This is a genomic window from Streptomyces sp. NPDC048514, assembly GCF_043199955.1.
In the GTDB taxonomy this organism is placed as follows: Bacteria; Actinomycetota; Actinomycetes; order Streptomycetales; family Streptomycetaceae; genus Streptomyces.
The window spans coordinates 397,375-455,045 of record NZ_JBICWT010000001.1 but is presented as its reverse complement, the minus strand read 5'-3'; the positions used below and the strand labels follow the sequence as shown (position 1 = coordinate 455,045).

48 protein-coding genes and 4 pseudogenes (1 of these 52 running past the window's edge) are annotated in these 57,671 nt (G+C 67.4%); 20 read left to right on the top strand and 32 right to left on the bottom strand.

Going from position 1 to position 57,671, the window contains the following annotated elements; translation table 11 throughout:
* Nucleotides 1-244 precede the first annotated feature (244 nt).
* The 6 genes and pseudogenes from ACGFT2_RS01955 to ACGFT2_RS01930 all read left to right on the top strand — a co-directional run.
* Entirely contained in the window at nt 245-577 is a 333-nt protein-coding gene (locus ACGFT2_RS01955) for a putative quinol monooxygenase (RefSeq protein WP_393272502.1), read from the top strand.
* A gap of 219 nt (nt 578-796) precedes the next feature.
* Nucleotides 797-1,612, top strand: coding sequence for an intradiol ring-cleavage dioxygenase (locus ACGFT2_RS01950; protein WP_393272500.1), 816 nt, complete (start codon nt 797-799; stop codon nt 1,610-1,612).
* A gap of 269 nt (nt 1,613-1,881) precedes the next feature.
* Nucleotides 1,882-4,176 (top strand): ATP-binding protein, encoded by a 2,295-nt coding sequence (locus ACGFT2_RS01945; RefSeq protein ID WP_393272498.1) that lies wholly within the window; start codon nt 1,882-1,884, stop codon nt 4,174-4,176.
* A 157-nt stretch (nt 4,177-4,333) separates the two neighbouring features.
* Nucleotides 4,334-4,993 (top strand): DUF998 domain-containing protein, encoded by a 660-nt coding sequence (locus tag ACGFT2_RS01940; protein WP_393272496.1) that lies wholly within the window; start codon nt 4,334-4,336, stop codon nt 4,991-4,993.
* Between the two features lie 37 nt (nt 4,994-5,030).
* Nucleotides 5,031-5,576: pseudogene (locus ACGFT2_RS01935) on the top strand (transposase); the annotation flags it as partial.
* A gap of 6 nt (nt 5,577-5,582) precedes the next feature.
* Nucleotides 5,583-6,009 (top strand): annotated as a pseudogene (locus ACGFT2_RS01930) (transposase); the annotation flags it as partial.
* Between the two features lie 38 nt (nt 6,010-6,047).
* Here the strand turns inward: ACGFT2_RS01930 and ACGFT2_RS01925 are convergent.
* A complete protein-coding gene (locus ACGFT2_RS01925) occupies nt 6,048-6,452 on the bottom strand; it encodes a nuclear transport factor 2 family protein (RefSeq protein ID WP_393272494.1) in 405 nt (134 codons plus the stop codon).
* Between the two features lie 583 nt (nt 6,453-7,035).
* Here ACGFT2_RS01925 and ACGFT2_RS01920 point away from each other — a divergent pair.
* On the top strand, nt 7,036-7,512 hold the full coding sequence (locus tag ACGFT2_RS01920; RefSeq protein WP_393272492.1) for a hypothetical protein: 477 nt from the start codon (nt 7,036-7,038) through the stop codon (nt 7,510-7,512).
* A 350-nt stretch (nt 7,513-7,862) separates the two neighbouring features.
* Nucleotides 7,863-9,389 (top strand): RICIN domain-containing protein, encoded by a 1,527-nt coding sequence (locus ACGFT2_RS01915; protein ID WP_393272491.1) that lies wholly within the window; start codon nt 7,863-7,865, stop codon nt 9,387-9,389.
* 57 nt (nt 9,390-9,446) lie between these two features.
* Here the strand turns inward: ACGFT2_RS01915 and ACGFT2_RS01910 are convergent, their stop codons facing one another.
* Both ACGFT2_RS01910 and ACGFT2_RS01905 read right to left on the bottom strand, forming a co-directional pair.
* Nucleotides 9,447-9,983 (bottom strand): hypothetical protein, encoded by a 537-nt coding sequence (locus ACGFT2_RS01910; RefSeq protein ID WP_393272908.1) that lies wholly within the window; start codon nt 9,981-9,983, stop codon nt 9,447-9,449.
* A gap of 43 nt (nt 9,984-10,026) precedes the next feature.
* On the bottom strand, nt 10,027-11,124 hold the full coding sequence (locus ACGFT2_RS01905) for a hypothetical protein (RefSeq protein WP_393272489.1): 1,098 nt from the start codon (nt 11,122-11,124) through the stop codon (nt 10,027-10,029).
* A 395-nt stretch (nt 11,125-11,519) separates the two neighbouring features.
* Between ACGFT2_RS01905 and ACGFT2_RS01900 the strand changes: the two genes are divergently transcribed.
* Nucleotides 11,520-12,239 (top strand): hypothetical protein, encoded by a 720-nt coding sequence (locus tag ACGFT2_RS01900; RefSeq protein WP_393272487.1) that lies wholly within the window; start codon nt 11,520-11,522, stop codon nt 12,237-12,239.
* Nucleotides 12,240-12,303: 64 nt separating this feature from the next.
* On the top strand, nt 12,304-13,980 hold the full coding sequence (locus ACGFT2_RS01895) for an FG-GAP-like repeat-containing protein (protein WP_393272485.1): 1,677 nt from the start codon (nt 12,304-12,306) through the stop codon (nt 13,978-13,980).
* Between the two features lie 514 nt (nt 13,981-14,494).
* On the opposite strand, the gene ACGFT2_RS01890 is transcribed toward ACGFT2_RS01895, so the two are convergent.
* A complete protein-coding gene (locus ACGFT2_RS01890; protein ID WP_393272907.1) occupies nt 14,495-15,349 on the bottom strand; it encodes a S1 family peptidase in 855 nt (284 codons plus the stop codon).
* Between the two features lie 266 nt (nt 15,350-15,615).
* Between ACGFT2_RS01890 and ACGFT2_RS01885 the strand changes: the two genes are divergently transcribed.
* Both ACGFT2_RS01885 and ACGFT2_RS01880 read left to right on the top strand, forming a co-directional pair.
* Nucleotides 15,616-15,786 (top strand): hypothetical protein, encoded by a 171-nt coding sequence (locus ACGFT2_RS01885; protein WP_393272483.1) that lies wholly within the window; start codon nt 15,616-15,618, stop codon nt 15,784-15,786.
* A gap of 760 nt (nt 15,787-16,546) precedes the next feature.
* Nucleotides 16,547-16,753 (top strand): hypothetical protein, encoded by a 207-nt coding sequence (locus ACGFT2_RS01880; RefSeq protein WP_393272481.1) that lies wholly within the window; start codon nt 16,547-16,549, stop codon nt 16,751-16,753.
* Between the two features lie 174 nt (nt 16,754-16,927).
* On the opposite strand, the gene ACGFT2_RS01875 is transcribed toward ACGFT2_RS01880, so the two are convergent.
* The 18 genes from ACGFT2_RS01875 to ACGFT2_RS01790 form a co-directional block, all read right to left on the bottom strand.
* Entirely contained in the window at nt 16,928-17,635 is a 708-nt protein-coding gene (locus tag ACGFT2_RS01875; protein ID WP_393272479.1) for a phosphatase PAP2 family protein, read from the bottom strand.
* A complete protein-coding gene (locus ACGFT2_RS01870; RefSeq protein WP_393272477.1) occupies nt 17,632-18,237 on the bottom strand; it encodes a phosphatase PAP2 family protein in 606 nt (201 codons plus the stop codon). Before ACGFT2_RS01870 ends, ACGFT2_RS01875 begins: the two co-directional genes overlap by 4 nt.
* Entirely contained in the window at nt 18,234-18,902 is a 669-nt protein-coding gene (locus ACGFT2_RS01865) for a DedA family protein (RefSeq protein ID WP_393272475.1), read from the bottom strand. Before ACGFT2_RS01865 ends, ACGFT2_RS01870 begins: the two co-directional genes overlap by 4 nt.
* Nucleotides 18,903-19,213: 311 nt before the next feature.
* Complete coding sequence (locus ACGFT2_RS01860; protein ID WP_393272473.1) at nt 19,214-20,155, bottom strand: M56 family metallopeptidase; 942 nt, start codon at nt 20,153-20,155, stop codon at nt 19,214-19,216.
* Nucleotides 20,152-20,523: a BlaI/MecI/CopY family transcriptional regulator gene (locus ACGFT2_RS01855; RefSeq protein ID WP_393272472.1), complete on the bottom strand. Its 372-nt coding sequence runs from the start codon at nt 20,521-20,523 to the stop codon at nt 20,152-20,154. Before ACGFT2_RS01855 ends, ACGFT2_RS01860 begins: the two co-directional genes overlap by 4 nt.
* A 772-nt stretch (nt 20,524-21,295) precedes the next feature.
* Nucleotides 21,296-22,150: a nuclease-related domain-containing protein gene (locus ACGFT2_RS01850; RefSeq protein WP_393272470.1), complete on the bottom strand. Its 855-nt coding sequence runs from the start codon at nt 22,148-22,150 to the stop codon at nt 21,296-21,298.
* 190 nt (nt 22,151-22,340) lie between these two features.
* On the bottom strand, nt 22,341-23,714 hold the full coding sequence (locus tag ACGFT2_RS01845) for a tyrosine-type recombinase/integrase (protein ID WP_393272468.1): 1,374 nt from the start codon (nt 23,712-23,714) through the stop codon (nt 22,341-22,343).
* Nucleotides 23,711-23,881 carry a helix-turn-helix transcriptional regulator gene (locus ACGFT2_RS01840; RefSeq protein ID WP_393272905.1) on the bottom strand — a complete coding sequence of 57 codons (171 nt, stop codon included), beginning with the start codon at nt 23,879-23,881 and terminating at the stop codon, nt 23,711-23,713. The genes ACGFT2_RS01845 and ACGFT2_RS01840 overlap by 4 nt, the downstream gene beginning before the upstream one ends.
* Complete coding sequence (locus ACGFT2_RS01835; protein ID WP_393272466.1) at nt 23,881-25,203, bottom strand: replication initiator; 1,323 nt, start codon at nt 25,201-25,203, stop codon at nt 23,881-23,883. The genes ACGFT2_RS01840 and ACGFT2_RS01835 overlap by 1 nt, the downstream gene beginning before the upstream one ends.
* 134 nt (nt 25,204-25,337) lie before the next feature.
* Complete coding sequence (locus ACGFT2_RS01830; RefSeq protein ID WP_393272464.1) at nt 25,338-25,583, bottom strand: SpdD protein; 246 nt, start codon at nt 25,581-25,583, stop codon at nt 25,338-25,340.
* Nucleotides 25,584-25,597: 14 nt separating this feature from the next.
* Entirely contained in the window at nt 25,598-25,792 is a 195-nt protein-coding gene (locus ACGFT2_RS01825) for a hypothetical protein (protein WP_393272462.1), read from the bottom strand.
* A 9-nt stretch (nt 25,793-25,801) separates the two neighbouring features.
* Nucleotides 25,802-25,993, bottom strand: coding sequence for a mobile element transfer protein (locus tag ACGFT2_RS01820; protein WP_393272460.1), 192 nt, complete (start codon nt 25,991-25,993; stop codon nt 25,802-25,804).
* Between the two features lie 11 nt (nt 25,994-26,004).
* Complete coding sequence (locus tag ACGFT2_RS01815; protein ID WP_393272458.1) at nt 26,005-26,601, bottom strand: DUF2637 domain-containing protein; 597 nt, start codon at nt 26,599-26,601, stop codon at nt 26,005-26,007.
* Between the two features lie 22 nt (nt 26,602-26,623).
* A complete protein-coding gene (locus ACGFT2_RS01810) occupies nt 26,624-26,833 on the bottom strand; it encodes a hypothetical protein (RefSeq protein WP_393272456.1) in 210 nt (69 codons plus the stop codon).
* Nucleotides 26,834-26,916: 83 nt separating this feature from the next.
* Entirely contained in the window at nt 26,917-28,293 is a 1,377-nt protein-coding gene (locus ACGFT2_RS01805) for an FtsK/SpoIIIE domain-containing protein (RefSeq protein ID WP_393272455.1), read from the bottom strand.
* A complete protein-coding gene (locus ACGFT2_RS01800) occupies nt 28,293-28,649 on the bottom strand; it encodes a hypothetical protein (protein WP_125209279.1) in 357 nt (118 codons plus the stop codon). Before ACGFT2_RS01800 ends, ACGFT2_RS01805 begins: the two co-directional genes overlap by 1 nt.
* Nucleotides 28,650-28,970: 321 nt before the next feature.
* A complete protein-coding gene (locus tag ACGFT2_RS01795; protein WP_393272453.1) occupies nt 28,971-30,200 on the bottom strand; it encodes a helix-turn-helix domain-containing protein in 1,230 nt (409 codons plus the stop codon).
* Nucleotides 30,190-30,504 carry a putative quinol monooxygenase gene (locus ACGFT2_RS01790; RefSeq protein WP_393272451.1) on the bottom strand — a complete coding sequence of 105 codons (315 nt, stop codon included), beginning with the start codon at nt 30,502-30,504 and terminating at the stop codon, nt 30,190-30,192. The genes ACGFT2_RS01795 and ACGFT2_RS01790 overlap by 11 nt, the downstream gene beginning before the upstream one ends.
* A 214-nt stretch (nt 30,505-30,718) precedes the next feature.
* Between ACGFT2_RS01790 and ACGFT2_RS01785 the strand changes: the two genes are divergently transcribed.
* Nucleotides 30,719-31,171 (top strand): ATP-binding protein, encoded by a 453-nt coding sequence (locus ACGFT2_RS01785; protein WP_393272449.1) that lies wholly within the window; start codon nt 30,719-30,721, stop codon nt 31,169-31,171.
* Nucleotides 31,171-31,554, top strand: coding sequence for a hypothetical protein (locus tag ACGFT2_RS01780; protein WP_393272903.1), 384 nt, complete (start codon nt 31,171-31,173; stop codon nt 31,552-31,554). Before ACGFT2_RS01785 ends, ACGFT2_RS01780 begins: the two co-directional genes overlap by 1 nt.
* Nucleotides 31,555-31,911: 357 nt before the next feature.
* On the opposite strand, the gene ACGFT2_RS01775 is transcribed toward ACGFT2_RS01780, so the two are convergent.
* Nucleotides 31,912-35,877 (bottom strand): hypothetical protein, encoded by a 3,966-nt coding sequence (locus ACGFT2_RS01775; protein ID WP_393272448.1) that lies wholly within the window; start codon nt 35,875-35,877, stop codon nt 31,912-31,914.
* Nucleotides 35,878-35,966: 89 nt separating this feature from the next.
* Between ACGFT2_RS01775 and ACGFT2_RS01770 the strand changes: the two genes are divergently transcribed.
* The 4 genes from ACGFT2_RS01770 (at nt 35,967) to ACGFT2_RS01755 (ending at nt 44,808) form a co-directional block, all read left to right on the top strand.
* Nucleotides 35,967-36,881, top strand: a complete 915-nt coding sequence (locus ACGFT2_RS01770; RefSeq protein WP_393272446.1) for a hypothetical protein — start codon at nt 35,967-35,969, stop codon at nt 36,879-36,881.
* 1,085 nt (nt 36,882-37,966) lie between these two features.
* Nucleotides 37,967-42,544, top strand: coding sequence for an AAA domain-containing protein (locus tag ACGFT2_RS01765; protein ID WP_393272444.1), 4,578 nt, complete (start codon nt 37,967-37,969; stop codon nt 42,542-42,544).
* Entirely contained in the window at nt 42,541-43,383 is an 843-nt protein-coding gene (locus ACGFT2_RS01760; RefSeq protein ID WP_393272443.1) for a hypothetical protein, read from the top strand. Before ACGFT2_RS01765 ends, ACGFT2_RS01760 begins: the two co-directional genes overlap by 4 nt.
* A gap of 81 nt (nt 43,384-43,464) precedes the next feature.
* Nucleotides 43,465-44,808 (top strand): hypothetical protein, encoded by a 1,344-nt coding sequence (locus ACGFT2_RS01755; protein WP_393272441.1) that lies wholly within the window; start codon nt 43,465-43,467, stop codon nt 44,806-44,808.
* A gap of 975 nt (nt 44,809-45,783) precedes the next feature.
* Here the strand turns inward: ACGFT2_RS01755 and ACGFT2_RS01750 are convergent.
* Complete coding sequence (locus tag ACGFT2_RS01750; protein ID WP_393272439.1) at nt 45,784-46,107, bottom strand: hypothetical protein; 324 nt, start codon at nt 46,105-46,107, stop codon at nt 45,784-45,786.
* 783 nt (nt 46,108-46,890) lie between these two features.
* Between ACGFT2_RS01750 and ACGFT2_RS01745 the strand changes: the two are divergent.
* A pseudogene (locus tag ACGFT2_RS01745) lies at nt 46,891-47,220 on the top strand (transposase); the annotation flags it as partial.
* 76 nt (nt 47,221-47,296) lie between these two features.
* On the opposite strand, the pseudogene ACGFT2_RS01740 reads toward ACGFT2_RS01745, so the two are convergent.
* Nucleotides 47,297-47,586: pseudogene (locus ACGFT2_RS01740) on the bottom strand (dihydrofolate reductase family protein); the annotation flags it as partial.
* 258 nt (nt 47,587-47,844) lie between these two features.
* Nucleotides 47,845-48,522, bottom strand: a complete 678-nt coding sequence (locus tag ACGFT2_RS01735) for a TetR/AcrR family transcriptional regulator (protein ID WP_393272438.1) — start codon at nt 48,520-48,522, stop codon at nt 47,845-47,847.
* Between the two features lie 90 nt (nt 48,523-48,612).
* Here ACGFT2_RS01735 and ACGFT2_RS01730 point away from each other — a divergent pair, with 90 nt between their 5' ends.
* Nucleotides 48,613-49,665: an alcohol dehydrogenase catalytic domain-containing protein gene (locus tag ACGFT2_RS01730; RefSeq protein WP_393272436.1), complete on the top strand. Its 1,053-nt coding sequence runs from the start codon at nt 48,613-48,615 to the stop codon at nt 49,663-49,665.
* 193 nt (nt 49,666-49,858) lie between these two features.
* On the opposite strand, the gene ACGFT2_RS01725 is transcribed toward ACGFT2_RS01730, so the two are convergent.
* The 6 genes from ACGFT2_RS01725 to ACGFT2_RS01700 form a co-directional block, all read right to left on the bottom strand.
* Nucleotides 49,859-52,279 carry a SpoIIE family protein phosphatase gene (locus ACGFT2_RS01725; RefSeq protein WP_393272435.1) on the bottom strand — a complete coding sequence of 807 codons (2,421 nt, stop codon included), beginning with the start codon at nt 52,277-52,279 and terminating at the stop codon, nt 49,859-49,861.
* 344 nt (nt 52,280-52,623) lie between these two features.
* Complete coding sequence (locus ACGFT2_RS01720; protein WP_393272433.1) at nt 52,624-53,853, bottom strand: acyl-CoA dehydrogenase family protein; 1,230 nt, start codon at nt 53,851-53,853, stop codon at nt 52,624-52,626.
* A 146-nt stretch (nt 53,854-53,999) separates the two neighbouring features.
* Nucleotides 54,000-54,695 (bottom strand): TetR/AcrR family transcriptional regulator, encoded by a 696-nt coding sequence (locus tag ACGFT2_RS01715; protein ID WP_393272431.1) that lies wholly within the window; start codon nt 54,693-54,695, stop codon nt 54,000-54,002.
* A 194-nt stretch (nt 54,696-54,889) separates the two neighbouring features.
* On the bottom strand, nt 54,890-55,516 hold the full coding sequence (locus tag ACGFT2_RS01710) for an HAD family hydrolase (protein WP_393272429.1): 627 nt from the start codon (nt 55,514-55,516) through the stop codon (nt 54,890-54,892).
* On the bottom strand, nt 55,516-56,715 hold the full coding sequence (locus ACGFT2_RS01705) for an acetyl-CoA C-acyltransferase (RefSeq protein WP_393272427.1): 1,200 nt from the start codon (nt 56,713-56,715) through the stop codon (nt 55,516-55,518). Before ACGFT2_RS01705 ends, ACGFT2_RS01710 begins: the two co-directional genes overlap by 1 nt.
* A 904-nt stretch (nt 56,716-57,619) precedes the next feature.
* A protein-coding gene (locus ACGFT2_RS01700; protein ID WP_393272426.1) for a peptidylprolyl isomerase crosses the window boundary here: on the bottom strand, nt 57,620-57,671 show its final stretch. Its footprint extends 659 nt past the window's final position; 52 of the gene's 711 nt are visible here — the last part of the coding sequence; its start codon lies beyond the right edge, outside the window; its stop codon occupies nt 57,620-57,622.

Sequence of the window (57,671 nt, the reverse complement as noted above, 5' to 3'; positions counted from 1 at the left end):
ACACCCGGCGCCGCGAGTGGGGGGCGCTGGCCGTGCGGCGAGATGCCGCGACGCGTCCGGTGCCGCGGGGCGTGAGCCGGTGACGGCAAGCCGAGATCGTACGATCGTGTCGCCATGAGTTCTGGTATCGCGGCCGGAAAGCGAGCGAAGCCCCGCCTGGCCGTGGATCGGCTCGTCGGCCCTGCCCCGCCCGCGCCCAACACCTGTTCGAAACAGGACGCGCAGACATCAGCGAAGGAATCCCATGATCTTCATCACCGCCAAGTTCCGGGTCCGTCCCGAGCACGCCGACCAGTGGCCCGAGATCACCGCGGACTTCACCCGGGCCACGCGCGCCGAGCCCGGCTGCCTGTGGTTCGACTGGTCGCGCAGCGTGGCGGAACCGACGGAGTACGTCCTGGTCGAGGCTTTCCGTGACGACGAGGCCGGGGCCGCGCACGTGCAGTCCGCGCACTTCAAGGCCGCGCAGCAGACGCTGCCGCCCCATCTGGCCGAGACGCCGCGCATCGTGAACGCCACCGTTCCGCAGAACGACTGGTCGCTCCTCGGGGAGATGGCGGTTCCCGGACAGGGGTAGCGGCGTGTCCGGACGCATCCCTCACCGGGCGTCAGCGAGCAGGGCGTGGTGGCGGCACGCACAGCCGACCGGTGTCGCCTCGCCAATCCCGGAGCCGGCACCGGAGCCTGTGTGCGTTCCGGCAGCCGGGCTGAGCCGGCACGGTGAGTTTCGTAACGCGCCCGATTCACCGGTCGTCCGATCGATGCCGCGGACTGCCACGGGCGCCATTCTCACAGCATGACTGACACCCCCCACCCTCATTCCACAGAACGCGGACGCGGCCCCGAGTCGGCCGGCGGCTCGGTCGGCGCAACCCGCAGAACCGTCATGGCCGCCCTGGGCGGTGCGACCCTCGGAGCCGCCGCCCTGGCGCTCACAGCCACCCAGGCGACGGCGGCCGCAGACCGGAACGACACCGCCCGGTCCCCGATCCGGCCGGCCGCCGACTGCGTCCTCACCCCCGAGCAGACGGAGGGGCCTTACTACCTGGACCTGGAGACGGTCCGCAAGGACATCACCGAGGGAGAGCCCGGCGTTCCCCTCACCCTCCGCGTGAAGGTGATCGACACCGCGACGTGCTCCGCACTACCCGGCACGGCGGTCGACATATGGCACTGCGACGCTCTCGGCGTCTATTCCGGCTACGTGGCCGGCGGCTCCACGCCGGACACGACCTTCCTGCGCGGCGTGCAACTGACCGACTCCGCCGGCGTCGCCGAATTCACCACCGTCTACCCCGGCTGGTACGTCGGCCGCGCCCTGCACATCCACGTCAAGACGCATGCCGGCGGCACGGTCACCGGCGGCAGGTACCAGGGCGGCCACGTCTCCCACACCGGCCAGCTCTACTTCCCGGAGACGTACAACAGGAGGGTGGCCGCGCTGGACCCCTACCGGAACAACACGGCCACTCGCACCCTCAACGCCAGGGACGGCATCTACCGCAACGGCGGGTCATCCACCCTGCTGACCCTCACGCAGGTCGGCAGCGACCTCGGCAAGGGGGTGACCGGCACCGTTGTACTCGGCATCGACCCCGACGCCGTGCCCTGACGCGCGAGGGGACACGATGACGGACGCGAGGATCCCCTCCCGGGGATGGGTGCGCGGGAATCGGGGATGACCGGAGCATGACGTGTGAGTCGTGCGGCGCCCCTCTGACCGGTCGGCCGCGCAGCGGTCGACCGGCTCGCTACTGCTCCGGCGCATGCAGGCAACGGGCGTTCAGGCAACGCTCGGCGCGCCGGGACGGCCCCGGCCGGCAGTCGGGCGCGGCACCGCCCACACAGAGTGCCGTCCCCCCGGCGGCTCAGGACCGCGGCATGCCACGAGCCCTCGACTCCTTCGTGGGCCGGCGGGCGGAGCTGTCGCGGCTGCGCACCCTGCTGAGGACGTCGCGGCTCCTGACCCTGACCGGTGCCGGCGGCGTCGGCAAGACGCGGTTGGCACTGGAGTTCGCCATGAGCCTGACCGGCCGCCAGGGACGGGTCGACCTGGTCGAACTCGACGCCCTGCATGACGGCGCCGCGCTCGCACAGACTGTCGCCACCGCGCTGGCCGTGGGGGAACGGGCGGGACGAACCGGTGCCGACGTCCTGATCCACGCGATCGGCGACGCCCGTCGGCTGTTGATCCTGGACAACTGCGAGCATCTGGCCGAGCCGTGCGCCAGGCTGATCGCGACCTTGCTGAGAGGCTGCCCTCGGCTACGGATCCTGGCCACCAGTCGGGAGGCCCTGCGGGTTCCCGGCGAAACGGTGCTCCGGGTCGGTGAACTGCCGCTGCCCCCGGTGGACGCCGGAGACGACCCGGCGGTCCTCATGCGGGCGGACGCCGTCCGGCTGTTCGTCGAACGTGCCTCGAGCTGCTCGCCCGGATTCACGCTCCACCGCGGAAACGGACGGACGGTCGCCGAGATCTGCCGCAGACTGGACGGCCTGACACTCGCCGTCGAACTGGCGGCACGCCGGGCCGGAACTCTTCCGCTGGGTGACATCCTGGCAGGACTGGACGACCAGATGTCCCAGCTCCCCCTCCTGGCAGGCGGACACCGGACCGGACCCGGACGCCACAGCGAGCTGGCCGCCGCGATCGACTGGAGCCACCGACTGCTCGATCCGGCCGAACAGGCCGTCTTCCGGCGCCTTGCGGTCCTCGTCGGCGGCTTCGACACGGCTGCGGCACGGGCGGTCTGCGCCGGTGACGGTATCGCACCCTCACGGATACTCGGCATCCTGTGTGCCCTCGAGTCCAAGTCCCTGATCGCACGTCTTTCAGAAGACCAGGAGAACGCACGATTCAGGCAGTTGGGCACCATTCGCGCCTACGCCCTGGAGTGCCTGCTCGCATCCGGTGAACTGCACATCACCTGGCGCCGGGTCCTCGAGTGGCTGACCGGGCTGGCGGACCGGGCGGACGACGAGGTGTTCCCCGACCAGGCCGGCAGCCCGCTGGCCGTGGAACGGGACAACCTCGCCGCGGCTCTGGCCGGCACCACCGTCCGGGCCGGTGCCTCGCACCCACGGCTGCTGCTGGAACTGGCGCGTGTGCACTACCAGCAGGAACAGCCGTCGGCCGCGCAGGCGCTGCTGACGGGTTCGCTGCGGGACACGGGCGGCCGGGCGCTCGGCGGGGCGTCACCGGCGCTCGCCGCGCGTGTGGCCTGCCAGCGGGCCGACCTGGCTCAGGCACTGAGCCTCGGCGAGGAGGCGGTGGCGATGGAAAGCACCCGCGATCACCCCGCCGGGCTTGCCAACGCCCTGGACGCGCGGGCCGCGGCGCGGTTGTGCCGAGGGGAATTCGGCGAGGCCGTCGAAGATCTGCGCCGGTGCCTGGGTGTCGTCGCCACGCTGGGCAAACCCCAGGACACGGCCTGGTGCACCCATCACCTGGCATGGGCGCTGCTTCAAGCGGGCGGGGAACCGGAGGCCGACGAACTCATGTCCCGTTGCCTGCCCGTCCTCCGGAAGCACGCCCCCTGGAGCCGGGTCGCGGCCGCTCTGCACACAGCGGGTGCCGTGCGGCTGGCCCTGGGGCAACTGGAAAGTGCCGAGGCGCTGTTCACCGAAGTGCTGCGGATCGTCCCCGGAGCAAGCTTTCACGCGCTCTACCCGGTGGAGGGCCTGGCCCTCGTGGCCGCCGAGAGCGGTGACATGCGGCGGGCCCTCCTGCTGTACGAGGCGAGCGCGCAGGCACGCCGCCGGCTCGACACCGTGTCGGAGACGCCGTGGCGACGCCAGGTGGAACGAACGGTGGCTCGTGCCAGGGCTGGGCTGCCGGCAGCCGCTCGGGAAGCGGCCGTGAGTGGCGGCCGCCGACTGCGCGGGGACCGGCTTGTCGCGTACGCGCTGCGGACGAGGAGCGAGGATCACCGCACGCCGGCCGACGCCGTGACGGCCGTCGACGACCGATGCAGGCTCACAGGAAGGGAGTTCATGGTGGCCAGGCTCGTCGCCGACGGGCTGACGAACCGGCAGGTCGCCACGCGGCTCGGTCTTTCGCCCCATACGGTCGCCACGCATCTGGACAAGGTGCGCGACAAACTGGGCATGCGGTCACGCACGCAGATCGCGTTGTGGGTGGCCGCACGGACCAAGGCCGGGCACCCGCCCGGGTAACGCATCGCCGGCTCCCTACCGCCGAGGCGCCCGCCCGCGGGGCGGGCCCGTTCGTAGGGTCCGCCCTACCCGGCTTCGGGGGCTCGCCGGAGTGTTCGGGAACAGTGCCACGTGATCCGCTGGCTCGTGCGGGAATCGCGCGGCAGAAGGGGGACACGTGAAGGCTCGGATCGGATATTTCGCATGGCTGGCGGGTGTGGTGCAGTTCTTCGTGATCCACGGGATCACGGAGTCGGCCTGGGTGAGACCGTACAGTTGGGCGCGGAACAACATCAGTGACCTGGGTAACGCTCACTGCGCCATGCAGCAGGAACCCGAGCCGCGGTACATCTGTTCGCCCGGCCACGACCTCATGAACGGCTCGTTCATCGCCCTGGGGGCACTTCTGATGGTCGGCGCCGCTCTCACCGGGCCCGTGTGGCGCCGAGGTGCAACCGCCGCCGTGGCCCGCATTCTCCTGGCCGGCGCCGGCGTGGGATTCGTGCTCGCCGGGCTGGCGCCTGCGGACGTCAACGAGAACCAGCACGTCCTCGGTGCCCTGCTCATCATGGGAACGGGCAACATCGGCCTTCTGCTGGCCGGACTCGGGCTGTCGAACGATGTCCCGGGCCCACTGCGGCGAGCCACCAGCCTCCTGGGGATCACGGCGATCACGGCCCTGGGGCTTTTCCTTTCCCACCACTACCTGGGACTGGGGATGGGAGGGATGGAGCGGGTCGCGACGTTTCCCCTCCTGCTGTGGACGCTGGCTGTCGGTGCCCGCGGTCTGCTTCCAGGCAGCACCCCGTGGGCAGGACACAAGCAGGTCAGGGCCTGAGTCTCAGTGAACCGGTCACCGGGATACGCCTTGAACGCGTGGCCGGCCGTGGCGGCTGTCGCTCGAGGACCGGGTGTTGCTGGTGGCGACGTACTGACGCACGAACCTCACGTTGCGGCAGGTGGCGCCGTCGTTCCGAGTCTCGAAGTCCGCGGCCGACCGCATCTTGGACCATCTCGCACCGCTGCTGGCCATCTCGCCCGCGCGTCGGCCGCGCAAGGACACCGTCTACATCGTCGACGGCACCCTGGTACCCACCCGCGACCGCAGTGTCGCCGCATCCAGCAAGAACTACCGGTACTCGACCAACCTGCAGGTCGTCATCGACGCCAACAGTCGCCTGGTCGTGGCCATCGGTTTTCCGCTGCCCGGCAGCCGCAACGACTGCCGGGCCTTCGCCGAGTCCGGCATCGATCGGGTTTGCTGCGGCGCCCCGACCCTCGCCGATGGCGGCTACCAGGGCACTGGCCTCCTCATCCCGCACCGCAAACGACGAGGCCAGAGCCACCTCAGCCCGTCGCAGGAGGCAGAGAACGCCGTCCATCGCCGGGCACGAGCGCGCGTGGAACACGCCCTGTCGCGGTTCACCGACGCCACCGGCATCCCCCTCGCCGTCACCCTGACCGGGGGCAACCGCAACGACGACACTCAGCTCATCCCGCTCCTCCAAGCCGTGCCGTCCGTGCGCGGCAAGCGCGGTCCGCCCAGGCGCCGCCCAGACGTGGTGCCGGCCGACCGCGGATACGACCACGACAAGTTCCGCCGGCTGGTCCGGGACCTCGGCGTGAAACCGCTGATAGCCCGCCGCGGCATCGATCACGGTTCCGGACTCGGCACCCAACACTGGGTCGCGGAGCGCGCGTTCGCTCACCTGCACTGGTTCCGTCGCCTGCGGATCCGCTGGGAGATCCGCAGGCGACATCCATGAAGCCTTCCTCACCCTCGCATGCGCGCTCATCTGCTGGAGGCGCTTTGAAATCAGCGCGATAGGAGTCCCTAGAACTTCAACAAAGTGACAGGCTGATCAGTCGGCTGACCCGAACGAGGCCGGGAATCAGGTTCCAGCGATCGTTCGGCCTGGCATCGGCTCTGCGAGCGCGGCTCGCCAGGGCGGCGCTGGGAAGGGGTCGGCGAAGTACTGTGTTTCGTGCACCACGTGCTGGTCAGCGAATTCCATGATGCTCACCGAGTACGAAGGCACACCGTCATAAGTGATCACGCATTCGCTCACCCACAGATGGGCGTGGCCGGTGATCCGCTGGACGGTGAAGTGTCGGTCGGCCGGGTGTCCGCCGCGTTGCGCCGAAATCGTCGCGCGGCCCCGGAACCGCTCACCTGACTGCGGGTAGTCCAGGATCGCGTCCGTGGCGTAGATGGCGTGCTCGACATCGGTGTTCCCGCGTTCCGAGGCCCGCCAATGCTCCTCGATCGCGGCCCTGGTCCGGGAGTCGTCATCCATGGCACCGCCCTTCCGTAGCGGTGACAGCCTAGGCGCCCCGGGCCACAGCCGGCCCCCGGTCGGGCAGACATGGGCTGCCAAGTCCTCCCTTTGGGCGGATCCCAGGCGACAGCCGTCCACCGTGGCAACGGCTTCGAGAGATCGTCACCCGGCTCACCCCACCTTCGACCCCTTCTGTTAGGAGTTTTAAGCCTTCGGATTCACCGCACCAGATCGCCAGCTCTCACGGCGCCAGCGCAGCGGTTGATCACCACTGACCGCTCCGCAGAGCAAGCCTGTCCGTTATCTCCCGAACTCGAACAACCAGGGAGTTCGCCGGACATGGGCACATCCGCCTGCGACCGGCTCTCGCAGAACGTCACGCCTGCCCCCATCCCCGGTGTCAGCCGTCCTCGCCCCCCCCGGGCGCAGGGTGCACGGCTATGAGCCCCTCATGCTGCAGGTTCGCTCCACATGGTGGTGTAGGCGTCCCGTGCGGGTGACGAAAGCTCGCGCCCTGGCCAGGCCGAGCTTGCAGCTGGTGGACTCCAACCGGTGAGGTTGGCCGTCACCCGCGGGTGATACCGATAGAACAGGGAAGCGAATGACGGTTTTACCCAACGGCTCGTATCAGATCGCCCAAGCCTCCGTCGGTAGCGGCAGCGACTCGCTGTACCTGACCGCGCTCACGGCGGAGCGGGGCACACCTCTGCACTTGGCCGGGCTCGGAGCTTCGGGCAGGCAAATCTGGCCTGTTGAGCGGCGGGTCGGCAGCGGCAACTACACCCCCCGGGAAGCCGGCAGCAGACTGCACCCAGGGTTCGGCAGCGATCCGGAGCCGGGCGCGGCGGTAAGCGGGGTGCTGGAGCTGTTCGAATGGGAGCTCAGCGAGCCGGGGAACGCGAGTACGCGGAGATGGACGACCTCGGCAGGGAAGGCTTCGCAGGCGTCCCGTGGCGGCCTGCTGCTGGCTGACGACCACTTCCGCACCAGCACGGACTATCCACGGCTCGTGACCGCAACCCCGCCCACCGATCCCCTGTGCAAGATGCGGCGGTTCAACGCGCTGCGCCTGGACTAGATCCTCTCTTGTTCTGTCCGGCTGCGGGCGCGTGTTCCTGTCGGGCGTGACGCGGCGGTCGCAGGGCGCCGGCGCAGGTATCGCGACGCGGTCGCGTTCCTGGTCGGGCTGTCGAAGTGGTCGGGCCGCGGTGGGGTCCCGTCCGACCGGCGGCCTGCTCAGTCGGATCGGTGTTCTGTTCGAGATCCCCGACTCGGTAGCCGCTGTGTCCGCGCAGAAGCGTGGACGGGTGGGGCTGGCGAGGGTGCCCAGGACGAAGGCTGGGTCTGGCCCGCGGCCCTTCCTGTGCCTCATGAAATCAGTCGGGACCTGGACCGTAATCGGCGGTCCACAACGGTGAAGGGATGACGATGAGCACTGCTCAGGCGGCAGCTACCGGTAGTGAGAACTCCGCACCTCCGATCCGCACGATCGCGGGTACCGGGGCAGCGAACTCCAGCGGCGACAACGGCCCCGCTCTCCACGCCCAGTTGAACCGCCCGTTGGGGATCGTGGTGGATGGAAACGGAGTCGTCTGCGTCTCTGAGAACACCGGCCATCGGGTCCGGAAGATCACGACGGATGGGAGGATCAGCACCCTCGCGGGGACTGGAGCCCCTGGCACCAGCGGCGACAACGGACCAGCCGTCTCGGCCCAGTTGTACTATCCGCGTGACCTGGCGGTAGACGACACCGGAGCCGTCTACATCGTCGACCATTCCGGCCATCGGATCCGGAAGATGACGGCGGACGGGAAGATCAGCACGGTCGCCGGTACGGGCGCCCAAGGCTACGGCGGCGACGACGGCCCCGCGACCGCCGCCAGGCTCAATAGCCCCACCGGGGTGGCGGTGGACAGCACCGGGACCCTCTACATCACTGACTACGCCAACCATCGGGTCCGGAAGGTGACGGCGGACGGGAAGATCAGCACGGTCGCCGGCACAGGCACCCAGGGCTACGGCGGCGACGACGGCCCCGCGACCGCCGCCCAGTTGAGCGGCCCCCACGGGGTGGCGGTGGACAGCACCGGGACCCTCTACATCGCTGACTACGGCAACCATCGGGTCCGGAGGGTGACAGCGGACGGGAAGATCAGCACGGTCGCCGGCACAGGCTCCGCGGGCTACGGCGGCGACGACGGCCCCGCGACCGCCGCCAGGCTGAACGCCCCCGTAGGGGTGGCGGTGGACAGCACCGGGACCCTCTACATCGCTGACTACAGTAACCATCGGGTCCGGAAGGTGACGACGGGCGGGAAGATCAGCACGGTCGCCGGCACAGGAGCTGCGGGCGTCGCCGGCGACGGCGGTCCGCCGACTTCAGCCCAGTTGAGCGGCCCGTACGGGCTCGCCGTGGACTGCGTCGACACCCTCTACATCGTCGAGCACAACAACAACCGGGTCCGCAAGATCACATCGGGGAGGATGGCGGGGCTGCCCGAGTCTGGGACGGTGGTGTCCTGGGCCAATGTCCGCAGCCGGCTGCGGATCGCGGTCGCGCGGGAGTCGGTCAAGGACGGGGCCGAGATCCAGCAGATGCTCGCCGTCCCCAGGGACCACCAGCGGTGGCGGCTGGTCGCGGCCGGGCAGGACAACGGCGACGTCCTGTACCGGTTCGAGAACGTGCGCAGCGGCAAGGTCCTGGAGGTCGTCGGCGCACAGGAGAGGGCCGGCGCGGTCCTCGCGCAGCGCGCTTACGAGGGTGCGGACGCGCACCATCAGCAGTGGAGGCTGATTCCAGTGGGCTCGGCGAACGGCAGCCCGCGGGTGTACGAGATCGCGAACCGCAACAGCGGGCTGCTCCTGCGGGTCGACACCAACGCCGCAGCGGCGATCCGGCAGGACGGGGCTGACGGTGACCACCACGGCCGGCAGTGGCAGCTGCTCCCCGTCTGACGCACGAGGAGGGGGGAGGGGCAGCTTCGCCCCTCCCCCCTCCTCGACTTGTGTGATTCAGCTGGAACCGGACGAGCTGTCGGAGGCCGGCTTGATGGTCCTGGGTGTCGTGGGGGGCTGCGGTTCCTCGGCGGTCGGTCTGTCCGCTGCAGGGGGCTGTGGTGTCGTGGGAGGTTTGGTGAAATCGCTCTTCTTCGGCCTGTTCTCCAGGTCTGGGTCTTTCCGCAGGTCGCCGTGGTGCGTCACCGTCGCACTGGACTCCTGCATGCCGGCCGCGGCCGCTTGTGACACCGAGCCGGGGTTCTGGGCGTACTGGGCCTGCGCGCCGGCCGATGCCTGGGTGTTCTGGATGAAGGAGCCGAGGAAGCCGAGGATGGCGCGCGCTTCGGGTGACTGCTCCTGGACGACCTTGGCGCGGGAGGAACCGCCGTGGATCGCGGTGCTGAACAGGCTCGTGCTCGTGTCGTCGTACGTGTCCTCGTCGGCGTCCTCGAAGTCGACGCCCTCACCGGGCTGGGGCTTGGCGGTGTCGGTGGTCACGGAGAACAGGCCTGCGCTCCTGCCTGCGGAGCCGAAGATGTTGTCGAACACCATGGTCGTCATCCCTGCTTGTCGTCGTGGTGCCGCCGGGCGCTGCTCACGGCTGCTTGTAGAGGGCTCGAGGGCTGTCGGTCAGGCTCTCGACCTCGAAGAGCGTGTGGTCGACCTCGAGGGCGGAGACGACCTCGGCCAGTCCCTTCATCCGGAAGTCGCCGGTGCCCACCAGGCCGATGGTGCTGATGTCCCGGGCGACCACCCGGTCGTCGGCGGGGGTGCCCGGCTGCGGGGGAGACAGCACCGCCACCGGCACGTCGTACCTGACCGCGATCAGTCCGGAGAACGTCACCGGGATCTCGTAGAGGTACTGCTTGCGGGTACGGCGCTGCGTGGCCATGGTCAGCACGCGAGAGCCGGGCGGGACGTCGCCGGAGATCTGCGACTTCGACGCCCAGGTCGTGGTCAGCGAGCCGCCGACCGAGCCGGAGATGCCCAGCAGCAGCGAGGCGTTGAGCGCTGCGGTGCCGGTGGCGCTGCCCGTGGTCGTGAAACCCACCGAGTTGGTCGTCGTGTTCGTCGCGGAGGTTCCGGACGAGTTCGTCGTGGCCGTCTCGGTGGCGTTGGCGTTGTCGACCCCGGTGTTGTCCTTGCTGTTCTTGTTGGTGACGGTGGTCGTGTTCTTGTTCGCCATGTCGTTGCGCAGCTGCGTCCCCAGCTGCGACTGCAGGTCCAGGCGGAGCTGGTTTTGCAGCTGCAGCTGGAGGGAGGCGCTGAGGCTGCCGCCGAAGGTGAGCTTGGCCTCCCCGTGCAGCGACCACGTGATGCCGTTCGACACGGTGAAGTCCACCGAGTCGGTGAAGGTCATCTTGGAGGTCTGGCTGCGGTTGACGTAGGAGCGCGAGGAGAACGTGTCGGGCGGTGGCTGGCTGATGTCGCCCCGCTCCTCGATCAGCGGCTCCCCGAGGTGCATGTAGGCCAGCCAGCCCAGCTCGAACGCGGTGCCGGGAAAGGTGCCGAAGCTGGACTTGTTCACGGAGAAACCGACGGGCTTGTGCTTCACACCGCTGTTGTCGACGTAGACCAGGTCGGGGTGGTTCAGGATGGACTGCCAGGTCTGCTCGATGTCCAGTTCCCGCAGGTTCTTCTTCGTCAACGGCCGGCGCTTGGCCCGTTCCAGGAGGTACGCGGTAGAAGGCATTCCCTGTCCTCGACTGATGCTCGTCAAACCGGGCTAGGTCAAATAGAAACGGCTATCTGGCGCGATCCGAAAGGTGAAAGTAGCACGGGCCGCATTACGCCGGGGAGGGCGCCCTCATAAGTCACGCTCAATCGAGTGATAAAGCACCTGCAGCTGCGCAACCCGACGTGGCCCAGGCTATCTTGAGGATCTGCCGGTCACTTGCCTGCTGTCACGCGAAACTCCTGCATGCGGTTCTGTGACCTCGGATGTTGTCATGGATGACGGCCTCGATTTCAGCCATTCATGGCGTTTCCAACAAGGTAGCCAGGAGTTTCGGTAATTGCGAGTGGCAGGCGTGATGCTGAGCGCCTGATGTTTTGCTTTCCGCGTCCAGAAAAGGTGGGGTTTTCGCGATGTACACCCAAGAACGCACGGCGATGACGAATCTGGTGGTCGGCGGTCCCGTAGCGGTGAACAGCTACGACAACGCCATCGTCGCCGCATTGGTCGAGAACCGGCCGGTCATGCTCGTGCACGCCTACAACGGCGGCTACCTGCGGCCCGCCGAACTGGGGGAGGCGAGCCACGACAAGGGAGTGAAACTGGCCACCTCACTCGACTCGGCCACCAAGGAGGCCAAGGGCCACCTGTGGTACATCACCCCAGCCGGATTCTTCGGACAGCGGCCGCTGTACTTCCTCGAGAGCGCCGCCGGCCAGGTGACACCCAAACCGCCCACCGCTGGCCAGGCCACCGCCGGCCGCGGTGACGACGGCACGCCGAAGCCGCAGCGCAGGCGCATCACCGTCCACCAGGACGCCCCCAAGAGCACCGCCGACACCGTCCAGGTCGGCCTGCCCGACAAGGTCAGCGACAACTGGCGCGGAAAGAACGGCGCACCCGAGGACACCCAGCTATGGGTCGTCACAGTGACGCCATGGGGCGGCATCACGTTCGTCCCCATCACCCACCCCGACGCCATCCTCGGCTTCAAGGACTACGCGGTGGCAGCCGACAGCGAAGTACGCGTCACCTACAACTGGGGCGGCGACTTCACCGGCACGGTCATCAACACCTTCTACCCGCGGCTGCCCAACGAGTGGAACGTCCCCTACCACCACGTCTTCACGTGAACCACAGCCACCAGGCCACCCCCGTTCCCAGCCCGCGTCCGCTCCGCCTGGAAGAGGCACCACCATGCCCGTGCCCACCCAAGAACTGAAAGTCCAGATCGTCAACGCCGCCACAGGGCAGACCCTCGCCACCAAGGCCACGCCGGCCGCGGACGGGGCACTCGTCGTCCGTGACTTCCCCGACGACGGCCCGCGCCCGTCACAGTGGCAGCTCACCCCCACACCCACCACACCGGGCGGCCAAGCCCCGGACGACCCGGCCTATGTGATCCGCACCGCGATCGGCGGCAAGGTCCTCGACAACCCCGCCGCCGCAGACCGCGGCGTGCGCCAATGGGACGCCGCCACCGGGAAGAAGAGCCAGCACTGGCACATCGTTCCCGACCACGGGGAAACGGGCTGCTACCGCATCGAGACCGTGACCGACGGCGCCGTCCTCGACCTCGCCGACCCCGGCCCGGACGACACCCGAGTCGTCCTGCGCGAACACGACGAGAACGCGGCAAGCCAGCGCTGGCGGTTCGTCACGGCCGAACCCGAGCGCACCAGCGACCCCGCACTGCGCTGGTCACCCCTGAGCCACTGGAACGGCCGCCGCTCCTTCAGGCTGGCCCCCTCGACGGCGCTGCGCCCGGCACCGGGCGCGACGCCCTCCTTCAGCGACATGCTGCTCGTCCTCAAACGATTCGGCAGCGACCAGGACGCCGGCGGATGGAAGAACGACGGGCCCCTGCCCGTCCCCAACCCCGCTCCCGGGCAGCCCACCTGGTGGGCCTCGCTCGGCGCACGGCTCGTCGCCGACACCACCGGAACAGGGCCGGCCGACATCATCGGGATCAAACCCGCCAAGGGGGCCGTCACGTCGCCCGGCAGGGGAGACGGCACGTTCGAGGACGACGAACGCGTGCTGCACCCCGCCGGATCCTCCTCCGCTACTACGGACCTGTGGACCCTTCTCGACACCACCGGTGAGGACAGGCCCGACGTCGTCGTGCTCGCCGCCGACGGCGTCCGGGTAGCCGCCCAGGACAACAGCGGGGCGTTCGCGCCCGCAGGCGGCAAGCTGGTCCTCAAGGCGTTCGGGCACAGCACGCAGGCCGGCGGCTGGCTCCCCGACAAGCATCCCCGCTTCCTCGTGGACACCACCGGTGACGGACGCATCGACATCGTCGGCTGCCACGACGACGGCGTCTGGATCTCGCTCCAGGACCAGGACGGCACCTTCGCCGAGCCCTTGTACGTCCTCGACGACTTCGGCACCGACCAAGGGTGGACTTCAACCCAAGAGCACCCCCGGTTCGTGCTGGCAACCACGAGCGGCGGGGCAGTTGACCTCGTCGGGTTCGGCCCGCAGGGTGTCGTCGTCGCCCGCGGACGCGGCGACGGTACCTTCGAGCCCGCCAAGCTCATCATGAACGACTTCGGCCACGCCCAGGGGTGGACGGGCGAGAAGCATCTTCGCTTCCTCGCCGACGTCACCGGCGACGGCAACCCGGACATCGTCGGCTTCGGCGATGAAGGGGTCTGGGTGGCGCACAACCGCGGCGACGGCACCTTCGGGCAAACCACGCTGGTGTGCCGCGGCTTCGGGTACAACGACAACGCCGGCGCCTGGCGCATCGACCGCCACCCCCGCTTCCTCGCCGACATCACCGGGGACGGACGCCCCGACATCATCGGCTTCGGAGGCCCGGGCGTGTACGTGGCCCGAAACCTCTACCGCCGCTTCAGAACCCGATAACCCACAGGGCCGGTGGCAGTCGAGGACCACCGCACAGCGCCCCGGTGCCCGCCTCGTCAGGGCCTTGTTCTCCTACAGCTACGGCCAGATGGTGTGTAGCACTGCGTAATGCATAGGCCTGCAGTCGGAGCGAGGGCCGACGGTACGGCGGATGGCGGTAGCGGCGACTCCGTTTTCGGGGTCGGCCCATCCACCCGCCGACCCACACCGCGGGAACTCGGCCTCCCAGCCACAGTCACCATGTTGCCCATCATGGAGGTCCGCCAAGGCGAACAGGGGCGGAGGCCCAGGCATCCGCACCCCGGTGAGCTGTGCGGTGATCCTCCATCGCCACGACCCCGCCTCCTTGTTCTGCCACCGGGTGCCCTTAGCGATCTGGGGGCGGACGCGGCGTGGAAGTCGGCCTCCAGACCGGATGGCCCGCGCTGAGCGGAGTGCCCCAACGGTCTGAACCACTGCCCGGGGGCAGTCGCCCGCTGCACATCCACCTTGGCGTGTCGGCAGGTGGGGCAGATCAGAACAGGCTTACGCCATAGGCGTTCATGGCCTCTACGACGGGCTGAAAGTAGCTAGTGCCGCCGCTGGCGCAGTTGCCGGTGCCACTCGAGGTGATCCCGAGGGCGGTCGAGCCGGCGTAGAGCGGACCGCCGGAGTCGCCCGGCTCGGAACAGACCGTGGTCCTGATGAGGCCGCTCACGATGTCGCCGTTGCCGTAGTTGACGGTCACATTAAGCGCGGTGACCTTGCCACCGTGGACGCCGGTGATCGCGCCGCGGCGGGTGACGCTCTGGCCGACCGTGGGGTTGGCGGCACTGGTGATGCGCTGGCTGCCGACCATGCTCGGGTGCGAGAGTGAGGCGTTGGTGTACTGCACCAGACCGTAGTCGTTGCCCGGGAAGCTCGTACCGACGGTGGGGCCGATGAGCTGTGCGTGCAAGGGGTCGGTGTAGAAGGCCGGGCGGCCCTGGGTGCAGTGACCGGACGTCAGGAAGTAGTAGGTCGCGCCCTTCTTGACGTTGAAGCCGCTCGAGCAGCTCGGGCCTGTACCGGGGTGGACGGGGTCGCCGCCAGAGAGCAGTGGGCGCAGGGTGCCAGCGGTGCGCCGAATGGCCAGTGCGTCGGCGTTGGCTCCGGCAGCCCGCTTGATCTTCTCCAGGGCCGCGTCCGAGACGGTGGAGTCCGCGGTGACCACGACCTTCCCCTTGGCCGGATCGATGTTCCATGCGGTTCCTGCCACGTCCGCTCGGCCGACGGCTTCGCTGGCCGCCGCGAGGGACTGTGCGGAGAAGGTCCGGTTGTGGGCGGCGTTCGCTTGAGGGATGGCGACCGCAGTGACGAGCAAGCCGACGACCACGGCGGCGATCTTCATGGGCCCGGCGGGACGTGACGACTGCTTCAAGGGTGAGACCTTTCAGGTGAGACTGCCCGGGGCGCGATGTCAAACGGATGGTTGCCAAGGTCACGCGATGCCAGTCAATTGCCCTAGTTGAAACACCCGAACGGGCTACACGAAGCCCGCACCACCTTCCAACGGACACATTCGTTCCTTGCCTGTCGGACGCGCCTTAGTTCAGTCCTATGCCAAGGCAAACACGAGTGAACCTTGACAAACCTGATTCCACATAATGGGCAACGGTGACGGCTGTGAAGATCCTTAAGAACTCGCTGAAGATCCTTAAGAGCTCGCTGCTGACCGCGGCTGCAGCGCTGCTGCTCGCAGTCGTCACCCCGCCCGCCGGTGCCTTCGTCGGCGGGACACCGGCCGAGCCAGGCCAGTTGCCCTGGCATGTCTCCCACGTTCGTTAGCGGCACCCGGTGTTGGTGGGTCGGTGCAGGCGGTCACGGCGTTGCTGCCGTCCCGAGATCAACCTGTCGCAGCAGTCAAGGCGCCGGGTTGGCTGTCACCGGATGCCGCCGGCTGCCAGCCATTGCCTTCCCCAGGAGAGCAGGGCATTCCCGGCTTCTTGAGACAGTTCTGCGTGAAATCGGCCTCGTGCAAAGGCGATGGATGCCTCTTGCCGTCCCAGCCCTCGGCGTAGGTGGGGGCGTCCTTCGCCTGGCCGCCGGTGAGGTGTTCCCACAGCCACGCGGCGGGGTGCCGTTGTCTTTGCCACGTGAGGTCATGGCCGGCGGGTTGGAGGATCGGCAGGAGGACACGGCCGGGTACCTCTCGGAGGTTGGCAAGCGCTGTGCGGCGGGCTTCGTAGTCGATCAGGCCACGGGTGGGTGGTCAGGTGTGCGGCCAGGGCTCGGACCGCTTCCCAGAACGCTTCCGGGCCGGCCGTGCGCTGGGTGATGCGGAGGTAGGTGCTCCGGGAGCCGGTAGGGACGCCGAGCGCTTGGGAAGCGTGCGCCCAGGTCTGGGCCCCGGCCAGGCGGTCTTCTGCGAGTCGGCTGGCCCAGGTAGCAAGTGCGGCGGACCCGAGGTGCGGTTGGGTGCGTCCACGATGGGAGCCGCAAGAGAGAGCACGGCGGCGGCCTCGGCGGCGGTGGCCGGTCCAACGCCTGGGCCCGGTACGCCCCCGCTCGTCAACCTTTCCCGGCAGGCCTGGCGTGCGTCGCGCACGTGGGCCAGAGCCTGCGCCGCGACATCCGGGAGGGCTCGTGGTTCGTCGTCGTGCACGACCAGCCGGGCCAACGCGGCGATGAAACGGAGGGCCGCGAACCACTCGGCGCCCGTTACGAGCCGGCCCGCCAGGTCTGCGGCACCTCCGTCTGCGAGGGCCAGGGCGCACTGCTGGAAGGTGGCCAGCGACTGCGGGACATCGTGTAGCCGCCGGTTTCACCGAGTGGCGGTGTGCGGGCTCGGCGCGTCCTCCATCGAGGACCGCCGCCGGGACGTCGCCGGTGGCCGGCCGCGGTCCCGTCACGCCGTCGGCCGCGAGGACGGGGGCGAAACTCGTCGGACAGACCGCGGCGCAGCACGTCCCGCAGGGCGTGATCGTCCTCAATGACCAGGATCTCGGGGCGCCTGGTCCTTCCTCGGTCGCAGGGCGGGTGCCGTGCCCGCGATGAACGGCCCGGGCAGCCATCGGGCGGCCGCCCACAGGCACATGCCCAGCCAGCCGACGGCGAACAGCCACCCGCCGACGACGTCGGTGAACCAGTGCACCCCGAGGTAGATCCGGGACAGCCCGACGAGTGCACCCCAGCATCCGATGGCGAGCCGCAGCCCTGTCGCCCCGCGCGAGGCACGCAGGGTCACGGCGACGATCAGCAGCCCGGCGGTGAGGGCGCCCGTGGTGGTGTGCCCCGAGGGGAACGCCCAGCCGGAAGCGTGGGCGGCCCAGTCCGTCAGTGGTGGCCGGGTGCGCCGGACCAGTTCCATCATGCCGTAGCGCAGGGTCTGCCCCGCCGCGAGGCAGCCGGCGAAGACGGCGGCGGCGAGCAGCCGGTGCCGGACCGACCGTCCCGCCACAAGGCCGGCCAGCACGGCGAGCGCGTAGGGGATGGCCCCGGTTCCCGTGGCCGTCACGCCGCGCACCAGGGTCACGACCGTGGGAGGGCGGTGGCCGACCGACCAGACGAGCAGGCTGTGGTCCGGCCAGAGTGCGCCACCGGTCCCGGTGGCGACGGCTGCGGCCAGCACTCCGAACGCACCCCAGGCGCCGAGACCGACGGTCCCGGCGACATTGGCGACATCACGGCGGTTCATGCGGCCAGCAGCAGGGCGCCCAGGCGGACGGCCGCGAGCCGTCGCGCCATGGTTTCCGAACGGTGGCGCAGCACGAGCATCGTGGTCAGCGCCACCAGGCCGCCGACCATCGCACCGGCCAGGACATCGTGCGGGTAGTGTGCGCCCACCCACACCCTGGAGGCGCCCATCGCCAGCGCGGCGACGACCGCGACGGCACCCAGCCGACGCGAGACGAACACCAGGGCCACGGCGGCGGCGGCCGCGAGCGCCGTGTGATTGCTGGGGAAGGACCAGTCACCGGGCGCCGGACACGCCTCCAGCGTCCGCGCGTGCAGGCTCTGACACGGCCGGTCCTCGCGCACGATCAGTTTCACCCCCATGTCGACGGCGTACGCGGCGATCACGACGACCGGCACCGCCAGCGCCGTCACCGCGTCAGCCGCACCCGTCCGGCGGGCCCGCCACCAGCCGGCGACCATGAAGACGGCGAACAGGGCGAGTCCGAACGTCGACCAGAGCGACACTATGTCGTTCAGCCAGCCGGGCGCGCGCTGTACCCGGCTCACCACGTCCGCGTACACGGACCCGTCGATGGAGGAACCGTCGAATGCCATGATCACAGCTGCGTTCCTTTCGCCTTGGCGCCTCGCCGGCTGCGCAGCACCTCGGCCAGGAGGGGGATCAGGGAGACGACGACGATGAGGGCGACCAGCGGCAGCAGATAACGGTCGACGTTCGGGATCGAGGAGCCCAGCGCGTACCCCGCGAGGGTGACGCCCACACTCCAGACGAGGCCGCCGGCCACCTGCCACAGCGTGAAGGTCCGTACGGGTACCTCCAGCACTCCCGCCAGCGGGTTGAGAACCGTGCGCACGACCGGGATGAACCGGGCCAGCACGATCGCCTTCGCATACCCGTAGCGCTCCAGGAGCTCCTCCGCCCGCTTCGCTCCTTCGTGCAGCCGCGGCGAACGGCTACGGGCGAGGAGCGCACCGCCGGCCCGCCGACCGATCAGGTAACCGCACTGGGCCCCGGCCAGCGCACCGACGGCCGCCACGGCGAGCAGGGGCACGAGCGACAGGTGCACCGCTCTGTCCGCTGTGTTCGTGCACAGCAGGCCCGCCGTGAACAGCAGGGAATCGCCCGGCAGGAAGAACCCGACGAGCAGGCCCGTCTCGGCGAACAGCACCACGCCGACGCCCAGCACGCCGAAGGCGGTCAGCAACGACTGGGCGTCGAGCACGTTCACGGCGAGTTGCGAAGCCAGGTGCAGCGGTGCGGTCATTCGGCCGGGACCCTTTCCTGCGGACGACCTGGAGCGAGTGGAACGAGTGGAGGCGGAACCTCGGCGGACTACAGACAAGTAGACCGTCTACTGAACTGTAGACGATCGACGTCCCGCGTGCGTTCCGGACCGAGTGGCATTCACCGGAGGTTTCTTCGTCAGCCGTGGTCATGCAGCCGGCCACCTGGTAGCCGCGTTTCGCGGCAGGCGCTGTGGCCCGCCGACGGTCCGCTCACCGCTCATGAGGTCCGGGGGTGCGCTGCCCACCGAAGACGCGGTGTACCTCGCCGTCTGTCCTTGCTCCCCGTCCGTCAGTGGGACGGATTCTCCCCCTGGGCCACCTCTACCCCGCGGTGCAGCAGGACAGCGCCCGTGAAGGCGGACGCCGCGGCGACCGAGCAGGTCAGCCCCATGGCCAGCAACACGGGAGCGACGCGTCGCAGCGGCGCCTGGAAAAGAAGGGCTTTGACCCTCGCCGGAACGGGACCGGTCGTCACACCAGCCGCGACCACGGGCAACCGACCCGGCCCTGGTCCCCTGGTGGCGGCCAGCGCCGCTCGCCCGACGGCCCGCGCGGTGAGCTTCCGGTCACCGGTGGCACGCGCCGCGACCTCGTCCGCGGCTCGTTCCGCAGCGAAGGACACCTGCGGTACGACGGCAGCCAGCGCCGGATGGCACCAGCCGGCGAGCTGTACAGCGGCGAGGAAGAGGTGGTGCCGCCCCGCGAGGTGCGCGCGTTCGTGGGCCAGCAGGGTCTCCCGCTCGCGCGCGTCCAGAGCGCGCAACATGCCGGTGGTGACCACGATGCGCGCCCGGGCGCGCAGGCCACCGGGCAGCGCGTAGGCGTCAGGACGGGGGTCGTCGACCACGCACAACCCTCCGGCGTGCGGAAGGTGAGCGACATCGCCACGGACGGCGCCCAGCCGCCGCAATTCCGACCGGACGCGCCGGGCCACGGTGGCGCACATGACCATGAGGGTGCCGGCGGCCACCACGGAGACCGCCAGGACCAGCACTCGTGGACCTGCCCGGAGCGGTTCGACGAGGTGCGCGACGGTGGCGAGCGCGGGAACGGCCAGGGCCACGGGCAGGAGTAGGGCACCCAGGCACGCCACGACTCCGACGGCCAGCGCGGCAGCGGAGACGGTGATCGCCCACAACGCGACCTCGGGGTGCACCCGGGCGACCGCGCGCCGGGCGAGCAGCGGCAGGAGCCAGGGCAGCGCGAGAGGGATGAGCAGCAGGGCGATCATCGGCCGTTCCCCTCCAGCAAGCGCCGCAGCTCTGCCTCGTCCGTGACGCTGAGCCCTTCGACGAAGCGGGCCAGGACCGTGCTGCGGTCGGCGTCCTGATCGAGCTCCCGGTGCATGCGCCGAGCCGTCAGTCCGTGCGAGTCCTCGACCGGGAAGTAGAGGAAACCGCGTCCACCGGGCCGGCGTCCGACCACACCCTTCTCGTACAGGCGGATGAGCAGGGTCGCCACGGTCGTACGGGCCAGCGGCTGCGGCAACGCCGCCCTGACCTGGGCAGCGGACTGCGGCTGACCAGCCGCCCACAGCGCCGTCAGAACGCTGGACTCCAGCTCGCCCGCGGGCCGACGCTCACTCGCACGGTCCGTCATGGAACCCTTCCTCCCCACCAGATCGTCTACAACGAGGTAGACCTATCCTCTCCTCCAGACACAGGGTAGGCATACTGCGCCGAGGGATATTGCCGCCCACCCGCTCAGCACGCTCCCCGCTCCACCGCCCCACACCGGCATCGGCATCGCATCGCATCGGCGGCATCGGCATCCTGCTCCAGCCAGCCGCGTCACCAAGCCGCCCTCACAGGACGGCCGCGGGTGCCGTTCCGGGACGCCGGCGGCAGGCGTGCCGAGTCCTTCAACGGTGGAGGGCCGTCCGGCGTCGGTGCGGCTCGCGCTCTGAACCGCCCGTCCGTGAGCCGGCATGGTGGCCACACGCATAGGCACGCCTCGGACTATGGGACCCCACCACATGTGCCCCTGACCTGCACCTTCCTACCGTGTGCCGACACATACCCGTCCCCACCGCACACGAGGAAGTGGCGCACACGGCCTCCGGAGCCGTGTGCGCAGGTTCGAATCCTGCCGGGGGCACCCAGCATGAGGTGCCCAAAGACCCCGTCACCAGCGGAAACGCTGAGGCCGGGGTCTTCGCGTATGTGCAGGCGTATGCGGCCCGGAGCGGCTCTATGTCGAGGTCTGTGGACGAGGCGTGGACGGGATCATGGAGCATCGCCGCAGGTGAGGTCCAGGAAAAGACGAAGCCCGCACCAACGCCAGACGCCCCCGCTCGCACGGCATCGTCACGCCACAGGGGCCGGCGACGGCCGACCAGGAGGACTGCCGGCAGCTCACTGCGGCCACCAACTCAGGCCTGGGCCCACGCCTGACGATGGCGGGCAACGCTGTACACCTGCTCCACCTGGTCGGCTGTGAGAACGCCTGAGAGCGGAGCGAGGGCCGACACCTGACGCTCCTGGTACACCCGGACATCGAGTTGTGTAGCGACCACCTTCAGCTCGGTGACACCGACGAAGACGAGCACCGGCTCCACCGGTACCGGGAAGTCGCAATAGCGCTCAAGCACTCGGGCAACACGCTTGGCTTCCGCCCGACTCTTGCGTGCATAGGGCGCCGGTTTTCCGTGATCGACTTTCACGGAGTCGTCCCCGACCCATACGGCCCGCTTGTGGTGGTGCTTCGTATTGATGCTGAACACTCCACCAGGCCCGATCAGTAAGTGATCGATATCCACTTTGTTGGCCAAGGGAACGGAGTGCAAGACGCGCCAGCCGTGGGGCCGTAAGCGGTTCAGCTCGGCTCCCACTCGCCGCTCCCCCGCCAATCCCTTTCGCCATGAGTCCCATTCCGAAGGCCGCCGCAGAAGCCGTGAGATGACTCGCTCCATCAGCCCGGGGCCGGATTCGGCGAGCAGATCACGCAAGGCCTGCCCGGGAGGCTTGCCAGCCAGGTCGTCGGCCGGTGTCAGAGGCGGCAGCATCCGCCGCGCCTGAGCCTCCGGCGCCCTGTCTGACGGGGCAGGCTCGGTGAGGCTCTGTAAGTGCTTCGTGATTACGGCGATCACGTCGTCGCGACACTCGGCCCGCAAGACCGTGATATCCCCCGTCGTGACGTCCGCCCACCCGACCGCGGTGCCATCAGGCAGGTTGGCGTACAGACGATCATGCCCGTACCGCTTCCAGCGCGTGACGTGCAGCTCCACAAGGCCCCCCTGTGCTCCCGTGTTGGCGTTGCGGATATGCCAGCAGCAAGCGAGACGAGGCCACAAGACCGCAGGGCAAGCAACTCGACTCAGCTCGCCTTTTCCGAACAAGGCATCGGCGCAGGTAGGGCACGAAACGAGGGAGGCCCCAGGCGGCATGCCTGGGGCCTCAGTGTGGGCGCAGGTTGTCTCACTCGTACTCGCGAAGCAGGTCCTCGATACGCCGATTGGCAACGTCCTGCCGTCCGTCGAGGCACTTCGCGTAGCGGGTCAGCAAGACCTCAACGCTGTTGCCGGCGCGCTCGGCAACCTCGGTGGGATCCACTCCGGCATTGAGCCACGTCGACAGCGCCGAGTGCCGAAGGTCGTACGGCCTACTCGCGAGCGGCGAAGCCGCGACGGCTGGCGAGAGCGCCAGGAGCCGAGCTTCTTGCCACACGCGGTAGTAGGTCGAGGACGGGACGACCGAACCCTTCTCGCTGAAGAAGAGTCGCCCGTCCTCCGCCGTGCCGAAAGTAGCGAGGTGATCGCGGAGCACCCCGACGAGCTGAGGCGGAATGGGCACGCGCCGAACGTCCTCAGTCGGCCGGTTCTTGAGCCCGCGGTCGTCGTGGGTCTCCCCCGAGTCGGTCCACTGCTTGCCGACCGAAGGACGGGTCCGGTGGAGCAGCGCTGATCCCCAGCCCTGCTTGGGGAGCACGAGGTCAGTCTCCACCAGGCCGACCGCCTCAGCAGGACGGAGGCCACCGAAGTACATCGCCGCGAACAACCCGACGAGACGCCGACCGCGAGCACGCCGGTAGCCGCCCACGTAGGAAACGGCCGCGAGGAGATTGCGAGCCTGTTCCGGGTTGGCGACGACGCGCGGGTCTACCTGGTTCGAGACCTTGGGCTTCTGCCAGCGGACGGCCGTGATCAGGTTCTCACGCAGCTCTCCCAGGTCGACCGCATAGTTCGCAGCGTTGACGAGCGTCCGGCGCTTACGCCGCACCGTTTCCGCCGCCGCGGCCGTGCCGTCGAGCTTGAGTTTCAGCGAGTCGAGCACTGCACGCGCCGTGGCGGGTTCAGCGAGATCGGCGAGCGGCCGAGATGCCTTGGAGACCCAGTGAAGAACGTTCCTCACGTCGTCTGGTACTTCCCGGTCGGCAGGCCCCGGCAACACGAAGGCCCAGTTGCGCAGCACCTTGCGGATCGCCTCATCGGCCGGCCGTCCCGCGCGCTCACCGAGGAGTTCCACCGTCACGCTGGTGAGCGATTCGTTGATGCCGTCTCGTGTATTGGGGGCGGCATGTGGCCATTTCATGGCGAGGTACCTGAGGGCGAAGTCGTACCAGGACACGGCCGACTTCTGCTCTTCCATCGAGGCCGGTAGGCCGGATGCCGAGTCGAACTCCTCGCCTTCGCGCATCGCACGCATGAGCTTGGTCCGGTAGTGATCGGCAAGCGCCTTGGTGCGGAAGGACTCCGAGAAGACGTTGCCCGCCACAGACCACCGGACACCGTAGGAAGGCGTTTTGGTGTCACGCTTACGGACCCCCCAGACCTTGACATCGAGAGACTTCACGCCGCCGTCTCCAGCCGTCGCAGCCACGTGGCGAAGTCACTCCGCCAGACCCGGAGCTCTCCGTTCGGGAGCTTGAATGCCGCAGGCCCCTGCCCGAGTTCGCGCCAGCGGTAGAAGGTCCGTCGAGAAACACCGCCCAGCTCGTCGAGCACCTGGCGGACGGTCATCAGCTCGTCGCGGCGGTGCTGGTCCATGTCGGTTCTCCTTCCGTTCCGGGGGCGGGTTCGAGGGAGGCTGCGAGCCAGCTCTCTGCGGCGCTGAGGCCGGTGCCGGCGAAGACCCAGTGAGCAAGGACAAGCGTGGTGTCGCCGTCCTGAGGCATGACCGGGTCGGATTGGGCACGACGCCATTCGGCGCGGGCGTCTCGGAGCGCGCCGAGGGTGGTGGAGTAGCGGCGGGACTTGGTGGAGAAGTGGCCGCGGAAGCCAAGCATGTGAGCCCAGGCCCGCAGGCGGAGGTCTGCCAGTTCGGAGCGTGCGCCCAGAGCCCAGGCGGTACGGATCATGCGCCGGGCGTGTTCGGTGATCCGCGCTTGTGCCAGCTCGGCGAGGAACCTTAACGGCCGGTCGAGGGTGCCCGTCGCCGTCTCGGCGCCCTTGGTGGCGTACTTGGCGATATACGACGCTACGGCCCGCTCAGTGAGTTCCTGGCCGCCGTCGAAGTCGGCGGACCGGATCGGACGGACGTCGAGTTGGCGGCCGAAGACGCAGGCATGCGGGCGGCCATCGACTTCCGGACCCTCCACGCGGGCGGCAGTGGCGGCAGCACGGATGGCGTCCGTCAGCAGCTCGGTCGACGCCCATGCCGGGGGCGTGGTGTCTCCTCCCTCAGGGCCGTCGACGCGGATGACCGCGTGGAAGTGAACGGCACCACGCTTCTGGTACTCGGCCACCTTCGCGAAGGAGATCCGCGCGTGATCGCGGAAGGCGCGCTGAGTGAGGCCGGCTCGCTTGGCGATCTCCCGGCGGAGGTAGATCGAGAAGCGCCGCCACAGGGCACCGGCGTGCGCGTTCCAGAGGACGGCCGCTTCGTAGTCGTACGTGTCCGGGTCGAGTGGAGTACCCAGGGCGGGGTCCTGCTCGTCGTGACGGGTGCCGCAGCGGCAGTCCCGGCCACTGGACGGGCGGTTGTGGACCGGTCCGAAGCTCGGCGCGGTGAAGGTGGCAAAGACGCGCGGGTGCGTCGCAACCCGTTCCGACGTGCCCTTGCCGCCACGGAGTCCGGCGGTGATCAGGTGGTAGGTGTCACGGCGGTACGTCTCGGCACAAGCGGCGCAACGAGTGGCGCGGCGGTTGTTGCAGCGTACGAGGAGCTGACCGGCGGGGAGGGTGTCGGAGTCCAGGTGGTGCAGGGCTCGGCCGATCTCACCGGTTTCCGTGTTGACCGCGTACTCCGTGCGGTGGCCGTCGAGGCGGACGGGGTGGGTGCAGCCGCCCAGGCCGGAGAGTTGGCGGGCCAGCTCGGGCATGGTGCCGAGAGAGGCCAGCATCGAGAGTTCCGCCAGTGGTGGCGGAGTCTGCCGGGTGATGATGGGAGTTCCTTTCGGCTGTTTCGGCGGTTGGGAGGATGGCCCCGGGGCGGCGGGATGCTTGGCGGCTTGTTGCCGCCCCGGAGGCCGGCCGGTCAGCGCTTGTTCGCGCCGTTGAGCAGGGAACGCAGGACCACGGCGGCGATGGCCACGGACACGGCCGATACGGCGACGGCCGCCAGGAGCGCGGTGAGCACGATGCCGACGATGACCACGGCAGCGACTGCACCCGCGTAGGGGGTGAGAGACCGGTCTGCGGAGCGCACAGGGGCCTGTGTCTGGGGAGGGGCGACAGGCGTCGTCGGCAGCGTCGGGACATCGGGCAGCTTGGGACGGAACATGTCGAATCTCCGTGTCACTTGTGGGTGCCGTTGACGACGCCGACCCCGGATCGGGTGCCGGTGTCGATGGCGGGGGCCAGGAGGGTGTGGGAGAGGTAGAAGCCGAACAGGGCGATCACGACGGCGACCCAGAGGCGGATGCCGAGGAACTTGATCGCGGCCCAGGCGATGACGCCCAGGACGAAGACGAGCGGCAGCGAGACGGTCACGGGAGCTCCTCAGCGGACGGCGCAGCGGTGGGTGCGGGCGGCCAGCTCGGCGGCGGCACGGCTGTCGTAGTCCGTGGAGAAGCCGCAGCGCGGGGCCGTGCAGGCGGCGGTGTGCTTCTCGCGGCCCCGGCCGTCGTAGTACGTGCCGACCTGGACGGGACCGACGCGGACGACGTTGCGGAAGCGGCGGTTGGCGGGCATGGGCGCTCCTTTCAGAGCTCTGCGGCGATGGCTTCGGCCAGCGGTGCCGGGACACCGAGCCGTGCGCGGAGGGTCGGGGTGTCGATGGCCGCTCCGGTCCGCGTGCGGTGTTCGGCGGCGACCTTTCGGGCGTGGTCGACGAGAGCGGCCGGGACCGGCACCGGAGAAGGGACGATGGCCGGTCGCGGGTCGGGCTCCGGGCCGGTCGGCTCGGGGATGACGGGTGCGGGTTCGCCGGTCGCGTCGTGTGCGGTGTGGGCGAGCAGGGTGCCGCCGAGGAAGGCGACCGTGGGCCATCCGGCGACGAGGATGCGGAGCCAGGCGGGTACGGTGCCCAGGTCGAGCAGGCCGGCGGTGGCGACGTTGGCGCCGAGCGAGGCGGTCAGCGCGACGAGGAACCAGGACCACCCGGCCGCTTTCGTCCCGCCGGAGCGGAGCCGCCGCCAGGCCGCCACCAACAGCAGGTCGACCGAGACCGGATACGCCCACGCCTTCCACCCGTTCTGTCCGGCGGCCGAGGCCAGGTCGTGCAGGTGGGCGAAGGACAGCGCGGCGGCGATGACTGCCTGAACGAGCACCGCATCGACGCGGGCCACGTGGGCGCGCATGGTTCGATTCCCTCCGGTGTGGTCAGTCGCTGGACTTGAGCTCATCGGCCCGTGCGCGGGCAGCGGCGGCCACCTCGGCCGCTTCGGTGTTGCCGGGCTGGTCGGCGGCGATGCGTTCCAGCAAGTCCGCCTTGCGGCTCATGAGTTCGTGGTAGTCGCCGACTCCGAACTTGCGGTGGTCGGCCAAGTCGGCGATCAGCGCCGAGATTTCGGAAATGGACGGGCGGGACAAGGTGGCTCCCTCGGGTTCTGGGCATGGCGGGGTAGGGACTTGGCACGGGACGGACGTGCCGGCCGTTGGAGCGTGGTGAGCGGCTACTCGGCGAGCGGGACTGGCTTGAGCAGCGGTACCGGGGCATCTGTCGGCCCGAGCGGAACAGCGGGCCGGAAGGGTTCGAGCGCGGGCAGGTCCGGCACCAGGTGAGCCGATTCCCGGCAGACCTCAGCAGCATCGGCGAGGGACAGGAACGGCGTACGGATGCGGGACCAGCCTCCGGAGGTGTCACCGGCCACGGCCAGGCCGGGACGTTCCGGCGCGATGGCACAGGCGGCGTAGACCGCCTCAGGGGCGATGTCGCCGAGCGCCATCTTGGCGGAGGCTTCGTCGTTGACGCGGTGGCAGACCCGGCCGGTCAACTGGGCCCGCAGCATGGTCGCGCCCTTGCCCAGCTCGGCGCCGAAGCGCTGCCCGCAGACCTCCAGGTAGATCCCGGCGGCACGGCCGAGTTGGGCGAGCCTGATGAGCTGGGTGACCATCTCGTCGCGCCGTTCCTCGTCCTTGCGCGTGGCGACGAGAAAGAGTTCGGCCACCTCGTCGACGAACAGCACAACGGGTACCGGGCGTTCGTCCTCGGGCAGGCCCCAGATGTCGGAGGTGATCTCCTCGTCCCGGGTGTCGGGCGCGATGCCCTGCCGGGCCTTGATCAGGTCGTACCGGTCTTCCATCTCCCTGACGAGGACCGGCAGCAACTCGGCCGCCTGCTGCGGATCGGTCGCCAGCGCCGACAGACGCGGGGCGAAGGGGGCCAGTTCCACGCCCCGCTTGCAGTCGATCCCGACCAGCGCGACCGGCTGCTGTGCCAGCCCGGTCACCAGGTGGCGCAGGTACATGGACTTCCCCGACAGCGTCGCGCCGAGGGTGAGCTGATGCGGGATGGTCCGGTAGTCCCGTACGAAAGCCGTCGCATCCTCCCTCAGGGCCACCGGCACCTTGAGGAATCCGCCGCCCGCCTTCCTGGGCATCCGAACGTTGCGCAGCACGTCGAAGCCGACGAGGCGCAGTTCCATCACCCCCGGCTTCACGTCCTTGACGTACACGGCGTGAACGCCCCAGGCATGCCGCAACCGCTCCGCCGAGGCGGCGACATCCGCCGGCTCCTGCCCCGGGGCCAGCCGTAACCGAAGTCGCAGGCCCGTCGAGGTGGGCCGGATGACTCCCCGGCGAGGAGGTACCGGCCGGATCTCACGGCGAGTCGTCGCCTTGACCGCCAGAGCCCGCAGCCGCGAAGGCTGGACGGTCAGGCCGCACGCCTCCATGACAGAGCCGTACGAGCTCAGAAGCCGGGCCGTCGATATCGGCAGGCCGACCGTGGACCAGTAGACGCCCGGGTGACGAGCCCGGGTGTAGGCGGCCCCGCCACCGAGCCCGGCGAGGGGACCACCTACCTCCAGCAGCGTCAACCAGTCCGGCATCAGGCCGAGGCCCCGACCGAGGCCGGGAAAGCGGCCGGTGTGACGGCGGCAGCGCGGAAGGCGATGCCGTGCCGCTGCTGACCGTTGAAGACGGTCTCCCACGGCCGGGCCACCAGACCCGGCAGCGAGACCGGAGCACCGAGAGTCAGGCCCTCGGTGATGCCACTTTCCGGAACGGTTACCTTGATCAGCGAAGACTCGCCGTCCTCGATGTAGACCGCTCCGATCGTCATCAGCGCCTCACCGCTGACGGCGTCCTTGGCGATCTCCCCGGTCTGACGGTCCCGAACCTTGGGTTCCGGAGCTTCGGTCAGCAGGATCGTGGCCGCCGAAGTCTCCACACGGATTACACGCACAGAAATGCTCTCCCTTGCGCTGCGCCGCACACGCGTACGGCCGCATTCAGTGACGAATGACTACGCAACGGGAGATTGACCTCATACCGGCTGGGCGCGATACGCTCCAAGAGCGTTGATGCCAAAGACGCACCCGGCCTGAGTGGGCTGCCTCCCGCTCAGGCCACATCTCTTTTCTGTGGCCCTTCCGCTTACGCACCGGTGCAGGTCTGCCTTCCTGCTCCGGCCCGTTCGCATGTCCGCACGACCCACTCCGCTGGACGCGAAGGGGTGTGCCGACACCAACCACAGTAACCCGTACTTCAAGTACTGTCTAGTACTTCAGGTACCAGTCCGTACTTCGTGTACGCCCAACTCGGCCGCAAGGGTGCGAAGTTCCTCAGAGGGCGGCTGGGCCATGGTCAGCAGGTCCGCCGCGAGTTGCTTCACCATCGGCAGGGCCCGCACCATCTCGGGCGACAGCTCACGTGCCCTCAACAGGGCTGAGACCGCGTCAGCGACCTGCCGGCGCTGGGTATAGGCCCTGGCGACATCGATCTGAAACCGCGTCTGCCGTTCCGCGGACAGCCCCGATTCGTCGACGGCCTGCGCAGCCCGCAGAGCCACTCCGGCATCCCCCAGGTCGACCGCGACGGCCACCTCGTGCAAGCCGACATTGGTCGGCCCGAACTCGGTGTTGTAGTCGTTGCGACCATCACCGACCTCTTCGGCCATCGCGCGAGCGTCGCGGAGATACCCGTACGCGTCGTCGGCCAGATTCAACCGAGCGGCAGCCACCGCTCGTTGCAAGGTCAGTGCACCACGCAGCGCCACGGCCTCGGCCCGCCCCGACTCCGCCAGAGGCCGCAGCGCGTCAGCCGCGCTCCCGGACACCTGGGCCGCCTGCTCGAAGTGGCGAGCACCGAGAAAGACAAGTGACAACCGGAACTCACCGGCCGCCATCAGCAGAGGATCGTTCGCCCGCTCTGCAGCGACCACGGCACGGTCGACGGCGATCCAGGCCGCCTCAGGCTCGCCCATGTTCGCGAGCGCACCACTGCACGTGTGATACATGACCGCCAGCAACCGGAACAGTTCCGGACGCTCCGCCTCGGGAACCGAGCGGGTGGCCGACTCCAGCCGGGGAACCAGCACTTCGAGCAGCTCGGCCAGGTCGGCATAGTTGCCCTGATGCGTGAGCGACCAGGCACGGTCGACCTCGGCGCGAAGCGCCGGGATATCAGGGGAAGAGTTCTGCTGACCGAGGACAGCCTTCAGTGAGTGGGCAGCGCTCAGCACCAGCCGCAGCCGACTCGCCCCGGGCGGCTCACCCTCGGCCACCGACGCCACGATGGGAGCCTCGGCGGCCAACTCGGCGACCGGAACCTCAAGGACGTCGGCAACCTTCTCCAGCACGGTCATCCGGTCGATGCGGCGCACGCCCCGCTCCACCTGGGACACCCATGCTTCCGAGCGCCCCAGCAGGCCGGCGAACTCCTTCTGCGACAGCCCCCGACGCTTGCGATTGAAGGCGATCTTGCGTCCGAGCGCCTTCTGGTACTCAGTGCTCAAGGTCCACGCCCTTGCCGGACATGAAGTCCAGGCGATCAACCTCCGTGGCGGAGAGGTACCGGTCCCGCTCGGCGAGGAAGGCCTGCACGTAGTCCTTCGACTCGTGCTCTTCGAAGGCGTCCTTGTCCCGGTAGAGCTCGTAGAACACGCGCTCCAGCGGACGGCCGTCAACTCGGTGCACGGCGTAGATCACCGTGCCAGGCTCGTTCGCACGGATCTGCTCACCAGTCCTCGCCACGAGGCCGTCGAACGCAGCCGCCGCCGCTTCGTCCTTGCAGGTGAAGCGCACAAACAGTCCGAACATGCGAGGTCCTCTCTCCATCGGCATCCAGGTCAGCACCAGACCGCACGGCGAACGCTATGCGCCGACCGCTCGCACGAAAAGTACGAACCCGCACTCCAAGTACGCGCACATTCGGTACGGTGCTAGTACTAATTGTACGGCTCTGCATGGTCCGTGTCAGCCAGTCGGCACGGCTGGCACAGAAGGCAGCAGGTCACCCGCCATGGAGGACGCCATGCCCACCCACCGACGCACCTTTCCTGGGGATCCTCAGGAACTCCGCGCCGCGCGCAGCTGGACCCGAGCCGCGCTGGCCGGCCACCCCCACTCCGACGACGCCGCGCTGATCGTCACCGAACTCGGCACCAACGCCCTTATGCACACCGCCAGCGGCGACACCGCCGGCACCTTCCACGTCACACTCACCGTTTCGGAACTGACCATCGCCATCGCAGTGACCGACGCGGGAGAGGCCAAGGACATCCCCGAAGTCCGGCATCCATCCCCCAACGCCACCCACGGCCGAGGACTGGGCATGGTCGCTGCCCTCGCCGACAACGTCGTCGTCCAGGGCGACAACTCCGGCCGCACCGTCACCGCCGAACTCCGCATCCCGGCAAGCCACAACAGCCATGCGGTCACCGCAGAGCTCTCAGCAGCCACCCACCCCGGAGACCGCCCGTGCTGATGGACAAGCCCCAACGCGGCTACTGGTGCCAGTGCTGGACCGAAGACCTCACCGAGGGAGGGCCGCCGGCACTCCGGGCATCCATCGACGCCTACTCGGCACCCCAGGCAGACAGATGGGTCGCGGTCGCGGTCGCGCTCCGCACCATCTCACCGGCGCTCGATCCCGACGCATCCGACGAGGCGTGGGAGTGGCTGTACAACGGCCGCATCGAAACCAGGAGAGCCCTCCTGCGCGCAGAGCCCTGCACGGTGTCAGTCACCCAGGCCAGCACCCGTATCACCTGGACGATCCGACCAGTGCTCTTCGTGCCGCTCGCTCACCGGCAGGGCATCGAACTCCCAGCGTGCGCGAACAACTTCAAGCCCCACGCGACCGACTGAGTTACAACTTTCTCTACGGGTTCAAGGCGGCTCGCTCCGCTCACCGCGCGCGGCCCGGCCCCCGGCCGGGCCTGCGCTCCTGTCTCCGCCCCGCTCCAGCCCGGCCGGCACCCGTGCCGCGCACATAGCAATCAGGGACTTGAGGCCAGAGAAGGGCTTCCTCGTAGCTGGGGCGGTTGGCTCCGCGGCTTGGGCCACCTCCCCGGTCAGGGTCCCGCATCGAGCAAGACCAGGGGCCCAGTCGTACGCATTGCGGTCGGGCCCAAAGCCTGCCCGAGTTGCCAACCAGCGTACGGTCCCCTGATCACGCTCGACCCCAGGCTGGGTAGACCACCGGGCAAACCCGCTCCGCCAACCTCAGCGCAGTAGCGCCGCGACGACCGATCGCCTGTCTTCGTCGTCAAGATCGGACACTACGCTCATCGCGTACTGATTTGAAATAGCCGGTGTATATATCTTCATCATCGCGTCACGCAGAACGACCACAGACTTCTCAACGGGATCAATCACTTCACACTCTGCAGCACACGCCCCTAGTGCTTGACGAGCAGCGAGAAATATAGACCTGGCTGACGGGCCTTGAAATCCCGTGACATGTAGAGACAATGCAATAATCCGCACAATCATGTCGTGCCTGGCCACACTATCGGACGAACCCGCATAGGCGGCTCCGCCCACGGCTCTAGCTACCCAAATTGGGACCGACGCAGAATTCTGGATCCTCGCCTCTTTGAGGAGCGCCTCCAGGATTTTCAAGCCATCGATAACATTAATCCAGGTTGCAGGTCTGCCGATAATTGCGCTGACGCTCCCATCCTCGAAACCCTCATCTCTAGCCATTTCCATGACACGAGGAAGAGAAAGTGGCACATCACCCACATAGCCAGCCATGAGCGAGCGGACACATTCCTCATAGTCATCGGCAGAAATAATCCCCCGCTCGGTCAAGACTTGCAAAATCGAAGGAGTAGATACAACGCTAACCCCAGCAGCCCTTGCTGCACCCCGCAAAGCACTGTCATCTACCCAGAGGCAAAGTCCCGTGCTCTTGGCTAGTTCCATCGGAGAAATCCAAGAATTCACTAGACTCTCAGGCAAGTGCGGCAGGAGTCTCACAGACGGTCGCTCGCGAAGCGTGCTGTTCGCAACAAAATCTACGAGAGATACCGCGTCCCGCGCTCTCTTCTCTGCCAACTCTCCCGGGATATCATAAAATCGCCCCGAATTACCTACTTCATCCCACCCCCAGGTTGAGGTGCTCCGAGGATCGATATAGACGGCCGCTTCCCTCGCATCTTTCAAAACCGCCTCTGTGGTAATCGTGCTTCGAAAGAAGTTAAGCACGGCGTCTCTCATGCGAGCAGGCAACTCGTGCAAAACGACCGCAGCACTCAGGTCGTAAACCACTGATTGACTGAACAGAGTGCGAGCACTGGATACACAAGCAATATTCTCCCGTGCGTCATGACTCCACGCTGTTATCATACCTGCAGATCTAGTAATCAAGGCTTGCGCATATGTCCTCCTTGAATACGTAGACAAGAATCCTGTGGGAAGTTGACCGAGTATGAGGGCCGTCGTCAGTTGCCTGCGCCTCCTAGCCTCCTTCTCATCGACCCTAACCATTGCCGTCATTTGCTTGATTACTTCTTGCGGATCGCTAGCATCCATCCTTTTGAAGTATGGACTATCAGGCCACCGAATGAAGAAACTTTCATGCGCTTGCCTGATCTCGTCTGCTAGTTCATCGGGCAACTCGACTGATTGATATTTCGGCCTGAGGATTGCGAGACATGACTGAGCAGCCACTTCCTCAGAATCCGGGAATTTCCGCATGAGACGCAAACAGCCAGCGACAACACTCTCCACATCACCATTCGATTCGACATTAAGATGTATCCACGCATTGGCTTCAGCAGGAGTAGATGCCTCCAAGGCGAATGGATGTTCGCTGAAGGTACGCCATGCGCCATTAGTGTCATCTTGCTGCAGCAGGAGTTGTACTACTGCCCACCTGGCAGAGGCATCCGCCGGCTCTGCAGCCAGTAGAGCACGAAAGAGACGCAGTGAATCTGCACGATCACCATTTTCCAGGGACAGATGTGCAGCCAGTCTCAATGCTTGAGTTCTACCTGACCAGGGAGACGGCGCCATGGCCAACAAATCATTCAACTTGCCGAAGGCTTCATTATGGCGATCAGCGCGAAACAAGACCTGAGCTGCTTCGAACCCATACGACGGGTCCCTAAAATCCGACGCAGCGTTCTCGTACACCTGAACCGCTGCGTCTACGTCATCGATGGATATATAGGCCAAAGCAAGAGATATGGCCGCAGCTTCAGACTCCCGAGCGCTCGATTGCAGGGTGCGCAGGCCGGTGCCCATTCTGCCGCCAGCGATATCCGCAACAGCCTCAATCTCAGCCACCATCTGTGGATGCTCTTCAGCGTATTTAGCTAGCTCTGGTAGGTTCGAGACGCCACATCGAGCGAGGCCATGAAGTGCGACGATCTCCTCATGATCCTCGGTAGCCGCAGCTAGCGCTTCCCGCCACAAGTCCTCGGATTCTCTCCCGGAACGTCGTGACGCAAGTGCGAGGATTCGGGCTCGGTTATACGGGTTAGTGATTGACTCCGCGAGTTTGACTGCTTCTTCAGGCATGCCCAGCGCCAATTTGGCCAAAGCCACAGTCTCACGAACTTCCGCGGAGGCTGCTTCAGATTCCGTCGCTTCGCCAGAGTCGCCGTTAGTCCCGTATATCAAAACACGTTCTACATCACCAGCCTCCAGAAGCGCCCGGCACGCCGTACTGACAGCATCCGCGCTATCGCCGTTCCACGACCTCCTCTCATCACGTGCCCTGAGCGCCAAGTCCGTTGCTTCGTTGAGGTCAGAGAGAGGTTGAAGTGACCAGGACCGCCGAGCTCTCTCGATAAGATATCTCGCCTTTTGCAACGCGAATCCCGGTAGCCACTCTTCGCTAAGCATCCTCTCTGTCACCTGGATAGCAGAGTCGAGCATTTGTTGAGTAATGCTGTTTTCGCCGGGCGAAACGAAGATGTGTTGATACTTGAGATTGAGCCAAATCCCTCGGTCCTCGGTATCGGTGGGCTCCCAATCACTAAGGGCGGCATCCAGTGACGGCCAATCTTGATCTAGCAACGAAAGAACTGCTCGCAGGGAAGGATCTTGCTGGGTGACGTCGGTCGGGATCCTCTCGACAATGGATCTGGCTGCAGACCCGTTATCGGTCAGGTAGTAATATGAGGCAGCACGTGACCATAGCTCCCAGGTCTCATCCGTCGACTCAGCGGCTGCTTCGTACAATCGGGCCGAAAAAACACGATAGCCATAAGAACTCGCCAGAATTGCTAGAGATTTCAGTCCTGCCACAGATGCAGTTGAGATCCAGGCGGGCGGCTCCTTCTCCCAGGACTCCAAAACATCGGTTGGCGTGACATCAATAGCCGTGAAAGAGTAAATTACCCGCCCAACCTCGCCGGGCTCTTGCCTCCAGAGATCAAAGAGGGGACCCCTGTCCCTCGTGGGCAGCTGTTTAAGCCTGTCCTGGATATCTACAGTGCTCTGTACAGCATCGTCATCCGAACTCCGGTTCGTTGCAACGTTGTGAGCGAACCATATCCCCTTATCTTCTTTCGGTGCCCACACTCCTCCGTCATGTGCGATGTGCTGCGGACGCTGTCCAACACATGCGCTTTGAAGTGGTGCTCTTAGATCTGTAGCTCGTAGATGAGGGCCAGCAACTGGAATACCATCACGCAGTATTGAAATAATCGTTTTTGTGAAGATGCCATCGAAGGCCGGCTGATCGGCAGCGGCTGTGAGCATTTCATACCGCCTAAGATGTGCCCCAAGCCCCACCTCACGCCATTGTGACGCCTGCTGCGCCCCTCTCCCCGATTGGCACGTATCCAGCAAAACACCCAGGCCGTCAAGGTTTCCATGCATTCTCAGGTTCTCTTTGAGAGACTGGGAAAGATGGAGATCCTTCCGGGACGATCCAGTTCCTTCGGAATCCTTGGTGAGAAAATAGAAATCCTCATCAATTGCGATCCCGTGCCCAAGGAAGGCCAAAATTAGCAGCGCACCTGCATCGTTGGCTTGTTGAAACGCCGTTTCAATGTGCTCCAGAGCCGATTCGCGCTCAGGATCAAGCAGGAGCCCCCCAGCTGCAGGTTGACAGTCTCCTCGCTCTGAGTCGACGAGGATCTGGAAGAGATCCGTACCCAGTTGCGGGACGAAGCTCAGGGGCGACAGGGCGTCACACTGAGAGGCTACGACAAGCACCATGCGTTGCTGCATGCAGCAAGGATGGCCCATCAGGCCACATCGCGCGAGGTTTTTCCGAACTTTCGCCCAGGAGACGTCGGTCAGTGTGACACAGTTGGATCATGGCCACCGTTGCTCTCGTTCATGGTATTGCGCAGGAACAGCGCTCAGCAGATGCTCTTGAGGCTGAGTGGGTCCCTGCTTTGGCTGGAGGGATCCGCAATGCCGGATTTCATGACCTCGCTGACTCGTTGTGGCGGCATCAGCGCCCGGGAGCTCTAGAAGTTCGCATGGCATTCTATGGTAACGAGTTCATCAAGCAAGGCAGTCAAGGTATTGATGGTGCTCCACCATTCGATCTCGACGAAAGCCTCATAGATGAACTGGCAGCCGAGTGGCTGAATAATGCCCTAGAGTCCAGCAATCCGAGGGATGCAGGAAATGCCGAGATGGAGCTGGCCGCCCTAAACGCTAGAGGTGAAAGTCAGGGCATTATGCGCGGCGCTTCACTGCTTGCCAACGGTCTCGACAGGATCCCTTGGATGACTCGGGGCGGGTTGGCTGTTGCCGGAAGGTTTAACAAGGCCCTAACTCAGGTCGGAGCGTACCTCTCAAGCCCTGTGCTCCGATCCAAGATTCTTTCGCGGGTGAGTGCAGTGATTGACGATGACACGAAAGTGGTAGTGAGCCACAGCTTGGGATCTGTAGTGGCTTACGAGGTACTCCGCGATCGATCCATTCCGATTCCTCTATTTATAACCCTCGGGAGCCCTCTAGCGCTCCGAGCTGTTCGCAGCCGTCTGCAGTTCGAACCTAAGTACCCTGCCGTGAAGAACTGGATCAACCTGGTTGATCCAGATGACGTGGTAGCGGCGCGCCCCAACATCCAGAATTTTTTTAATTTGGCTCGCCCTTCAGGTTCTAAATTCGACAGCACCTATACCGTCGATAATGGCGCGAGCCCGCATGATGCACGCTTTTATCTTGGCAAAGAGCCTGTTGCTGTTTCGGTATCGGGAGTTCTGGTGGGCAGCTAACGACCTGGTGCCGCCCTGTCGAACGCACAAGCATTCGATTCACTGCCCATCGCGAGCTGCTCTACAGCAACCTCCATGACAACCGCAGCCAACCCGTCAGCAGGCCCTCATGACCCAGCCGAGCAGCTCACGGGACCCCAGTGATTACTGGGCCGATAGTTTCGGGAAGAGGTCGTGCGGGGGATCACGGGGAATGGCGGGGCCCAAGTCGTCGACCAACCAGCCGCTGTAACCGCTCTGCCGCAGGTCAGCCCGCAAGCTCCCGACGAGAACTCAAGCTTCCCAAGCCGAGGGCTTAGGCTCCGTCGCGATGGGCCGGCCGTCGGTGCTTGCTCTGGTCGACGACACAGGTAGCGTGGCTGAGGCCGGTGGGGTGCAGCGAGGCATACGCGTGCGTGATCGGCTGGCGCACCGACCGTCGTGGCTGACTGTCGTCGGCTGAGGTTCGTGCCGCTGCCGTGCCAGATGCAGAGGTCAGCCACGGTCAACGGCGGCGTCTAGCAGTCGAGTTCTCGGCAGCCTGACCAGGGATCGAAGCTCCAGGTCAGCGGCCCCGTTCCACAGCCGCCCTCCTAAAGCGGGTGTCGCCGGTTCGAATCCTTCCAGGGGCACCACGTGCTAACCCCGCTGACCTGGTGGTTCTCTCCCAGGAAGGCGGCCTGTTCTACGCGTAGGGTGGGGTCAACCTCATACGCTTCCGAGCAGTATCGGCATTCGCCGTCTCTCACGACGCGAGCACTCCGCGCTTCGTCAATTAAGCCGAACGCCCAGTTCGCGCCATAACCGGTCATTGTTCGTCGTGGGCTGAACCTTCGTTCGCCTACTCGTGGTACCTCCCATGCGAGTACGTTCCGGTATCTCCCGACGGCCTCTCCGCAGCGCCTCCCACCTGTGTTGACGCACCAGACGGAAGCATTGCGTAGCGCGCCCAGTCAGACCGTTCGGGACGTCCGCGACGAACACATTCAGCAACGTGCATGGCGCCGAATCTGTGGAACGGATCCGGTCATCCTGCCCGAAGCTCGTTGTTGCGCTCCTGATCGACCCTCATCCTGGAACGTTCGTCAGCGGCCGAGAGGAGAACGGTGAACGATCCGCGACGCCACGCGAGTGATCCCGATGTCATCGGGCAGACAGCGGGGCTGGTCAACTTCCTGCGCGACATGGTCCACAGCAGCCACCAGCGGCAGCGTGACGACCGCAGCCGTGAACGCGTGTGGCTGGCCAGGCTGCCGGAGTCCGTCCGAAGGCCGGCACCGCGCCCTGACGGCGTGCTACTGACGCTCGACCACATGCCGCAGAGTGCGCCGCCCGACCTGCCCGACTCGCTCGACGGCTGGGTCGAGCCGACGCGCTGCCTGGACCCCGATGGGGGTGATCCGCCTCTTGCGGAAGAGGGGCCAGGGGGCGAACTGGTGCGCGTTGCGGACGAGAGGGAGCGGCCGACGGACGAAGCCAGCCTGCGTCGTGAAGACGCCGGTGACGTGCTCCGGGCCTACGGAACGTGGCTGGATCGCTGGCGCCGGTGGGCGGCACGGGAGCATGCGGAACGGCCGCTCCGCGAGCTCTACGATCGGTTGTACGCGTGGCACCAGAAGCTGGCCCGGGAGGACGATCAGACGGAACTCGTCATCAGCATAGGGCTTTTGACCTGGGCTGCCCCGGACGGTGACGTAGTGCACCGTCATCTGTTCACCCACCGGGTGGAGACGTCGGTGGATCGCCGGACGGCGCGGCTGACAGTGCGGCTGTCGTCGGAGAGCGCCCTGCGTCTCGAAGACCAGGACTTCCTGGACAGTGACGACGGATGGGTACGCGAGCGCGGGGCCGCTCTCTCAGAGGAGATCACGGCTCGCGGGATGGATCCACTGGGGCCCGAGGCACTGGAGCAGCTCGCGCAGTGGCAGGAGCGGGCGACCACACGGCCCATGGGCTTCAGCGCAGCGTGGGAGCCACCCCGCGCACCCGAACCGGGGGCGCGTCTCACCTACGCACCGGCACTGGTCATGCGCCCACGCAACCTCAACTCGCTGCTGCGGTTCTACGACCACATCGCCGAGACGGTGGCCTCAGAAGGCCGGGCCCCGCTCGGCCTGGCCCAGATGGCCATGAACATCGAGACCGCCGACCGCTCCACCTGGGACGAGCTCCAGAGGGCACCGCTCTTCGGTGACGATCCCCTCTTCCCGGGCAAGACGAACGCTCAGCAGCGCAGTGTGCTGGGGCGCCTGGAACACGACACCGGTGTGGTGGTCCAGGGGCCGCCAGGGACAGGCAAGACCCATACGATCGCCAACCTTGTCTCGGCATTGCTCGCACAGGGCCAGCGGGTACTCGTCACCAGTGCCCGCGACCAGCCGCTCACCGTGTTGCGGGACAAACTTCCCCAACCAGTGAGGGACTTATGCGTCCTGCTCCTCAGCTCCACTCGTCACGGCGGCGAGGGCGAGCTGGAGCGCACCATCAACGCGCTCACCGACCAGGTGGCTGCCAGTGACCCCGCCGAACTACGTGCTGAGATCCGCCGTCTCACCGGCGAGCGGGACGAAGTTCGGGGACGGATCGAGACGCTCACGGAGCAGGTGATCTCGCTCCGGGAGGCCGAGTACCGGCATCGGAGCGTGGCACCGGGATATGCAGGAACGCTCGCCGAGATCGTGGAGCGGATCCATGCCGGTGCCGAGGAGTTCGGATGGATCGGCCACCTGCCCGACACCGCCGAGGACGTCCCGCCGCTGGCCTCCGAGGAGGCCCACGAACTGCTCGTGCTGCTGCGTGACGGCGCGGGTGAACCGCGTGCCGGCGGCGCGCTTCCCGTACCTGCCGAGCTTCCTTCGCCACGGCACGTCGCGGACGTATTCGCGGCCAGCCGCCTGAGCGATGAGGGTCTGGCCGCGGAGGCTGTCGAGATCCGGAACGTACTCGCCCATCTCGACGAGTCCGTGGCCTCCGAGCTGGCCTCTCTGCTCGACGCCTGCGAGACGGCCCTCCATCACCTCGGGATGCTTGCCGACGCCACACGCTGGGACCCAGGCTCCTGGATCACCCGGGCGCTGACGGACCGGCTCTCCCGGTCCGACCTCGGACTGTGGCGGCGGGTGACAGCCGTCACCGACGACATCCGCGAGGTCGCGCGGGACGTGGATGCGCTGGGTCTGCGCCTGGTGACCGTACCCGAGGAACTGACCGCCCAGAAGGCAGGTCAGCTGACAACGACCGGTGCCGCTCTCCGGGCCCATCTAGCCACGGGCAAGACACTGCGGTCCCGGTTCCCGGGCAAAGCGCAGAAGGACGCCCGAGAGTTGTTGGACTGCTGCACTGTCGATGGCCGTACGCCGCAGACGGCTGAGGATCTGGACGCCGTGCTGGCGCACCTCCGGGCGCACTCCGCGCTTGCTGGCGCGGCCACGCGCTGGCAGCAGGTGAATGCCGCGGTCCCGCCGGGGGACGTGGAGGTGCGGTTGGCCGAACTGACCACACGCGCCGAGCGCCTTGAACACATACAGGCATTCGGTTCGGCTCGAGACCGCGTCGACGCGCTTCTCGTACGTCACGGTGTACGGCTGACGATCGCCTCCTGCCAAGCTTGGCAGGACTTCAACGCCGGTGTCGCCGCGCTCCGTGGCCGACGGACCGCCGACGAGGCCCTTGCGCAGTTGGCCGCGTGGGACGAACTCCTTCGCACTCCCGTCAACGGCACGCAACCGACCACCGAGTCCATAGCCCTGGTACAGGCTCTCCGCGACCAAGATGTGGAGGCTTATGCCGAGGCCCTGGCGGCACTGGCCTCCGCGCACCGGCGGGAGCACCGCACACGTCGGTGCGCCGAGCTACTGGGCGCCCTGCGCGCCGGCCACTCCCTGCTCGCAGGCCGTCTCGTCGACAACGCCGACGACCCCGACTGGGAGAAACGGCTGGGCTCCCTGGGGCGAGCGTGGGCGTGGGCGAAGGCTTCGCAGTTCCTGGACAGGCAGCGCACGCCTGGTCTTGAGGGCAAGCTCGAAGGCGACCTGAGCGAGCACGAAGACCGGCTGGAGCAGGTGACCGGTGAACTCGCCGCGGCTTGGGGCCGGTTGCACTGTCTGGAGCGGATGACGCAGGAACAGCGCTCGGCGCTCCAGGCGTACCGGACACACATGGCGTCCCTCGGCAAGGGCAAGGGCAAGAACACAGGCCACTTCAAAGCCGCGGCACGCGATGCGATGTCTGTGGCCCAGGACGCGGTGCCCGCGTGGGTCATGCCCATCCCCCAGGTCGCCGAGATGGTGCAGGCGAGGCGGGATGCCTTCGACGTCGTCATAGTGGACGAGGCCAGCCAGGCGGGCATGGACGCACTGTTCCTCCTGTGGCTGGCTCCCCGCGTGATCGTCGTCGGTGACGACAAGCAGTGCGCGCCCGCCCTCACGCGCAACGGCCGTCACCAGGCTATCCAGGACAAGTTGGCCGCCCATCTGCCGGACATGCCCAGCCGACTGCGCCAGCTCTACACGCCGCACACCAACCTGTACCAGTTGCTGTCCACCTTTTTCCCGCAGGTGATCCGCCTCGAAGAGCACTTCCGCTGCGTGCCCGAGATCATCAACTGGTCCTCCAGCACGTTCTACAACAACAAGCTCCTGCCCCTACGCCAGTACGGCGCCGAACGGCTGGACCCACTGCGTACCCACTTTGTCGAGGGCGCCGTGGTCGCGGGCCGAGAAAGCCGTGTCCACAACCCCAAGGAGGCTGAGGCCATCGTCGACTGCCTGGCCCGCCTGGCCGAGGACCCCTCTTATCAGGACAAGACCATGGGCGTGATCGTGCTCCAGGGCTTCGGGCAGATCAAGCTCCTAGAGTCCCTCATCGAGCGACTGCCGGTCACCGTGCGCGAGCGTCACCGGATCCGTGTCGGCAACGCGGCCTCGTTCCAGGGCGACGAGCGTCACGTCATCCTGTTGTCCATGGTCGTGACGAACCCGCCGCGCGCAGCGGGCGGGAACAAGAGCGAGCAGCAGTCGTACAACGTCGCCGCCAGCAGGGCCCAGGACCAGATGTGGCTCTTCTACTCTGTCCCGCCGGACCGTCTCAAGCCGCACGACCTGCGGCTCAACCTCCTGACGTACATGGAGAACCCGCCCGCCGCGATGGAGGCCGCCGACAACATCGGACCGGTGCTGCCGGACGTCCGCAGGGCTCCCTTCGACTCGCTCTTCGAACAGCAGGTGTATCTGAAGATCAAAAAGCGGGGCTACCACGTGATCCCGCAGTTCCCGGCCGGCAGCAAGCGCATCGACCTGGTGGTCGTAGGGGCTCGCGGACGTCTCGCCGTCGAGTGCGATGGCGACGCCTTCCACCACGCGACGCGGGAGCAGATCGAGAACGACCAGCGGCGGGGCCGCGAACTGAAGCGCGTGGGCTGGGAGTTCTGGCGGGTACGAGAAAGCGAATTCCGCTTCGATCCCGACGCGGCGCTCGACGGCCTGTGGGAGGAACTCGACCGCCAGGGGATCCAGTCGGCCAGCTACGCACGGTCTACTACAGCCGCCCGGCCGGCTGGTTCCCAAGCCGAGTGGAAGCCGCTCGACCTCTCCTCGGACGACGAGCTCACCGACGAGGAGAACACCGGGGGCGAGCAGACCGACGACCGAAACGACGACGACACCGCAGAGGACGACGCCGTATGACGAAAGAAGCCGTTCTGGGCCCACTCGACGGAAATACCTTGAAGGAGCTGGCCCGCGTCATCTGCGGCGACGACCACCTCTATTACCGCAGAGGCTTCGAGATCGCCCAGTTCTTGGAGAACGCCGGGTGGCGCAATGTACCGGAGTACGACGGCGAGTACCGGGGCGAGTGGACCCTACAGCTCCTCACAGCTCGTCGTGATAGCCCCACCGAGCTGGAGAAGGTCCTGGTCAGACTCGCGGACGCGCGCGAGTACCTCGGCGAACCCGATGTCCTCCCGGCCGTCGTCAACGCCATTAACGCCTTCCTCATCCACGAGGGTTTCCGCCTGGAGAATCCGGGCGGCCGTCCCAGGATCGTTGTTTGCGACCCGGCCATGGCGCACCCGGGCCAGCAGGCACCGGTCGAGCTCAAGGCCACAATGGCCGAGATCATCCGTGAACCACGCATGGCCGCGCTGCTCCAGCGCCGACTGGACGAAGCCCGCACCTGTTACGCCAACGGTGCTCACATCGCGGCCATCATCATGCTGGGCAGCCTCCTCGAAGGCGTCCTGCTCACGGTGATCGATGAGCGCGACGCCTCCCTGTTGGGCAACAGAGACCCCAATTTCATTGGCCTCAAGGTCCTCATCGACATCTGCCGTAAAGCGGGCTGGATCGACATCGATATGGAGCGTTACAGCCAGACACTTCGCGAGTACCGCAATTTCGTCCACCCACGGCGTGAACTCCGCGAGGCGCACACTCCCGACCGAGACACGCTCACCGTGTCCTGGTACGTCGTGAACGGCACACTCAACGACCTCGCGGCCAGCCAGCCCGAAGCCGACGCATAGAGCCCCACGTACGAAAGCCGCAGCGTGGCTGCCAAACCACAGCGCTCAATCCAGGCACATCGGATCACAAGGGGGAGCAGGTTGAAGATCACGACAGAAGTCCTGAGAGACCTTGCGGAGCCGTCAAACGTCTCGGTCCACTCGAACGCGGAACTGGCCGGGGACGTGAGCGTCGCGGCTGCGGACGACGACAAGCAAAGAGAGGAGAAGGAGCTTGATCAGCTTCGCCGTAAGCCTGGGCTACGCGCCATACCGGCAAAAGATCTTGGCCGACTCGCGCAACTCACACCCTGGCATGTGCTCCACTCCTTTGGACGGGCAATCACCTTGGCTCGGCGCGGAGCGGGACGCGGCCTTGCCGAGCACTGGGGCTGCCTGAAGTACAACCAGGCTCTGACCGGGAACGCAGACTCCTTCATGGCCCTCTCCACCGAGGGCAAGGAGACCGCGGAGTACTACAAGGCGCTTCAGTCGGGAGAGCTCGGCACCGGTCTCGCGCTGGCGCTCGCAACACGGCTCCTGAGCAGGCGTTATCCAAACCACTTCGTCTCGATCGTGCCGGCTGACACAGCTCTGCGCGCGGGGTGGGCCCTGACCAGCAGAGACTCCGGCCCGAAGTCGGGTTACCGATACCGACCGCAGTTTTTCGCCGAGGTATGGCGGCCCGGCGAGCCCTCTCGTGTCTTCCCGATCGCATGCAAAGGCAACCACAGCGGGCTCTCGGCCTCTCATACACAGCTCGCCTCGGCTTCCGCCCACGCCGAGGCAGTGCACATCGGAGCATGGGACGAGACACCGTGTCTGGTGTTCAGCACAGAACTCCCACTCGACGGCCCACTGACGGTCCACACCCTGGAGGCGGGCGGAGAAGGAGGGAGGCTGGACGCCCCGGAGCGCGTTCTTGATCACGCGCTGCAGGACGAGAACGTCTATCCCGGCATCCAGCCACCCGCGCAAAGCGACAAGCCCGCGGAGCCCGAACCCGGCTATCACGTGAGTCCCGAACTTTACGGGTGGTTTCATCACGTGCTTGCCCGCACAGCCGCAGCCGGGCTTACGGCCTTCGCCGGAGACACAAGTGCGACCGTCCCGTACCTGACGAAACGACAAGGGCAACGATACTTCGCCGGCTTTACGCACGCGGCCACGGACAGCGTCCAGGATGCACGGCACCGATTCTTCGGCATCGACTTCGTCGGCACCGACCACGTCTTCCGGCTCAACCGGAAGCGAGTCGAGGCGTTCTCCGGAGTCGCGGAGGATCTCTTCCGCCACCTTGAGGAAGGACGGGTGGAACAGTACCGCCGGGAAATCTACGCGCGCCGGTCCACTTGGCCACGCGACGTCTGGGCCCCACGCTGGAACGGTCCCGTCTCCATACATCCTGACGGTTCCGTACTGGCGATGCGCCTACTGCGCGATTAGTCCACGTTGTAGGCAGGCGCTGAGCGGCTGGTCAATGGGGGCGTGGACCATCTGTGGACTCGACCAGGCTCTTCTGCGTGGCTCAGAGGCGTGACCAGCAGCAATGCCGGAGACGCACGGGCCCTCCGGAACCGGGTGCGCAGGTTCGAATCCTGCCGGGGCCCTCGCCCAGGATCAGCAGAAATCAAGCGCTGACCAGGGCGGATGCCGATGGAAGAGGGTGGGAGTCAGTCTCACTGACTCCCACCCTCTTCCGTTGCCTCTCGCTGTTCGTGACACACCTTCGACACACTCGTTTCGGCGGTGAGACGCTCCTGCCATAGCTATGGTGAGGTTGCGAGGGATGAAGGATTGGCCGCTCTGATCGCTGGCGACTGTGGACTGATCGACGCTTTGGCTGCGACCGGCGGTGCGGTATGGGGTGCCCGATAGGGCGCTGTGAGCGCTCTGCGGTCTGCGGTCTGCGGTCTGCACGCATCGCACTGGACAGTCCCATGCCGTGCAGTCGTTGCGGTTGCCGGTGACCGGCTGGCCGACGGCGATGACAAGCCCGGTGTCGACGTCCGAAAGGCGACGCACGGTTGGCAAGGTACCCGCATATCCGCTCCCCGAGCAGGAACCGCTCCGGTCCTTCCCCTGACCAGAGTCGGTCCTGACTAACGTTGCCGTTCCACGGCCAACAGCACCTGCCGTCCGTGGTCGACACGGTAGAACTTTCCCCGTTCCAGCTCATGATATGGAACGCCAAGCACTGCGAGGTCAGCCGATTCCCCCTCTCTTGTCTGAGGGGAGACATAACTCAGAGCAGTCCTCTCCATCTGTTCACGGTCGGGGGCTTCCGCTCCGGGCAGATTGACTACCTGATGAATGTGATGGATCGCTCCGCTGCCTCTGCCATACACGACAAATACGTACCTTGATTCTGGCTCGACGGATCCGTCGGTTCCGTCGGAAGGGTCTTGCGACAGCATGTGATCAGCCCCATTGGAAGATGTTGCAGACGGCGGTGCCTTCTTGCCCTGAGCCGAGCGCGAGCGCGAACGTGACGCTGGTCAGGTGTTGATCGAATACGGTGTTCGGCCAGTCGTAGAAGTTGCTACCGAAATCCTTCACCTTCTCCGGCCCTGCAGGATTCGGGCGTGTCCGAAAGCCACGAATTCCCGAATTACAGAGGCCAGCGCCATCGGCCTGCCCCAAGCTGACCTGCCCCAAAGCCTTCTGGGCACTGATGTTCATCTCGAGCGTGACATTTCCGGTGCTGGACCAGAGGATATTCGAGTTCATCTCCGCGATCGGCATTCGCGCCCTCGTCTCGTGCTGGAAGCAAACGCGGGCCAGCGGGCCGCGTGGACGCCGATTGCGGCGTTCCAGGGCGCCTGCACGACCAATCAAGGCCCGCCTGCGCGTTCGAAGCGTATTTGCATCATCACGGTTGGTTAAGGAGCTCGCAACTTGCCGGCAGCACTGGCTTGCTCCTGGACGAGACTCGGGTGTCTGAGCTGGGGTTTCCTTTTCGATACGGTCGATGGATGGACAGCAGGATGCCGTCAGGATCGCGAACGCTTTGGCCGCGGCCACCGCCATCACCTTCCCGGGCGCAGGCTTCGTCCGCGACATCTGACCGGATGACCTCAGTCTCAGGCTGTGACGCCAGCTGTCCGGTCTTGATAAACCATGTCGCCTTCCTCCTATAGCGCCTTCGCGATCTTCGCGTTGGCGGCTTCCTCGTGGCCGTCGATGCAGCCGTGACAGCGGCGGTGGATGACCTCCGGCGAGTTGCCGACGCGCCGGGCCACTTCAGCGACGGGACCCCCGGCGTTCAGCCACCGCGTGATGCAGGCGTGCCGCAGGTCGTACGGGCGCCCAGCGAGCGACGATCCGAGGCGGTCCTGAGGAAAGGCATACTCGCGGGCTGCCTCCCACACGCGCCAGTACGTGGATGAGCCGACGATGCCCCCACGCTCGTTAGTTCATCTCGCAGCCGACCCAAACTGTCGCCACCGGGCCTTCTTCCTCACTGCGGGTCAGGCGGCGACGCACCCGCATTCGCGGACGTGATCGTACGCATACGCGTCCCATGCCGCCGGGTCGGCCCGCACCCGGCCCGACATGGTCTTGGCCGACAAGGCGTACCCGTCGCGCGCCATCCGCGAGCGCCTGCGGAAGTGGGTGGTATTCGCGCAGTGATCCCCGTCCCCGCAGACCAGCGGGACCACCGACTGCGTCGAGGCCGCCGAGGCGGCAGGCCACCGGCCTCTAACCGTGAGGCGTACAAGCAGCGCAACACGGTCGAACGGTTGCATCAACCGCTTGAAGCAGTGGCGCGGCCTGGCTACCCGCTACGAAAAGACCGCGACCATCTACCCGGCCGGGCTCCGCATCGCGGGCATCTTCCTCTGGTCCGCGCGGTGATCCACGCTCGCCAAGCAGATCTCGGCGCCGAATGCCCCGTCCGGCGAGGAAACAGCAGGACGAGGGCGGCATCCGGTCAGCGGACGACGTCGAAGACCTGCTTCTGCAGACCGTTGGCGTAGACCTCGTGCTCGACGAGCTTGAGCTTCTGGGTGTCCTTGTCCGTGGCGCTGAAGAGCAGCTTGCCCGCGCCGAGCAGGAGCGGGAAGACCAGCAGGTGGTAGCGGTCGATCAGGCCGGCGTCCGAGAGGGCCTGGTTCAGGGAGGCGCTGCCGTGGACGATGATCGGGCACCCTCGGTCGCCTTCAGCGCGGCGACGTCGTCGAGCAAGCGCAGGATCGTCGTCTCGCCCCAGTTCGACACCAGGGATCATGGAGAAACTCATCGGCCGTCACCAGTCCTTTCTGGCGGCCTCGGCCACCGGATCCGCTGGGGAGCCGCACGCGCTGATGGAGTCGAGTTCGGTGATCCAAACGAAACGGCCTCAATGACGTGAAAACCGGCGCCGAACCGGCACCGGCATAGCTTCGCGCGCGCTGACGGCGCGGGTGCCGATGCCGGAGGGGCCGGGAGGCTGTTCCGGCCTGCCGGGAGGCGACCACTCCCGACGGTTGTCATGCCGGCTCAGGGACGAGCTTGCCGCTCCCGCAGCAGTCGTGCGGTCTGCTCGGACACCGGCGCGGCCAGCAGCGCGGTGACCAGGTCGACCAGGCGGCTGGTGAACAACCGGTCGTCCCTGCGGGGGCGGCTGGCGGCCCGGGCGGCGAGCTCGGCATGACAGAAGCGCATGGCGGTGAAGCGGGTGTGGAACACGGCGGTCGACTCGGGAGCCAGTAGCGGCTGGACCAGGCGCCGCCAGGGATGGATGCTCGACCCCTTCGTCACGATGAGTTCGACCAGGGGTGCGGGGCGGTTGAGCAGTTCGGCCACGATCTGCAGGAACTCGCGGCCGCCGTCGGGGTCGGCGAGTTCGGCGGCGGCCGGCAGCACCAGCGCGGCGGCGAGGGAGCGAAGATCGGCGGCGCCGCCGTCCTCGTACTGTTGCAGCAGCACCTCCCGGCGGGCGTCCACCGCGGGCAGGTGCTTGTCGAGTACGGCCCGCAACAGACCCGTGCGGTCGCCGAAGTGGTACTGCAGTGCCATCGCGTTGCGCTGACCGGCCGCCCGCTTGATCTCGTTCAGCGACGCACCGTCGACGCCCTTCGCCGCGAACAACTGCTCGGCGGCCCGGATGAGTGCGGCGCGCGTGTCGCCGGCCTTCCGGTTGCGCGGCGACGTGGCCTGCGTCTCATGTGCTGTCACGGATACCCATGCTAGCGTCGCGACGCCGAAGTAATACGCGTGCATTAATTACTGATGAAAGCGCCTTGCAGCGCGGCGGGAGGCAGTCCAGTGAAGGCACTCACCTACCACGGCCCGCACGACATCCGCTACGAGGATGTCCCCGACCCGGCCGTCACCAGCCCCACCGACGCGGTCGTCCAGGTCACCACGGCCGGTATCTGCGGCAGTGACCTGCACATCTACGGCGGCAACGGGTTCAGTCCGGAGACCGGATACACCCCAGGACACGAGTGCGTCGGTGTGGTCGTCGACACCGGCGACCGGGTCACCCGCTTCAAGCCCGGCGACCGCGTCCTGGTTCCCGCCTCGGTGGGCTGCACCCTGTGCGGAACCTGCGCGAAGGGACTCACCGCCAGGTGCGAGCGAGCCCATGCCCCGACGGACCTCTGCTACGGAGTGAGCCCGCAGCTTCCGGGCAGTCAGGCCGAGGCCGTGGCCGTGCCCCATGCCGACATCAATCTGGTGCGCCTGCCGGAAGGCATCTCCGACGCGGCCGCCATCGTCCTGACGGACAACGCCCCCACTGCCTGGTACGGCTGCCGCCGGGCCCGCATCCAGCCCGGCGAGACGGTTCTCGTCATCGGCCTGGGCCCGGTCGGCATCATGGCCGCGCAGTCCGCCTTCGCGATGGGGGCCGCCCGTGTGCTGGGAGCGGATCTGGTGACCGAGCGCCGCGCCTTCGCCGCCACCCTGGGCGTCGAGCCGGTCGAGGGCGAGGACGCGCGAACGGCCGTGCGGGAGATGACCGCAGGGCGCGGACCGCACGCCGTGGTGGAGGCCGTGGGCTCGGACGCGACCATCGATCTGGCCCTCAGGACCGTCCGGCAGGCAGGACGGGTCAGCGTCATCGGCGTCAGCCAGACCAGGGCATTCCCCTTCCACATGGGCCTGGCCCAGATCAAGGAGCTGGAGTTCGCCATCGGGCTGTGCTCGATCCCATACGAACTCCCCGCCCTGATCCCCCTCACCCAGGCCGGCCGGATCACGCCGGAGGTCGTGGTCTCCCACCGCTTCGCCCTCTCCCAGGGCCCCGCGGCGTACGAACTGTTCAACAGCCGCGCCGACGGTGTGCGCAAGGTCCTTCTCGACCCCACCCGTTGAGCCGCCGCCGTCGGCCTGCCGGGGGAACCGCATCGACCCCACCGCGACGACCTGGAGAGAACTTCCACACCGGCTGCCTCGAGCTCACCCCCTGCTGGCCGAACCCCTGCGCAGTGACCACAGCGCCGTGGCGGGCTGCGCAGGCGGTCCGGCGCCGGCGCTGCAGTCCTCGCCGGGCGTTTTCCGGACACGGTCAGGTGAGTGTGCCGGCCAGTGGTTGTTCGGTCCACACCGTCTTGCCCTCGCGGGTGTAGCGGGTGCCCCAGCGCTCCGCCATCTGAGCCACCAGAAACAGGCCGCGCCCGCCCTCGTCGGTCGTGCGGGCGCGGCGCAGGTGTGGTGACGTGTGGCTGGCGTCGCTGACCTCGCACACCAGCGACCGCTCACGGATCAGCCGCAGAGTCGCGGGACCACTTGCGTACCGGTAGACATTGGTGACCAGTTCACTGGCGATCAACTCGGTGGTGAACGCCAGGTGCTCCAGTCCCCATTCGGTCAGCTTCGCCGAGGTCAGCTCCCGGGCCCGGCCTGCGCTGGCAGGCTCCAGGGGCAGACTCCAGGAGGCGACATCGTCCGGTGGCAGCATGCGGGTGCGGGCGATCAGCAACGCGACGTCGTCGGCGGGGCGCGCGGGCACGAGTGAGTCGACCACCGCCTGGCATGTCCGTTCCAGCGCGTCCGCGGGGCGGGTGAGCGCTGCGCACAGCTTGCTCAGGCCGAGGTCGGCATCGATGGTGCGTTCACCGATAAGTCCGTTGGTGTACAGGCACAGCAGGCTTCCTTCGGCCAGTCCGACGTCCCGCGCCTCGAACGGCAGGCCGCTCAGCCCGAGCGGGGGTCCGGCGGGCAGGTCGAGCGGAGCCGCCTCTCCGTCCGGAGCGGTCACCACCGGCGGCGGGTGACCGGCGCGTGCCGCGGAGCACCGCCCGGAGACCGGGTCGTAGACGGCGTACAGGCAGGTGGCGCCCACGACCTGCTCGCCCACGGGCCGTTCGCCGGCCCCCTCCTGTTCGGCCGCCAGCAGGTTGACCAGGTCGTCCAGTCGGGAGAGGACCTCGTCCGGTTCCAGGTCGAGGCTGGCGAGCGTGTGTACGGCGGTGCGCAGCCGGCCCATGGTGGCGGCAGCGTGGATGCCGCGTCCCACCACGTCACCGACCACGAGGGCGACCCTTGCCCCGGACAGCGGAATGACGTCGAACCAGTCGCCGCCCAGGCCCGGGGCCGCGCTGGCCGGCAGGTAGCGCAGGGCCACCTCGACGGCCGACTGGTCCGGAACCGCCCGGGGCAGCAGGCTGCTCTGCAAGGTGAACGCGGTCTGCTGCTGCTCGGTGAAGCGCCGGGCGTTGTCGATGGCAACGGCGGCGCGCGAGGCGAGTTCCTGGGCGAGGGTGAGATCGTCGGCCTCGAAGGGATCGGGGCGGCGCGAACGCCACAGGGTCATCACGCCCAGCACCAGGCCACGCGCGGCAAGAGGGACCACGATCAGCGAATGGGAGCCCAGGTCCGGGGCGTGGGCCCCCTGGTGGCCTTCCGTCGAGAACCAGTCGGGCGCGAGAACCGGTTCCAGTACGGGCCGCCCCGCGGCCAGGCATCTCGCCTGGGGCGTGTCCGGCCCGAACTCCACCGGCTCACCCTGGGGGTGGGGCGGGCCGGGTTGCCGGGCACCGACGTTGCAGGCTCCCACGCGAACCACGGGCCCTGCCAGGGCCTGCGCCGGTTCCTCACCGCGGGTCACCGGCCGCAGCAGATCCACCGAGGCGTGGTCGGCGAGGTGGGGAACCATCACCTCGGCGAGTTCCCGGGCGGTCTCTGCCACGTCTAGGGTGGTTCCGATACTGCTGGCGGCCTGGTCGAGGAGCGCGAGCCGGCGCTGCGCGCGATGGCGTTCGGTGATGTCCTCGATCATCTCGGCCACGCCCAGGATCCGGCCGGAGGGATCCTTCATCGGGAAGGACGAGACCATCGCGACCCGTTCGCGTGCCGGATCCCACTGCAGGCGAACGAGCTGCTCGGAGTAGACCGTCGGCCTCCCCGTGTCGATCACCTGGCGCACCCGGTCCACGGCCCGGCGTGCGTCGTCGGGGAGGAGAAAACAGCCGGTGGGCATCCCCCGGAACTCCGCTGCCGGGACCCCGCTGAAGCGTTCGATGGCTCGGTTGACCCGGAGCAGCTTCAGGTCGGGGCCGTGCACGACCAGGCCGATGGGGCACCGGCCGTACAACCCCTCGAGCACCGCACGGTCCCTCTGCCACTCCAGGACGTCGACCGCGAGTGCCCCGGCCAGGAGCCATTCACGGGTCCGGTCGTCGCGTGAGACCGGATGGGCCCTGAGCCCCATCTCCAGGAGCCGCCCGTCGCGGTGCCGCACCTTGAGCACCCCGGACCAGCCGCCGGCTCTCCTGCAGCTCACCGCGGCCTCCCGGGCCGCCGGCAGATCCCGAGGATCGAGCAGGACCTCACCTGCCGGACGGCCGATCACGGCTGTCGCCGGATGGCCGAGCAGTTCCTGGGCCCGCCGGTTCCATCCGACCACGGCTCCCCGGTCGTCGAGCACGGCCACGGCGGCGAGGTGCGGGGCGAACGGATCGTCGTGGCTTTCGCTGGGCTCCTTCATCCGCTTCTCCACCACTGGGCACCACCTTGCACTCGGTCGCTCGGGGCTCCCCCTCCATGCACATTGGCCTGCTGGTGCCATGTAACCCCATGGAACCCGGTGCCGCCGTGGTCTCGCCCCCCGATGAGCGCACCGAACTCGCCCTCCGCCTCCAGGGGGCGCAGATTCCGGTGGTGCGGCGGCCCGGTGTCGGTGCCGTCACGGTGCTCGGCGGCGGCTACCCGGCCTCCGGTGTCGCCGGCCCCGACCGCTCGATCGGCAACGCGGGGCGTTCCGGTCCGGCGACGACGGCCACCTGCCAGGACGGGTCGTTCCTGCGCCCTGTGCGAGCGAGTCCCGCCGTCTCAGCTCACCGCCCCTGCGACCCTTTCGCGGTACTGCCGCAGTTCCTGCTTGGCGATGGCCCGCTTGTGGACCTCGTCGGGGCCGTCCGCTATCCGCAGCGTCCGCAGCTGCGCGTACATCATCGCCAGCGGGAAGTCGTCGGTCACGCCTGCCGCTCCGTGCACCTGGATCGCGCGGTCGATGATCTTCAGGGCGATGTTCGGGGCGGCCACCTTGATGGCCGCGATCTCGGTGCGCGCTTCCTTGTTCCCGACGGTGTCCATCAGGTACGCGGCCTTGAGCGTGAGCAGCCGGATCATCTCGATGTCGATGCGCGCTTCCGCGATCCAGTCCTGGATGTTGGACCGTTCGGCGACCGGACTGCCGAAGGTCACGCGTGACTGCGCGCGAAGGCACATCAGCTCCAGCGCCCGCTCGGCCGCGCCGATGGCCCGCATGCAGTGGTGAATACGACCGGGCCCGAGCCGGGCCTGGCTGATCGCGAAACCCTCGCCCTCACCCTTGAGGAGGTCCTTGGTCGGCACGCGTACATCGGTGAAGTCGATTTCGGCGTGCCCCTCACGGTCCTGGTAGCCGAACACCGGCAGGCCGCGCATCACCGTGATCCCGGGGGTGTCGATCGGGACGACCAACATCGACTGCTGCCGGTGCGGGGCAGCGGTGGGGTCCGTCTTCCCCATGACGATGAGCACCTTGCAGTTGCGGTGCAGCGCATTCGACGCGAACCACTTGCGGCCGTTGAGCACGTACTCGTCACCGTCGCGCTCCACCCGCAACTCGATGTTGGTGGCGTCGGAACTGGCGACACGCGGTTCGGTCATCGCGAACGCGGAGGCCATCGTCCCGTCGAGCAGGGGCTTGAGGTACTTCTCCTTGTGCTCGTCGCTGCCGAACAGCGTGAGCACCTCCATGTTGCCGGTGTCCGGAGCATTGCAGTTGCACGCCTCGGAGGCGATGTGACTGCGCCCCATGATCTCCGCCAGTGGCGCGTACTCGAGGTTCGTCAGCCCCGGGCCCCACTCCGGGTGCGGGTGGAAGAGGTTCCACAGTCCGCGCCGACGCGCCTCCGCCTTGAGTTCCTCGATGATCGGCGGGTGGAAATGCGGGTCACCCGACGCGAGCATCTGCTCGTGGTACACCGCCTCAGCGGGATAGACGTGCGCATCCATGAACTCGAGCAGATCCGCCTGGTACTTCTCGGCGCGGTCCGACGTCTCGAACAAGGACATCCGAACTCCTGACAGTCAGGGGACAACGGCTTCCGTCGCCTGTATAACTGAATCTGACGTCAGGTTCAATAGTGGGCCCCGCGGCGCCACACGAGGAAGCCGCCCACACCCAGAGGGTGTGAGCGGCTCACGGAACAGGGGGCCGATCAGCGGTGACCGGGGAACCGCAGGGCGTTCGCCCAGAGCCGGGTGACCGTGGACACCAGCTCCTCGAACTCCACCGGCGTACCTTCCTCCTCTTGCCCTTCACAGACCACGAAGGCGTTGTACGCCATGACGCTGACCATGCCCGACAGCGCACGGGAGGCCATCATCGGATCGACCTCACGGTCTGCGACACCCCGCGCCTGCAGCTCGGCGATGCCGCGGGCATTGCGGCGGATGAACGCGTCCCCCCGCCGCCTTCGGAACTCACGGAACTCCGGCTCCACTTGGGCGACCTGCTCCAGCAGCGCCATCAGCTTCGCGTTGCGTTTGTACGCCTCGAGATACGCGCGATTGCTCGCCTCGAGTACCGCATAGGGTTCGTCAGTACCCTGCACCCGGCCCATGCCGGGGTGCATCATGTCCTCCTGCGCCTCCAGGAGGACGGCGGCGAGCACCTCTTCCTTGTTGGCGAAGTAGGTGTAGAAGGATCCCGCCGCGCACTGCGCCTCTTTGGTGATGTCGGTCAGGCGGGTGTCGAGGTAGCCGTCCCGCTCGAAGACCTTCCGAGCGGCCTTCACCAGAGCGGCCCTCGTCCGCGCCCCGCGCTTCGTCGTCGGCGGCTCGCGAAGACGTGAGAGCGGCGCCATGGGCGGTGCGTTCTCGCTGCCGGTCTCCTCGGGCGCGCTGGTCTCCATCCCCGGAACATTACTTGAATCCGACGCCAGAGTCACAAACCGGCAAGGGGCGCGGTGCTTCCCGGCCATCGTGTCGACCGGCACCACGACACAGCCCGCGGCCCGGACCCCGAGCTGGGCCACCACGAACTCGGGCACCGACGGCGCCTCGACATCAAGTCCTCCGCCGGCGTGGCCGTAGGAGCGCCGACCGGTCAGGCGGTGATGCCGAAGCGCTCGGCGAGTTGGCGGCGGGTGTCGGCCGCACCGGTGTGCAGCACGCCCGCGATTCCGATCCGCGCCGCTCCGTCGAGGTTCTGCTGCAGATCGTCGATCATGACCGCCTCCTCGGGGCCGACGCCGAGACGCTCACAGGCGATCGCGTAGATCCGCCGGGAAGGCTTGCGGATGCCGACCTCGGCGGAGATGACGACGACATCGGCGACAGCGGTGAGGTCCACGCCGTCGTAGGTGCCGGTTCCGAACGAATTCGACACCAGCGCGACCGGATGGCCGGCGGCTCGAAGATCACCGAGCAGCGCCAACATGTCCTGGTCGATCGACATCCCCGCCTGCATCCGGGCCGTGAGCCCCTCGGCCGCCACATCGACGCCGTGGATGCGAAGACGCTCGGCGAATCCCCGCTCGAAGCCCTCGGTGCCGATCCGGCCGCACTCGTGGTCGGCCAGGAGGGCGCGTGACGGCTGGTCGCGGGCGAGGAGGTCCAGCGGCAGGCGAGGGTCCCCGCCGAGCGAGGCGCCGAAGTCGGTGAAGGCCCGCAGCACACTGGAGGTGATGACCCCGCCGAAGTCCACCAGGACAGCCGTTCGGCCTTTCCCCATCACGCGACCTCGAACAGTCCGGCCGCACCCATTCCGCCGCCGACACACATCGAGATCACCACATACCGGACGCCACGCCGCTTGCCCTCGACAAGGGCATGACCCACCAGGCGGGCACCGGTCATTCCGTACGGATGACCGACCGAGATCGCGCCACCGTTGACGTTGAACCGCTCCGGGTCGATGTGGAGTTCGTCGCGGCAGTACAGCGCCTGCGAGGCGAACGCCTCGTTGAGCTCCCACAGACCGATGTCGTCGGTGGTGAGGTTGTGCTGCTTCAGCAGTTTCGGAATGGCGAACACCGGACCGATGCCCATCTCGTCCGGCCCGCAACCGGCGACGGTCATACCCCGGTAGACGCCCAGCGGCTCCAGCCCGCGGCGCTCGGCCTCCTTCGCCTCCATCAGCACGGACGCCGACGCCCCGTCCGACAACTGCGAGGAGTTGCCCGCCGTCACGCTGGAGTGCGCGGTCACCTGACCGTCGGGCAGCACCGGCGCCAGGCCGGCCAGGCCTTCGAGCGTCGTCGACGCGCGGTTGCCCTCGTCCCGGGTCAGGGTGACCTCCTCGTCCCGCACCTCCCGGGACTGCTTGTCGAGGACCTTCTTGACGCTGCCGAGCGCGACGATCTCCCGGTCGAACCGGCCGGCCTCCTGTGCCGCCGCGGTGCGCTGCTGTGACACCAGCGCGAACTCGTCCTGGCGTTCCCGGCTGACGCCGTAGCGTTCGGCGACGATCTCCGCCGTCTGCAGCATCGGCAGGTAGATGCCCGGCTTGTGCGCGACCAGCCAGGGATCCGCCATGCGGTGGGTGTTCATGTGGTCGTTCTGCACCAGGGAGATCGACTCGACACCGCCGCCGACGGCGACCTGCATCCCGTCCGCGACGATCTGCTTGGCGGCCGTCGCGATGGCCATCAGGCCCGACGAGCACTGCCGGTCGATCGTCATCCCCGACACGGCGTCCGGGAGTCCGGCACGGAGAACGGCCTGGCGCGCGACGTTGAAGCCGGCCGACCCCTGCTGCGCGGCGCAACCGAAGATCACATCCTCGACCTCACTCCCCTCGAGCCCGGCGCGCTGCACCGCATGGGAAAGGGCATGGGCGGCGAGTTCCTGCGCCTGGGTGTCGTTGAAAGCGCCGCGGTAGGCCTTTCCGATCGGCGTCCGCGCCGTCGAAACGATGACTGCTTCCCTCATGTCGCCTCACTGCTTCCTTGTCGGCCCGGTGCGTCCGGGTCTTCGGGACCGGGACTACGGGCTCCGTGAGCCCGGCTCGCTGCCGGTGGGTGGGACCGAACGCCAACTGCGGCGCTGTGCGCGCACTTTGACCGCCTTCACCGTTGACCGATGGCATACGCCATGACCGCGGGGTGAGGGGAGCCGGCCTCCGGATCGGTTATAGTTGAATTCGGCGTCATGTTCAATACATTCCCTGCAGGATAGACCGACCAGTCGGTATGAACTGGTGTGGCGGCGCAACGTAGTCAGCACCAGGTCGGCACGGGACGGGAGAGAACGGGTGATGACGTGGGCCTCCGGTCAGCACCGAATCAGCACGGGAGACAGCGCGGCACGTCCCGAATCATGCCCGGACCGCGCAACTCGGGCAGCGTCCTTCGTGGCCTCGTTGCAGCATCGCCGGTACGACGACTCATTCGATCGGGGCCAGGACCTGTGGCTTTGCCATCCCAGCGGCCTCAAAGTCGGCACGGAACCAGCACGGGTACTCGACGGTGCTGGGTGGGGCGGCATTCGAGGGATGGGCTCAGCATCAGGGAGCCCGTATGGTCGACCAGCAGATCTCACAGACTGTAGCCAACGTCCCGGTTCGCGGGCGACCATCCCCAGCCCCGTCGGGAGCGGTACACGAACCAGCGGCGCCGAACGTGAGCAGGCCCCTCGAGATCGCCCACCGGATCGTGGCCACAATCGGCGTCGACCCCGAGGACGGCCAATCCGGCTGCCACTGGGCCGCCGTACGCCACGCCGATGATTACTTCACATCATCGCCACCCTGGTGTGCGAGGACGGCAGCCCCGATGACGTGCGCTCCGGCAAGCGGGCCCAGACCGAATGCCGCCTGATCGAGCACCGCAGTTCATCAGGGCCGGCAGGACGGCCTGACGCTGAGCAGCTCGGTCCGCAGCACGGGC

Excerpts from the sequence above, each read along its gene's own strand:
- ACGFT2_RS01950 (WP_393272500.1), top strand. The coding sequence starts at position 797 with ATGACTGACACCCCCCACCCTCATTCCACAGAACGCGGACGCGGCCCC.
- ACGFT2_RS01955 (WP_393272502.1), top strand. The coding sequence starts at position 245 with ATGATCTTCATCACCGCCAAGTTCCGGGTCCGTCCCGAGCACGCCGAC.
- ACGFT2_RS01895 (WP_393272485.1), top strand. The coding sequence starts at position 12,304 with ATGCCCGTGCCCACCCAAGAACTGAAAGTCCAGATCGTCAACGCCGCC.
- ACGFT2_RS01785 (WP_393272449.1), top strand. The coding sequence starts at position 30,719 with ATGCCCACCCACCGACGCACCTTTCCTGGGGATCCTCAGGAACTCCGC.
- ACGFT2_RS01715 (WP_393272431.1), bottom strand. The coding sequence starts at position 54,695 with ATGGAGACCAGCGCGCCCGAGGAGACCGGCAGCGAGAACGCACCGCCC.
- ACGFT2_RS01750 (WP_393272439.1), bottom strand. The coding sequence starts at position 46,107 with ATGCCGATCGCGGAGATGAACTCGAATATCCTCTGGTCCAGCACCGGA.
- ACGFT2_RS01705 (WP_393272427.1), bottom strand. The coding sequence starts at position 56,715 with ATGAGGGAAGCAGTCATCGTTTCGACGGCGCGGACGCCGATCGGAAAG.
- ACGFT2_RS01775 (WP_393272448.1), bottom strand. The coding sequence starts at position 35,877 with ATGCAGCAACGCATGGTGCTTGTCGTAGCCTCTCAGTGTGACGCCCTG.
- ACGFT2_RS01760 (WP_393272443.1), top strand. The coding sequence starts at position 42,541 with ATGACGAAAGAAGCCGTTCTGGGCCCACTCGACGGAAATACCTTGAAG.
- ACGFT2_RS01925 (WP_393272494.1), bottom strand. The coding sequence starts at position 6,452 with ATGGATGACGACTCCCGGACCAGGGCCGCGATCGAGGAGCATTGGCGG.
- ACGFT2_RS01900 (WP_393272487.1), top strand. The coding sequence starts at position 11,520 with ATGTACACCCAAGAACGCACGGCGATGACGAATCTGGTGGTCGGCGGT.
- ACGFT2_RS01840 (WP_393272905.1), bottom strand. The coding sequence starts at position 23,881 with ATGACCGTCCGCCAGGTGCTCGACGAGCTGGGCGGTGTTTCTCGACGG.
- ACGFT2_RS01720 (WP_393272433.1), bottom strand. The coding sequence starts at position 53,853 with ATGTCCTTGTTCGAGACGTCGGACCGCGCCGAGAAGTACCAGGCGGAT.
- ACGFT2_RS01820 (WP_393272460.1), bottom strand. The coding sequence starts at position 25,993 with ATGCCCGCCAACCGCCGCTTCCGCAACGTCGTCCGCGTCGGTCCCGTC.
- ACGFT2_RS01865 (WP_393272475.1), bottom strand. The coding sequence starts at position 18,902 with ATGACCGCACCGCTGCACCTGGCTTCGCAACTCGCCGTGAACGTGCTC.
- ACGFT2_RS01855 (WP_393272472.1), bottom strand. The coding sequence starts at position 20,523 with ATGACGGACCGTGCGAGTGAGCGTCGGCCCGCGGGCGAGCTGGAGTCC.
- ACGFT2_RS01860 (WP_393272473.1), bottom strand. The coding sequence starts at position 20,155 with ATGATCGCCCTGCTGCTCATCCCTCTCGCGCTGCCCTGGCTCCTGCCG.
- ACGFT2_RS01835 (WP_393272466.1), bottom strand. The coding sequence starts at position 25,203 with ATGCTGGCCTCTCTCGGCACCATGCCCGAGCTGGCCCGCCAACTCTCC.
- ACGFT2_RS01830 (WP_393272464.1), bottom strand. The coding sequence starts at position 25,583 with ATGTTCCGTCCCAAGCTGCCCGATGTCCCGACGCTGCCGACGACGCCT.
- ACGFT2_RS01910 (WP_393272908.1), bottom strand. The coding sequence starts at position 9,983 with ATGGTGTTCGACAACATCTTCGGCTCCGCAGGCAGGAGCGCAGGCCTG.
- ACGFT2_RS01815 (WP_393272458.1), bottom strand. The coding sequence starts at position 26,601 with ATGCGCGCCCACGTGGCCCGCGTCGATGCGGTGCTCGTTCAGGCAGTC.
- ACGFT2_RS01920 (WP_393272492.1), top strand. The coding sequence starts at position 7,036 with ATGACGGTTTTACCCAACGGCTCGTATCAGATCGCCCAAGCCTCCGTC.
- ACGFT2_RS01875 (WP_393272479.1), bottom strand. The coding sequence starts at position 17,635 with ATGAACCGCCGTGATGTCGCCAATGTCGCCGGGACCGTCGGTCTCGGC.
- ACGFT2_RS01790 (WP_393272451.1), bottom strand. The coding sequence starts at position 30,504 with ATGTTCGGACTGTTTGTGCGCTTCACCTGCAAGGACGAAGCGGCGGCG.
- ACGFT2_RS01915 (WP_393272491.1), top strand. The coding sequence starts at position 7,863 with ATGAGCACTGCTCAGGCGGCAGCTACCGGTAGTGAGAACTCCGCACCT.
- ACGFT2_RS01725 (WP_393272435.1), bottom strand. The coding sequence starts at position 52,279 with ATGAAGGAGCCCAGCGAAAGCCACGACGATCCGTTCGCCCCGCACCTC.
- ACGFT2_RS01905 (WP_393272489.1), bottom strand. The coding sequence starts at position 11,124 with ATGCCTTCTACCGCGTACCTCCTGGAACGGGCCAAGCGCCGGCCGTTG.
- ACGFT2_RS01780 (WP_393272903.1), top strand. The coding sequence starts at position 31,171 with ATGGACAAGCCCCAACGCGGCTACTGGTGCCAGTGCTGGACCGAAGAC.
- ACGFT2_RS01805 (WP_393272455.1), bottom strand. The coding sequence starts at position 28,293 with ATGCCGGACTGGTTGACGCTGCTGGAGGTAGGTGGTCCCCTCGCCGGG.
- ACGFT2_RS01710 (WP_393272429.1), bottom strand. The coding sequence starts at position 55,516 with ATGGGGAAAGGCCGAACGGCTGTCCTGGTGGACTTCGGCGGGGTCATC.
- ACGFT2_RS01945 (WP_393272498.1), top strand. The coding sequence starts at position 1,882 with ATGCCACGAGCCCTCGACTCCTTCGTGGGCCGGCGGGCGGAGCTGTCG.
- ACGFT2_RS01890 (WP_393272907.1), bottom strand. The coding sequence starts at position 15,349 with ATGAAGATCGCCGCCGTGGTCGTCGGCTTGCTCGTCACTGCGGTCGCC.
- ACGFT2_RS01770 (WP_393272446.1), top strand. The coding sequence starts at position 35,967 with ATGGCCACCGTTGCTCTCGTTCATGGTATTGCGCAGGAACAGCGCTCA.